The organism is Dawidia soli (assembly GCF_018598185.1).
Classification (GTDB): Bacteria; Bacteroidota; Bacteroidia; order Cytophagales; family Cyclobacteriaceae; genus Ohtaekwangia; species Ohtaekwangia soli.
Window position 1 is genome coordinate 1 of record NZ_JAHESC010000039.1, and the last position, 57671, is coordinate 57671.

The 57671-nt window shown below is 50.5% G+C and carries 41 protein-coding genes and 2 tRNA genes (1 of these 43 running past the window's edge); 23 read left to right on the plus strand and 20 right to left on the minus strand.

Annotation, left to right across the window (positions count from 1 at the left end):
- Positions 1–89 precede the first annotated feature (89 nt).
- Both KK078_RS22180 and KK078_RS22185 read right to left on the minus strand, forming a co-directional pair.
- On the minus strand, positions 90–596 hold the full coding sequence (locus KK078_RS22180) for an SRPBCC family protein (protein ID WP_254092518.1): 507 nt from the start codon (positions 594–596) through the stop codon (positions 90–92).
- Positions 593–919, minus strand: coding sequence for a metalloregulator ArsR/SmtB family transcription factor (locus KK078_RS22185; RefSeq protein WP_254092519.1), 327 nt, complete (start codon positions 917–919; stop codon positions 593–595). Before KK078_RS22185 ends, KK078_RS22180 begins: the two co-directional genes overlap by 4 nt.
- Before the next feature lie 341 nt (positions 920–1260).
- On the opposite strand from KK078_RS22185, the gene KK078_RS22190 reads away from it, so the two are divergent.
- The 3 genes from KK078_RS22190 to KK078_RS22200 all read left to right on the plus strand — a co-directional run bounded on the left by KK078_RS22190 (position 1261) and on the right by KK078_RS22200 (position 6004).
- Entirely contained in the window at positions 1261–2598 is a 1338-nt protein-coding gene (locus KK078_RS22190) for an SWIM zinc finger family protein (RefSeq protein WP_254092520.1), read from the plus strand.
- A gap of 10 nt (positions 2599–2608) precedes the next feature.
- Positions 2609–5560 carry a DUF6493 family protein gene (locus KK078_RS22195; protein ID WP_254092521.1) on the plus strand — a complete coding sequence of 984 codons (2952 nt, stop codon included), beginning with the start codon at positions 2609–2611 and terminating at the stop codon, positions 5558–5560.
- Between the two features lie 78 nt (positions 5561–5638).
- Positions 5639–6004, plus strand: coding sequence for a hypothetical protein (locus KK078_RS22200; RefSeq protein ID WP_254092522.1), 366 nt, complete (start codon positions 5639–5641; stop codon positions 6002–6004).
- A gap of 199 nt (positions 6005–6203) precedes the next feature.
- Here the strand turns inward: KK078_RS22200 and KK078_RS22205 are convergent.
- Positions 6204–6293, minus strand: a tRNA-OTHER gene (locus tag KK078_RS22205).
- 39 nt (positions 6294–6332) lie between these two features.
- A tRNA-Cys gene (locus KK078_RS22210) sits at positions 6333–6406 on the minus strand.
- 468 nt (positions 6407–6874) lie between these two features.
- Here KK078_RS22210 and KK078_RS22215 point away from each other — a divergent pair.
- Together KK078_RS22215 and KK078_RS22220 are read left to right on the plus strand one after the other, a co-directional pair.
- Complete coding sequence (locus KK078_RS22215) at positions 6875–7306, plus strand: ATP-binding protein (RefSeq protein WP_254092523.1); 432 nt, start codon at positions 6875–6877, stop codon at positions 7304–7306.
- A 4-nt stretch (positions 7307–7310) separates the two neighbouring features.
- Positions 7311–8090 carry a tRNA(His) guanylyltransferase Thg1 family protein gene (locus tag KK078_RS22220; protein ID WP_254092524.1) on the plus strand — a complete coding sequence of 260 codons (780 nt, stop codon included), beginning with the start codon at positions 7311–7313 and terminating at the stop codon, positions 8088–8090.
- A 14-nt stretch (positions 8091–8104) separates the two neighbouring features.
- Here KK078_RS22220 and KK078_RS22225 read toward each other — a convergent pair whose 3' ends face one another.
- From KK078_RS22225 to KK078_RS22235, 3 genes are read right to left on the minus strand one after another with little or no spacing between them, the layout of a single operon-like run.
- Complete coding sequence (locus tag KK078_RS22225; protein ID WP_254092525.1) at positions 8105–9505, minus strand: beta-lactamase family protein; 1401 nt, start codon at positions 9503–9505, stop codon at positions 8105–8107.
- Between the two features lie 30 nt (positions 9506–9535).
- Positions 9536–10222, minus strand: coding sequence for a LytR/AlgR family response regulator transcription factor (locus KK078_RS22230; RefSeq protein WP_254092526.1), 687 nt, complete (start codon positions 10220–10222; stop codon positions 9536–9538).
- On the minus strand, positions 10222–11775 hold the full coding sequence (locus KK078_RS22235; RefSeq protein WP_254092527.1) for a sensor histidine kinase: 1554 nt from the start codon (positions 11773–11775) through the stop codon (positions 10222–10224). Before KK078_RS22235 ends, KK078_RS22230 begins: the two co-directional genes overlap by 1 nt.
- A gap of 286 nt (positions 11776–12061) precedes the next feature.
- Between KK078_RS22235 and KK078_RS22240 the strand changes: the two genes are divergently transcribed.
- From KK078_RS22240 to KK078_RS22265, 6 genes are all read left to right on the plus strand, one after another.
- Complete coding sequence (locus KK078_RS22240; RefSeq protein WP_254092528.1) at positions 12062–13357, plus strand: NAD(P)/FAD-dependent oxidoreductase; 1296 nt, start codon at positions 12062–12064, stop codon at positions 13355–13357.
- Positions 13358–13597: 240 nt separating this feature from the next.
- Positions 13598–15001 carry a 3' terminal RNA ribose 2'-O-methyltransferase Hen1 gene (locus tag KK078_RS22245; RefSeq protein WP_254092529.1) on the plus strand — a complete coding sequence of 468 codons (1404 nt, stop codon included), beginning with the start codon at positions 13598–13600 and terminating at the stop codon, positions 14999–15001.
- Positions 14994–15494: a hypothetical protein gene (locus tag KK078_RS22250; protein ID WP_254092530.1), complete on the plus strand. Its 501-nt coding sequence runs from the start codon at positions 14994–14996 to the stop codon at positions 15492–15494. The genes KK078_RS22245 and KK078_RS22250 overlap by 8 nt, the downstream gene beginning before the upstream one ends.
- Complete coding sequence (locus KK078_RS22255) at positions 15478–18069, plus strand: polynucleotide kinase-phosphatase (protein ID WP_254092531.1); 2592 nt, start codon at positions 15478–15480, stop codon at positions 18067–18069. The genes KK078_RS22250 and KK078_RS22255 overlap by 17 nt, the downstream gene beginning before the upstream one ends.
- A gap of 91 nt (positions 18070–18160) precedes the next feature.
- Positions 18161–18805: an HAD family hydrolase gene (locus KK078_RS22260; protein WP_254092532.1), complete on the plus strand. Its 645-nt coding sequence runs from the start codon at positions 18161–18163 to the stop codon at positions 18803–18805.
- 505 nt (positions 18806–19310) lie between these two features.
- Positions 19311–20276 (plus strand): fatty acid desaturase family protein, encoded by a 966-nt coding sequence (locus KK078_RS22265; RefSeq protein WP_254092533.1) that lies wholly within the window; start codon positions 19311–19313, stop codon positions 20274–20276.
- A gap of 63 nt (positions 20277–20339) precedes the next feature.
- Here the strand turns inward: KK078_RS22265 and KK078_RS22270 are convergent, their stop codons facing one another.
- Together KK078_RS22270 and KK078_RS22275 are read right to left on the minus strand one after the other, a co-directional pair.
- A complete protein-coding gene (locus KK078_RS22270) occupies positions 20340–20687 on the minus strand; it encodes a hypothetical protein (RefSeq protein ID WP_254092534.1) in 348 nt (115 codons plus the stop codon).
- Positions 20688–20866: 179 nt separating this feature from the next.
- Positions 20867–21106: a DUF1059 domain-containing protein gene (locus tag KK078_RS22275; RefSeq protein WP_254092535.1), complete on the minus strand. Its 240-nt coding sequence runs from the start codon at positions 21104–21106 to the stop codon at positions 20867–20869.
- Positions 21107–21608: 502 nt separating this feature from the next.
- Here KK078_RS22275 and KK078_RS22280 point away from each other — a divergent pair.
- Positions 21609–23102 carry a TlpA family protein disulfide reductase gene (locus KK078_RS22280; RefSeq protein WP_254092536.1) on the plus strand — a complete coding sequence of 498 codons (1494 nt, stop codon included), beginning with the start codon at positions 21609–21611 and terminating at the stop codon, positions 23100–23102.
- 18 nt (positions 23103–23120) lie between these two features.
- Here the strand turns inward: KK078_RS22280 and KK078_RS22285 are convergent, their stop codons facing one another.
- Positions 23121–24491 carry a serine hydrolase gene (locus KK078_RS22285; protein WP_254092537.1) on the minus strand — a complete coding sequence of 457 codons (1371 nt, stop codon included), beginning with the start codon at positions 24489–24491 and terminating at the stop codon, positions 23121–23123.
- A 440-nt stretch (positions 24492–24931) separates the two neighbouring features.
- Here KK078_RS22285 and KK078_RS22290 point away from each other — a divergent pair, with 440 nt between their 5' ends.
- From KK078_RS22290 to KK078_RS22310, 5 genes are all read left to right on the plus strand, one after another.
- Positions 24932–27235 carry a TonB-dependent receptor gene (locus KK078_RS22290; RefSeq protein WP_262898761.1) on the plus strand — a complete coding sequence of 768 codons (2304 nt, stop codon included), beginning with the start codon at positions 24932–24934 and terminating at the stop codon, positions 27233–27235.
- A gap of 12 nt (positions 27236–27247) precedes the next feature.
- Positions 27248–28459 carry a DUF4374 domain-containing protein gene (locus KK078_RS22295; protein ID WP_254092539.1) on the plus strand — a complete coding sequence of 404 codons (1212 nt, stop codon included), beginning with the start codon at positions 27248–27250 and terminating at the stop codon, positions 28457–28459.
- An 82-nt stretch (positions 28460–28541) separates the two neighbouring features.
- Positions 28542–28871, plus strand: coding sequence for a hypothetical protein (locus KK078_RS22300; protein WP_254092540.1), 330 nt, complete (start codon positions 28542–28544; stop codon positions 28869–28871).
- Between the two features lie 5 nt (positions 28872–28876).
- Positions 28877–29155, plus strand: coding sequence for a hypothetical protein (locus KK078_RS22305; protein ID WP_254092541.1), 279 nt, complete (start codon positions 28877–28879; stop codon positions 29153–29155).
- Positions 29156–29165: 10 nt separating this feature from the next.
- Entirely contained in the window at positions 29166–30878 is a 1713-nt protein-coding gene (locus KK078_RS22310) for a PepSY-associated TM helix domain-containing protein (protein WP_254092542.1), read from the plus strand.
- 4 nt (positions 30879–30882) lie between these two features.
- On the opposite strand, the gene KK078_RS22315 is transcribed toward KK078_RS22310, so the two are convergent.
- The 7 genes from KK078_RS22315 to KK078_RS22345 form a co-directional block, all read right to left on the minus strand.
- Positions 30883–32859 carry a calcineurin-like phosphoesterase C-terminal domain-containing protein gene (locus KK078_RS22315; protein WP_254092543.1) on the minus strand — a complete coding sequence of 659 codons (1977 nt, stop codon included), beginning with the start codon at positions 32857–32859 and terminating at the stop codon, positions 30883–30885.
- Between the two features lie 60 nt (positions 32860–32919).
- Positions 32920–34158 (minus strand): BACON domain-containing protein, encoded by a 1239-nt coding sequence (locus tag KK078_RS22320; protein ID WP_254092544.1) that lies wholly within the window; start codon positions 34156–34158, stop codon positions 32920–32922.
- A 17-nt stretch (positions 34159–34175) separates the two neighbouring features.
- Positions 34176–35747 (minus strand): SusD/RagB family nutrient-binding outer membrane lipoprotein, encoded by a 1572-nt coding sequence (locus KK078_RS22325; protein WP_254092545.1) that lies wholly within the window; start codon positions 35745–35747, stop codon positions 34176–34178.
- Positions 35748–35757: 10 nt separating this feature from the next.
- Entirely contained in the window at positions 35758–39336 is a 3579-nt protein-coding gene (locus KK078_RS22330) for a SusC/RagA family TonB-linked outer membrane protein (RefSeq protein WP_254092546.1), read from the minus strand.
- A gap of 127 nt (positions 39337–39463) precedes the next feature.
- Positions 39464–40390: a FecR family protein gene (locus KK078_RS22335; RefSeq protein ID WP_254092547.1), complete on the minus strand. Its 927-nt coding sequence runs from the start codon at positions 40388–40390 to the stop codon at positions 39464–39466.
- Between the two features lie 148 nt (positions 40391–40538).
- On the minus strand, positions 40539–41099 hold the full coding sequence (locus tag KK078_RS22340) for an RNA polymerase sigma factor (protein WP_254092548.1): 561 nt from the start codon (positions 41097–41099) through the stop codon (positions 40539–40541).
- Positions 41100–41198: 99 nt separating this feature from the next.
- Positions 41199–42023: a WD40/YVTN/BNR-like repeat-containing protein gene (locus KK078_RS22345; protein ID WP_254092549.1), complete on the minus strand. Its 825-nt coding sequence runs from the start codon at positions 42021–42023 to the stop codon at positions 41199–41201.
- Between the two features lie 196 nt (positions 42024–42219).
- Between KK078_RS22345 and KK078_RS22350 the strand changes: the two genes are divergently transcribed.
- The gene (locus tag KK078_RS22350) at positions 42220–43080 is read left to right on the plus strand and encodes a winged helix-turn-helix domain-containing protein (protein WP_254092550.1); all 861 of its coding nucleotides are present in this window, start codon (positions 42220–42222) and stop codon (positions 43078–43080) included.
- An 81-nt stretch (positions 43081–43161) separates the two neighbouring features.
- On the opposite strand, the gene KK078_RS22355 is transcribed toward KK078_RS22350, so the two are convergent.
- Positions 43162–44664 (minus strand): sensor histidine kinase, encoded by a 1503-nt coding sequence (locus KK078_RS22355; RefSeq protein WP_254092551.1) that lies wholly within the window; start codon positions 44662–44664, stop codon positions 43162–43164.
- Positions 44665–44675: 11 nt separating this feature from the next.
- Positions 44676–45386 carry a response regulator transcription factor gene (locus tag KK078_RS22360; RefSeq protein ID WP_254092552.1) on the minus strand — a complete coding sequence of 237 codons (711 nt, stop codon included), beginning with the start codon at positions 45384–45386 and terminating at the stop codon, positions 44676–44678.
- Between the two features lie 129 nt (positions 45387–45515).
- On the opposite strand from KK078_RS22360, the gene KK078_RS22365 reads away from it, so the two are divergent.
- From KK078_RS22365 to KK078_RS22385, 5 genes are all read left to right on the plus strand, one after another.
- A complete protein-coding gene (locus KK078_RS22365; RefSeq protein WP_254092553.1) occupies positions 45516–46802 on the plus strand; it encodes a spondin domain-containing protein in 1287 nt (428 codons plus the stop codon).
- Between the two features lie 154 nt (positions 46803–46956).
- Positions 46957–47151 (plus strand): hypothetical protein, encoded by a 195-nt coding sequence (locus tag KK078_RS22370; RefSeq protein ID WP_254092554.1) that lies wholly within the window; start codon positions 46957–46959, stop codon positions 47149–47151.
- 657 nt (positions 47152–47808) lie between these two features.
- On the plus strand, positions 47809–49389 hold the full coding sequence (locus tag KK078_RS22375; protein ID WP_254092555.1) for a DUF4932 domain-containing protein: 1581 nt from the start codon (positions 47809–47811) through the stop codon (positions 49387–49389).
- Between the two features lie 579 nt (positions 49390–49968).
- A complete protein-coding gene (locus KK078_RS22380) occupies positions 49969–50886 on the plus strand; it encodes a TerC family protein (protein ID WP_254092556.1) in 918 nt (305 codons plus the stop codon).
- 205 nt (positions 50887–51091) lie between these two features.
- A complete protein-coding gene (locus tag KK078_RS22385) occupies positions 51092–56932 on the plus strand; it encodes a carboxypeptidase-like regulatory domain-containing protein (RefSeq protein ID WP_254092557.1) in 5841 nt (1946 codons plus the stop codon).
- 280 nt (positions 56933–57212) lie between these two features.
- Here KK078_RS22385 and KK078_RS22390 read toward each other — a convergent pair whose 3' ends face one another.
- Positions 57213–57671, minus strand: the 3' portion of a protein-coding gene (locus KK078_RS22390) for a hypothetical protein (protein WP_254092558.1). It continues 783 nt past the right edge of the window; only the last 459 of its 1242 coding nucleotides appear in the window; its start codon lies beyond the right edge, outside the window — the gene reads right to left on this strand; it ends in the stop codon at positions 57213–57215.

The following is a 57671-nucleotide window of genomic DNA, read 5'->3' on the forward strand; positions in this document are numbered from 1 at the left end:
TTACGAGAATAATCAGTTGGACTTATTTAACGGCGGGTATTAAAATGCCCCGCGGCTTGCCGCGGGGATTTTTTACTGATCATCGATCGTTATTTATTCAGGGTCAACAGGAGGTCGTCCAGTCTTTCCAGGGTCGAGATCATTCCTTCCTGCATACCCATGTTGATGACTGTTTCCAGCGCTTCGAGCGACTTGTAGGTCACCACGGTTTGCACGAGGGTCTTATCGTTGCCGGCGGGGGTGAATGTTACGACCCACTGGGCACGCGGCAGGTCGGGGTTTATGGCACCGGTTTCATCACTGAAGGCGTCAATTGTTTCGTAGCCGTCGATCGGTGTGATCTTTGTATACTCCGTGCGGCCCCAATATTCCGGTCCTTGCGGGTCGATCATGGCGTATAACCAATAGCCGCCTTCGCGGAAGTCCATGTGTTTTGTCTTTGTTTTGAGGGGTTTGGGCGCGAACCATTGGTTGAGAAGCTCCGCCTTTGTATGGCAATCCCACACCAGTTGACGTCCGGCGGCAAACTCGCGTTTGATGGTGAGTGTGTTTTTTTGTTTGTCAACAATGAAGTCGAATAACAGGTTGTTTTTCATGTTTCGTTCTTTTTAAGGGTGGATAATAAATTGTCTAATTCGTTATATCGGTCCTGCCAGATCTGCCTGAACTGGGCTAACCAGTGGTCTATCTCTTTCATCTTGTCAACTTTCAGCTCGTAGTAGATCTCGCGTCCTTTTTGAGTAGCGGTGATAAGCTCGCATTCATTGAGGACTTGCATGTGTTTAGAGATCGTAGGACGAGCTACGTCAAAGTTGTCAGCAATAGCTCCGGCAGTCATGGTCTGTGACGCCAGCAGCACCAGTATCGCTCTCCGTGTCGGATCGGCAATGGCTTGAAATGGGTCTCTTCGTAGTTTCATTTTTTCAAATGTTTACTGGACGTGTAGCTATGTGGCTACAAATATAACGCAACTTGAAGTTAAATGGCTACATATTTGTTCGATTTTTTCTTAAAACGCAGAAATTGGCTCAAAAGAGGACTTTTTGTCTCTGTAAGGTGCGTCTGCAATGGCTGTTCCCAGGTGAAGGCGCCGGAAGCTCCCGGCAGCAGTAACATAGGGCTTTGATACGGCTTAAGTAAGGCTTTGATACGGGTAATCCTCCCGAAACCCCGGTTTGGGAGCCGCCTGGCGGTGGAGGTAAAGTATTGAATATGTGGTTATTTCTTAGGATAATTGATGCGTGTTACCGCCGCCCGCCTATGTCTGACATTGTTTATCACTATCAAAACCCTTCGGTTCTTAACAAGACTGCCGGGTCGGACGAGCTGTTTTTGTCCAAGTACAGCGAGGTGCAGAAGAAGGATGTGCCTTGCTTCTTTTGGGGTAAACTGAAAGACCCTTATACTACGTCGCGGTGCTTAATTACGCTTTCAAATGTAGTACAGTCATCTTTTAATCTTTCACCGTTTCAGTTGGCGATGCTGAAAGATCCTATTGTGACGGCAGGTAATGAGAAGATCCGGTTTGAGGGCTTTTCGCATTGCGCCGGGGTATATGCTCGCGTAGACATACTGCCGGATGGACACGATGGGGAGTTTCCTGGCAACGGAACGACCAACGTCGATTTTAATCAACCGATGATCTCTGCTTTGAGCAGTGTGAGCAAGGCCGAGAATGTCGTGCTCTCGGTCGGTAAAAAGGAGGTGGCAATTGCGAAGGAGGGGCAGAAGATCGTAGAACGAAAGGTGCCACTTCCCACCAAGTGGATCAAAGGGCTGGCTTCTGTGCAGCTTTTTCTGGCAGATGCCGAGCGGGTTTTTACGTTCAACAGAATTCAGACGCTTCAGCTTTTTCAAAGCCTGCCCAACGGCAAGCCGAGGACCGATTATTACCTGATCATGCGCGGTACGAAGCCATCGTTCTCGCCGGTTAAATCGGGCAATGGCATATGCATTGGCGGTGTGCACCGGCTTCGCCTGCTGGAACCCCTGCTTCCGCTGGCGACAGAACTACGCGTATTCGCGCAGCCGGCGATGCAGTCGGTTACATGGCAATTATATTTCGGTGCTGTACGTTTCAGCTTGTCGATCTCGCGGGATGCCTGGCGCGGTTTCTCGGGTGAAGGAGCCGCGTTAGAATCGCTCATCGAAGATGTGCCCGACAGTTGGATCGATGCAGTCGACAAGTTCAGCTATGCCAACCACGAGTTTAACCCTACGCTGTTATCCATTGAAGAAGGTCTTGACCTGAAGAAGGTGGAGAATATCACGGGCAGGCTGTCGGCCATGGGGTTGCTGGGATATGACCTGGATGAGAATCACTTCTTTTACCGCCGATTGCCATTTAAGCTCAGCCGTATTTTGAGCCTGAACCCCCGTTTGAAGGATGCGGAAAAGTTGCTGGAAGAAGGGAAAGTGGCCATCACGCTGCAGACCGACAATCGTGTGGAGGCGAAAGTGCAGGGCAGCGGGGTGAATCACTTTGTTGTGCTGGAAGGTGAAAATGAAAAGTGTACGTGTACCTGGTTCAGTAAGCATCAAGGAGAGCGTGGGCTGTGTAAACATATTCTGGCGGTAAAAAAGAAACTCATCAGCTAATCAACATGTCATGGTAGTGGAGGAATTTGCCACCATCCTTCGGAAGGAGCGGAGCAGCGACCTGATCTCTTTTTTGAGGTCGCTGGATAAACAGGGGAAAAAGGAGCTGGCCGCAGGATTAAAACCGCTGCAGAAAGAATATCTCGAATACCGTCAGGTGTCGTCCCTGATAGGGCATTCGTCCTTTAAGCAAAAGGCATCGCCTGCTCAGGTAAATATATTGCATGCGGCAGCCTTTGTCTGTTGCAATCGCAAGGAATATCAAAAGATAGATGGTTTTTCTCATTTCCTGAACAATCCCCTGGTCCCGGACATTCTCTCGTGGTATTGTCCGGATTGGTTCAGTGACGTGATCAATGATCTGACAAAGCAAAATTGGCTACCCTGGAACTTTCGCTACAACACGGCGATGGAGTTCGTTGATAAAGGATATCTGCAGCCTACCGATGAACTTCTGGCCCGGTTAATTCCGCAGATCATTTTTGAACTGGACAAAGACCACAAGCAACGTTTCGTTCGTGAGAATGTGGAGCGGTGGCCGATAACGCTCAGCCACCATATCTGGCTCATTTTTCAATTTGAGACGGATATTCATTTAAGCGACCGTTATAGTCACTTCGGAGATTCAAAAAAGGATGTCAAGCATTGGCTGGAAACGCTTAAGCACTATACGGCGCTGGGAGTAATAGACCGTGAGCGTCTGCTTCAGGAGTCGCTGTTGGCGACAGGGCGCAATTTTAATAAAACGCTCTCGGGATGGTTTGTCGAATTGTTCGAGTTCCTGGAGCCTACCGTCCAGGAGCTGATCTCCTTACAATCGCAGTTGATCATCACGCTAAGCTCGCAACACAGTAAGGCCGTGAACGCCGCGCTTAACGGTATGAAGGTCATTGTTGAATCCCCCGAATTTAACGTGAGCGGATTGCTGGAGAATACGCCGGTACTCTTATCGTCGGAAACCAAATCGGTCGTGACGGCAACGCTGACGCTGCTGGAGAAGTTATTGCGCAAGCATCCTGATCAACGGGAAGCTATTACAGTCTCCGTCTGCCATGCATTTATACACAACGACGAGAACATTCAGAACAAGGCGGCCAAGCTTTTATTAAAATATCATGACGCATCGCGGCAGTCGGTGAACGATGAGCTCGGCAGGTATGCCGACTCGATGTTGATGAGCGCGAAGAAGACCCTGGCGGCATTCCTAATCGAAGCAGCGCCGATACCTGATGATATTGTGCCAGGGGCCGCTACACAGCCGGCAGAGGCAGTGGCCCTTCCGGCATTGTCGTCGCTGGATGAGCTTGTGTTCCTGGCCAGCCAGGCATTTGATAACAACGATCCGCTGCATATCGATCTGCTGCCCGCAGCCCTGGTGAATTTACAAGATCAGGTCACTGGCGCGGAACTTCACAAATTTGAACCGGCACTGCAGCGTGCGTACGCCACGGTGATGAACGATTGGACATCAACCATGGGATATTTGGATCATTTGCTGGCGACTTTCTTTATCGACGTTACCCGGTTGTGGATTGAGTGGTTCCCTGCGGAGGGGGCGTCGCTGCAGAAAATTCATGATGCTTTTAAAAAGAAGGACGAAGAGAATAAGGCGAAGTGGTCCTGGTACAAGTCCCGCATTTTGGCATTGCTGCCGTGGCGTGTTGAAAGTGGTGACACGATATACCTGATCCATAAGGCCATTCTCGTCGTGGCCTATGAGAAATTAAAAAAAGGGCGACGGCAACCGATCCTTTCCACCCCTACGCACGCGTGTGGATATGTCGACCCGCTTATCGTTGTTCAGCGGCTGTTGCAATATAGGGCTGCCGACGTACTGCCCGACGGTCACGATTTTCAGATCGCGATCGCACGGATCGCCTCCTTTCATCGTGACGAGGCATTGACGGAAGCCCGGCGTGTGTTAACGGGAGAAACATTAAACTTGCTGGAATTTCTTTTGAATGACGCCGCCCGGCCCATTCCTCCTTTCCATACGCCATACCTGTGGTTTATGGCCGGAATTGCGAAGTCGCCACGGCAACACTATCCAGAGTTCAAGGATTTTTCCTATGCCCAGCTGCCTTCGTCTGTTTATACCGGTGAGGTTCCGTGGCGGTCGTTTGTTGAAAATTATAAAGTCAAAAAATACGACTATGGTAAGAAACGCTACGAAGATGAGCCCGCAGAACGCAATGTTCTTCGACTGACCCTTGATCCGGTGCAATCTCCCGGAGTGACTGTGACAGCTGAAGACAAGGGGTTCTTTTCAAAACTTACACGGCTTGTCACGCCGGGTAAGAAGGACCCGCCGGAGGAGACGCGTATTTTGTATCAGTTTATTTCCTTCAAGGCTAAATATCTGTCGGCCGAGCACAACGATGTCCAGCGGTTTATCTATTTAATGCCTTCCAATCCCAACCCTATTCTGACGTTGGTTACTGCGCGCGCGTTGGAGTACAGCAAGTTTTGGTCGGAGACCGACAAGAAGATGGTAACGAAGACGCTGGAAGCATTGGTGGACTTAACGCTCGTCTATAACGAGGTGACCTATCTCTTTATCGCCACGTGCATGGTGAGCAGCGACAAAACGGTGCGATCATTTGCTGCCGAGTTATGGATCAAGGGCGTTGCCGCCCGCGATTTGGACAGCACTCAAATCGGCCGGATCATTGGCATGCACCTCTCTGGTGAATACGCCCCCATGAAACGATTCACCGATCTGATCTCCGAGAACCTACTCAAAGTCTCTGGGGCTCACAACAAAGCGCTCGAGTTGCTGTTCACCACGATGATCGAATACCTGCCGGATGAGCCGCCTGTCGGTACTAAACGGTACCTGGACCTTTACGCTGAACTATTGGCGTTGAACAAGAGTACGCTGACATCCGAGCCAGCCGGAAAGCGATTGAAAGCCTGGTCTTCCTCTGCCAGTCTGAAGAAGCTGATCTCGTCCTTGGTATAATACGCTTGAATGTAGAACCTATTGAATTTGCGTTTCGGAATTGTCTTTTTTGGTTAGATTGGTTACTGCTATTCTCATATGCTCTATTCATTAGATTCAAATAAAACCATTAATACAATTCCTTATAAAGGCGAATATGATGTCTGGCGAAATCGTTTATCCAAAGCTGAATATGAGCTAATAATTCAGGAACTTACAAATAAAATCAGAGGATCGGACATTCAAACCTCCAGCTGGATGCCGGGAAAGGACTGGACAAACACAGTATTTGCTCCAATATACTCCAAGGCTTGCAAATCCGACTATACTCAAGCTGCAAAATTCTTTGGTTTATTGGTTTGGGAAACATTTCTTAGGCATCCAGATTATTGGGCATTCGGCCGCTATGAACTTGATGGAATACCAATTCAAGGACTAACGTATTTCAGGGTTACACCCCGATAGCAGTTAATTCCAATCGATGCTGGTAGCACAGAAAAGACTGTTCTTGGAAAGAAACATAGCCAAGTCATCCTTCCGATAAACTGCAAGTGCAAAAAGTTTAAAGTTTGTCAAGTCGAGGTGGTTGGATTCGAACCAACGTGCGACCAACTACGGTTCCGACACGGTATAAGCGTGAGCCGATACACCTCGATGGAGTTCATGGTCGGAGAGAGGTGAATCGAACACCCAAGGCCTAAGCACCGCTTTTACAGTCCGCCAGCTGGCGGATCTACTTACGGTCTACTCTCCGGGAAGTATATAAAGTGAGGTAATAGAAACCTCGTGTTTGAGTCAGTGGCCGGATTCGAACCGACGAATATCTGATCTGCAGGCAGACCCCTTAAACCTCTTGGGTACACTGACATATAGGCAAAGTGTTGCCTGGCTTCCATCTACGGCTTACTACCGTCGATGGAAGCGACTAAAAACAAAAAGCCCCAGGCAGATGCCCAGGGCTTTTTGTTAAGTATCTATAGTTTTTGCTATATCATAACAATCCTGTTGGGCGTGACCATACCTTCTGCTGATAGCATATATGCTGATAACAGCGATTGTTTGATATGATATGACCCGTTTTCATTTTTATAGTGCTGATGCAAAGATAAAGTAACTTTTTTCGATAAGACAAAATATTTATTCGAAAAAGTTACTCTACCTTTGTGTCATGATGTCAATACAACGCCATACGCGCAAATAAGGTTACAGGGGTCATGCCTATGCACGTTATTATTTCGCCTGGTGCTATGGAATGTATTAGTTAGATGCTTAATGCATGAAAGAGCCCGGGTAACGTAAATAACCCGGGCTTTTTTTATTCTTAACGTTCATGATATGCAGTTAGTAATGTTTGTTGGAATTCCGGCAAGCGGAAAGAGTACGTTTTATAAAGAGCGATTCTTTCACTCGCACATGCGGATAAGCCTCGATCTCTTTAATACCCGTAATAAAGAAAATAAATTTTTGGAGCTTGCTTTTTCCTTACAGCAGCGAATGGTCGTTGACAATACCAATGTGACAAAGGCGGATCGTATGGTCTACATAGCGCAAGCGAAAACTCATGGGTATGCCGTGATCGGCTATTACTTCGAACCGAATCTTACGGAGTGTCTGGAGCGGAATGAAAGCCGATCAGGAAAGGAAAAGATCAATCGTATTGGTGTTATCACCAAATTCAAGAACCTGGAATCTCCGCGTCGGGACGAGGGGTTTGATGAGCTCTATACGGTACGGCTGGCGGGCAATCAGTTTGTTATTAAACAATGAGACGATGAAGTTTGATGTATTGGATAGGAGAATGCGAGCCTTTGAAGAGAATCTGGACCAGTTTGTGTTGCCGGATGTGTATATCGTCGTGCGGCTCGATGGCCGGGGCTTTACCAGGCTAACGAAGGAATTGTTGCCTTTGGCCCGGCCGTTTGATGAGCGTTTTCGGGACGCCATGATCTGTACGGTCACTCGTCTCATGGATTGCGGCTTTAAAGTAAGTTATGGCTACACGCAAAGTGACGAGATTTCTTTGCTACTGGAAAAGAGTGAAAATACTTTTGGCCGCAAGACCCGGAAGCTGATCTCGATATTGGCCGGGGAAGCCAGTGCGGAGTTTACACAGGCCATGGGAGCACCCGGCGTATTTGATTGCCGGATCATACCCTTGCCGACGGATGACCTTGTTGTCGACTATTTTCGGTGGCGGAGCGAAGATGCTCACCGGAATTCCCTGAGCGCATGGTGTTACTGGACGTTGCGAAAGAATGGATTGTCAGCAGCCGACGCCACGCGGAGCGTGCAGGGCCTTTCGGTAGCCGATAAAAACAATCTGCTTTTTGAGCATGGCATTAACTATAACAACCTGCCGGCATGGCAGAAACGCGGAGTTGGCTTTTGCTATCGCATGGCGCCATCATCGTCTGTCAATCCCGTGACCCGAGAAGCGGTCGATGTGTTGTGCAGGAAGTTGAACGTGGAGATGGTTCTGCCGTTGGGGGTAGAGTACGAGTCGATGCTGAGACATATGCTGATGGGGACGGAAGGTAACGTTACTGCCTGAAAAGAAACCTCCTGCTAATGCGCGGGAGGTTCTTCTTTGCTTGCAGCTGCGATGCGGCGTGCGACCAATTTCTTGTCACCGTGTTGGATGGAGAATGCTGTCAATTTTCCTCCGGTATCACGTTCAAAGTCTATTTCCATGTCGGTGCCCTCAATGTGAAAGTGATCTTTTCGCGTGGGACGGATCGGTGATTTTGGATTCTGTCCGGCGTGAATGATTAACGTTCCATCTTCCAGTGTGATGTCGACGGAGAATTTTGTCGATTCATATTTACCGACATATTCCTGTTGTTGAGGCGGGGTTAATGTGATAAACTTTCTTTCGAAGGGCAATACATAAGACGGGTCTATAAAGATATTGGCAACGTGACTGATAATGCTCTGCAGGGGGTACCGTGTGCCGTTGGAGCAATAGGCCACGGCGAGCGAGTCTTGCGGGTAATAGGCCAGTGTGGCGTGTGAGGCGATGTAGCCACCGCCGTGCCCCCAACCGGGCAAATCGTAATGCGGCATTTTCATGATGCCCAGACCATAGAAACCGTCCGTGGTGATCATCTCGGCCAGTCTTGCGGGAGGGATCAGCCGGCCGGAGAATAGCGCGGTAATAAAAGTTGTCATGTCCGTAGGGGTGGAGACAATGCTGCCTGCCGGGCCGGGAATGTCGGTGCCAAAAGGTCCTTCTTCCATATATTGCCATTGATCGTTGGCAAACTGATAGGCCCGTGCGCTGTTTTGAATAGTATCGGCTACAGCCTTTTTATAAACGGTGTTCTTGAGGCCGAGTGGGTGGAAGATGCGTTTCGATAGTATCTCTGCAAAAGAGGCTTGCTCGATATCTTCGAGGATATAGCCCAGCAGCAGGTAATTGGAATTGCTATAATCAAAGCGTTCGCCGGGTGCAAACTCGGGTCGTTGTGCGGCAATGACCGATATCATTTCCTGACGGGAGTCATTTCGCGGCCGGGCGGTGGAGTCGGTGATTTGCGTGAAGTCGTGAATGCCGCTTTGGTGGGAGAGCATTTGGCGTATCGTAATAGTGGCTGCGTTTGCTATTTTCGGAAAGAACCGGCTGAGCGGAGCGTCCAGGGAGATCTTTCCTTCGTCTGCCAGCTGCAGTGTTATTGTAGCGGTGTATGTTTTTGTGATCGACCATATGTGATATTTTGTATCGATGTTTGCCGGTAGCGGACGGTCGTCGGTGCGCGATCGGAATCCAAAAGCATTGGCATAGATAACCGTTCCACTTTTTGCGACGGCGATGCTGCCCATTCCCTGGGATTGATCGCCAAGCCAGGCGCAAAGCCGGTCGAGCTTTGCCTTTCGGTCGATCTGCGCATGGATCGTGGTGTTAAGACACAGTACGGTCAGGGCAATAAGGCATTGTGCCCCTTGCCGGGCTAGTTTTTTGATTTTCATGGTTGATTGAATGTTGGTTTGTGAAGGGATTTATACCCTTAGCATTTTTTCGACGTCGTGCAGATAACCGCTTCCTATGGGAATTTCGTGTTGGGAGATCCAGAGGGAGCGTTTTTCGATCTTGGTTATTCTGTCTTTTGCTATGATAAATGAGCGGTGTACCCTTATAAAGTCCCTGCCTTGCAGGAGTGCTTCTGCTTCGTTCATGGTCAGGCGTGAGAGGATGCGTTGTTTGTCGGTTACAAAGCGCACATAGTTTCCATCGCTCTCGGCAAACAGGATCTCGTTTGCATCTACTTTTATCTGCTCGTATCCGCTTTTGATAAAGATGGCGTTAGTCCGATCGGAGGCGTGTTTGCGTAGTGTGAGCTGCTGTTGTGCTTTATTGCACGCTTTGAGGAACCGTTCTAACGAAAACGGTTTGAGAAGGTAGTCGATGGCGTCGAGCTCGAAGCTTTGTACGGCGTGTTGGCTGTAGGCGGTCGTGAAAATGACCATCGGCGGATCGGGCAATGTTCGGATGAAGTCGGTGCCTTTCACGTTGGGCATCTCGATGTCCAGGAAGATCAGGTTTATGTTGTTGGGTTGAATGAACGGGACGGCTTCAAAGGGATTGATAAAATATCCTTCTATGCGGAGGAAGGTAACTTTCTCGGCCAGCGACCGGATCACTTCCAGGCCTATGGGCTCGTCGTCTATGGCAATGGCGCGTAACATCAGGCGGCAGTCAGGGGTAAGGTAAGCGAAACTACATATTCGTTGCCACGGATGCCGTATTCCAGCTGGAATTTATCGCCAAACATGAGCGTTAACCGCTCCACCACGTTGGGAATACCAACTCCGGACTTTTCGCGCACGATGTTGTCGGGATGCACGCTGTTCCGTACGTTGAGGTACACATGGTTGCGTTCACATCGTACGGTGACGGCCACCCATGATTTGCCGACGTTGCTGATGCCATGTTTAAATGCATTCTCGACGAATGGGATCAGAATCATGGGCGGAATGTCACCGTCGCATGCATCATCATGGATATCGATCTGTACATCGACGTTTTGCAACAGATGGGTTCGCAGATTTTGGAGCGCGATGAAGTTGCGCATATAGCCCAGCTCCGACTTCAGCGGAATGAAGTCCAGTTGATTTTGGTGTAGCATAAACCGCATCATGTCGCCAAGTTGCTGTATACCGGAGGCGGTGGTGGTGGCTTTTTCCATGAGCGCATTGCCATAGAGTGTATTCAGGCTGTTGAACAAAAAGTGTGGATTGATCTGGTAGCGGAGGCTGTTGAGCTCTTCGCGTGATTTTGTCAGGGCTTGTCCCACTTTCACAATGGCCAGCAACTTATCTTTTCGTTGCTGGAATAAAAGCCAGCTGATGGGCGAGATCACAAACAGGTTGATCAGTACCATGGCGCTATGGATATGGATGATGTTGCCGCGGTTGCCAAACACAATAAAAAAGGGCGCAGGGGTGACAAGCGATGCCGTCAACAACACCGCCAGTATCCACCACCCGGATTTTAGCGAAAGGCGCGGGAATACGTAGTATAGGTTAAAGACGGTCATAAGCAGGGCACTCGGAATAAAGGACAGCGCCATAAACATGAGAGCATGCTTGCCGGGTGTTGAAGGCAGCAGGATTATTAAAGGGAGCAGGCATAGGTATACGCTGATGATAGATGCTATCTGGTTGGCCAGGATCATGCGTGTTTCCTTGCCGGGTGATTCCCGTTCCAGGTAATGGATCACTCCTTCACGCACCGCCAGTAGCGCGGCCAGCATGCCGACCCAGGTCAGGGCACGGTCGAAACCTGTCCAGATATAGGTCATGGGCCGGTCGTTGTATCCAAACCAGGCGAGCACGTCAAAACCGGCACCACCGTAGTTGAATACATGCGGGTGAGCCACCCAGGTGAGGTAGTCGATTCCGCGTGCCAGCATAAATCCGATGCCGGCTAACAACAGCAGGACGATGGGGATGATCCGCAGGGCGTTTCGCTTGAACCGGGCGGCGTATTGCGCGGTATATACCATGACGCCCGATATGGCGAGGTATGCGAGGTAAACGAATACGATCTGGGCGATCTGCGGAAAGAGAATGTTGTGATTGTATGAAAAGCCCGCGATGTTGTGCCCCTGATATTGCAAGGCATGCCATTGTTTCATCTCGTCGGTCAGGCTCTGCCGGATCCACAGGAATTTGATGATGGAGGCGGTTGCCAGTAAAGAGACAAACACGACCTCGTACGTTCTAAAGCGTATTTTCATGGCGTTGTAAAAATTACACAACAAGAATAACGGGTTTGCCGGTGCGCTGCCGTAAAATGGTACGAATGCGGGGAAAAATGTGACTAACTACCGCGTAAAAAGAAAAACCGCGCCGGAACTGTATCCGATGCGGTTTTATTGGACTGCTGCTGTAAACCCTACACGTGCCAGGAGCGTATACTGTTCCATAGAGGGGCAGTTGTAAGGGCTCCTGCCCGGCCTGGCTCGATTTTTTTAGCGGAAGCTGAAAAGGATCGAACAGGCGCCAAAATCGGCATTAATTCATATGAAAGAGAACAGGCTTATCGTCGTAGGGGGCGGTTTCGCCGGAATAAACTTAGCCAAAAAGCTTGCCGGCAAAGATCAGTTTAAAGTCACAATTGTAGACAAAAACAACTATCACTTCTTCCCCCCTTTATTGTACCAGGTTTCCACAGCTTTTATCGAGGCGTCGAACATCAGTTACCCCTTCCGGAAGCTGTTTCAGGAACGGGACAACATCCGGTTTTACATGGGTAATCTGATCAAGGTGAACCCGGAAAACAATACCATTGAATTAGACACCGGGGTTTTGTCGTATGATTACCTGGTGCTGGCGGTAGGCACCGAGACGAACTTCTTTGGAAACCCGAACGTAACGCGGTGTGGCCTGCCGATGAAAACCATCGACGACGCGCTCAATATCCGGAATCATATATTGCTTCGGCTCGAAGAAGCCGTACGGGCCACTGCTCTGGAGGACAAGGCACGGCTCAGCAATATCGTGGTGGCTGGTGGCGGCCCCACGGGGGTGGAAATGGTCGGCATGATGGCCGAGCTTGCGCACAAGATCGCCGCCAAGGACTATCCCGAAGCCGCCTCCAGGATCGGCAGCATATACCTGATCGACGGCTCGCCCACGTTGCTGGGGCCGATGAGCAAAATAGCTCAGGACGAATCGTTTAAGGTGCTTTCCAAGTTCGGTGTGAAGATCATGCTGAATACTCTGGTAAAAGATTACGTGAACGAAACGGTTATCCTTTCCAACGGCGAGTCCATCAAGGCGGCCACACTCATCTGGACCTCGGGCGTGATCGGCCGCGAGGTGCCGGGCCTTGCGCCGGAGGTGGTGGCGCGGGGTCGCCGATTGACGGTGGACGATATAAACCGGGTGAAAGGATATACCAATATTTTTGCCGTAGGCGATATTGCCTACCAGACTTCCGATCCGGACTATCCCAACAGCCATCCGCAGTTGGCCCAGGTGGCCATTCAGCAAGGTACGCTTCTCGCCGAAAACCTGCTGCGGATAGACCGCGGTCAGGCGCCGAAACCTTTCCGGTATAACAACAAGGGCAGCATGGCCATCATCTCTAAGTTTAAGGCGGTAGTAGATCTACCCAAGGGATCTTTTAAGGGGTTCTTTGCCTGGCTGGTGTGGTTGTTCATTCACATCATACCGCTGGTGGGCTTCCGTAACCGGGTAAAGCTGGCATTCAACTGGTTGTTTAGTTTCCTGACGGACGACCCCACATTGCGATTGATCATCCGGCCGAGAAAGAAAGAGGTATCGACGCAGCCGTGCGGTGAAATAAAACAGTAGCTGTCTCCTTTGTGGCGACAGGCAGGCCCAATTTGTACAATTTTAACGAGGCTATATTAATTAATAGAGGGCGCCAGTATGATCGTGCGAGCGATCGTATTCGCGCCCATTTTTTGTTTTGCTGTCAGGCTGCCACCCGGGGGAGCAGTTTTCACTGTTTTGCAAACATTTTGAGTTCGTTAGGGTATTTTAGGGACTACGCAAAAAGGCTGCGCACCATATCCTGAGCTTTGAACCACTATGTTATTCACCATTACAACCACGCATTCTCCCGCTACGGATCTTTGCTATTTACTACATAAACACCCGGCAAAGCTGCAGGCGGTAGAGTTGTCGCAAGGCGTTGCACACATTTTTTATCCGCATGCCGACGATGACAAATGCACGGTGGCGCTACTGCTGGACATCGACCCGGTCGGACTGGTCCGAAAGTCGGGCGAGGGTGGTCCCGACGCCTTTACCCTGGGACACTATGTAAATGACAGGCCGTATGTGTCGTCGTCTTTTATGAGTGTGGCGATCGCCAAGGCTTTTTCGACGGCCATGAATGGCAAATGCGAGAAGCGCCCGGAGCTGGTAGACATTGTCATGCCGTTTGACATAACACTTTCTGTGCTGCCGGCCGCGAAGGGCGGTGAGCTATTGATCAGACGGTTGTTCGAGCCGCTGGGCTACTCCGTTGCGGTGGAGCGATATGCACTTGACGAGCATTTTCCCGAGTGGGGCCCGAGCAAATACTTTACGGTAAACCTGAAGGCCAACCTGAAGTTAAAAGATCTGCTTACGCATGTATATGTATTGATCCCGGTACTGGATAATGAAAAGCACTATTGGGTAAGCCAGCACGAGGTTGAGAAGCTTTTAACGAAAGGAGAGGGGTGGTTGAAAGACCATCCTGCGCGCGAGCAGATCATCCGCCGCTATTTACGGAATATAGGGGGCCTGGCGAAGAACGCATTGGTGCGGTTGACGGAGGACGAGCCCGTGGGACCGGTAGCGCCGGAAGAGGATCACGCGCAGGACATTGCCCGGGAAACACTTCACGACAAGCGGTTAAAGGTTGTGCTCGACGAACTCGTGGCATCCGGTAGCAATACCGTGGTTGACTTAGGGTGCGGTGAGGGCAAGTTGCTGAAGATGCTGCTGCGCGAAAGGCAGTTCAGTGTGATCCTTGGCGTCGATGTTTCACATCGCATATTGGAAAGAGCAGCAGAGCGCCTGCGTTTAGACGAGATGCCGCCGAAACAGAAGGAGCGGATCACCCTCGCGCAAGGCGCGCTTACCTATCGTGATAAACGGCTGGCGGGATTTGATGCGGCCGCTATTGTGGAAGTCATCGAGCATTTGGACGTGAATCGCCTGAAAGCTTTTGAGCGCGTGGTGTTTGAGTTTGCAAAACCGAAGACGGTGGTGCTGACGACACCCAACCGCGAATACAACGAGCTTTTTGAAACGCTGGACGCGGGAACCATGCGGCATAGCGATCACCGGTTTGAATGGGACAGGAACGAATTTGAAACATGGGCGAGCAATGTGGCGGTGAGAAACAAGTACCGAGTAACCTTCAAGCCGGTGGGTGATGTCCATGAACGGGTAGGCGCACCTACGCAGATGGCCATTTTTAAAGCTGATCAGTATGAATAAGCAGGATGATAGCAGGGATAGTGCCGTAAACCTGTTCATGGCTGTTCCGATGTTTCTGATAATGCTGATACTGCTGGCAATGCTTCCGCTGATACTGCTATATTTCTGCATGGGCATCGTTATAAAAGAATTGATTTACAGGTTTAGAAAGAACAGATTCTTCAGACGGAATGCAGGCAAACGAATCCTGTGTGTTACTCACGGGCAGCGGTATCGGGTATTTCAGGCGCGGTATGGGAATCAGCTCCTGTTATTGGGTATTGATGAGATTGTCGTATTTGATGTGTCAAAAAACGACAATCGATATGATGGATTTGTATGGAATAACATGATTGCGAGCCGCGACGGTTTCCCGTTGCTGGTCACCCTACAAGGTAAAACGATGGTGCAGCAAACCTTGCGACACGAGGTTTTTGCGTTTTTAAATAAGGAGATCGACTGGCTGCAGTTAGAGGAGTGTATAAAAAGAAGAGTTGATGGAAACAGTGAGTAAAGAATTAAAGATACCAGCGCTTTCGCTGGTTACGCTGATCGGTGTCAGTGGCTCAGGGAAGTCCACATTTGCGCGAAAACATTTTAAAGAGACGGAAATCGTGTCTTCAGATCGCTGCCGCGCGATCGTATCCGATGATGAGAACAACCAAACGGCTACTGACGACGCGTTTGAATTGTTGCACTACATCGCCGCCAAGCGCTTGAAGAACGGCCTGCTGACGGTGGTCGATGCTACCAATGTTCAACCTGAGTCGCGGGCGTCGTTGGTGCGGTTGGCCCGTGCGTACCACTGTATTCCCGTTGCCATCGTGCTGGATGTTCCTGAGCGTATATGTGAAGCACGAAACGACTTGCGTCCTGACCGTAATTTTGGCGGGCACGTGATCTATCAGCAGCGGTCGCAGCTGAGACGGTCCTTGCGGCATTTGAAGGATGAGGGTTTTCGTCATATATATGTATTAAAATCTGTAGAAGAGATCGAAGCGATTTCCAATATCGCACGTGAAAGGTTGTACAACGACAGGCAAGAGGTTCACGGTCCGTTTGATATCATCGGCGACGTTCACGGATGTTTTGACGAGCTGATAGAGCTGCTGACCAAGTTGGGTTATGTTGTTACCCGGGTAGCGGTTCAACATCGGAACTACGGCTTTCATGTTGTTGCTCCTGTGGGCAGAACGGCGGTTTTCCTGGGCGACCTGGTAGACCGCGGGCCCAACTCACCGGACGTACTGCGTTTGGTCATGAGCATGGTACATGCGGGTACTGCGTTTTGTGTGCCGGGCAACCACGACCTCAAGTTGCAGAAGTACCTCAGCGGCAAGAACGTACAAGTAAAACACGGCCTGGAGAAAACGGTGGAACAGCTTGCGCGGGAAGACGACCGGTTCCGCAGCGACGTCCGCGACTTTTTATACGACCTGGTGAGCCACTACGTGTTTGACGGGGGCAGGCTGGTCGTGGCGCACGCCGGGCTAAAAGAAGACATGCAGGGGCGGGGAAGTGGCGCCGTGCGGACCTTCTGTTTATACGGAGAGACTACCGGTGAGATCGATGAGTTCGGGTTGCCCGTTCGGTATAACTGGGCATCTGAGTATCGCGGCAAGGCCATGGTGGTATATGGGCACACGCCAGTGCCCGATGCGCAGTGGCTGAACCGGACGATCGACATCGACACCGGATGTGTTTTCGGTGGCCGGCTTACGGCCTTGCGGTACCCGGAGGAAGAACTGATTTCTGTACAAGCCGGGCAAGTGTACGAGACGCCTGCCAGGCCCATCGACTTTGAACTTCGTCAGCAGATGCTTACGCACCAGCAAGCGGATGACGACCTGTTGGACATCGAGGATGTTACGGGCAAGCGGATCATTGCTACACGCCTGCGAAACAACGTAACGGTAAAGGAGGAGAATTCTATTGCTGCATTGGAAGTGATGAGCCGGTTTGCGATCAACCCCAAGTGGTTGATCTATCTGCCGCCCACCATGTCGCCTTCTGAAACCTGTGCGCTGGAAGATTACCTGGAGCATCCCGTGGAAGCGCTGGACTACTTCCGCCGTCAGGGGGTGGAGCGGGTAGTATGTGAAGAGAAACACATGGGTTCGCGCGCGGTGTTGATCATAGGGAAAAATGAAGAGGCGATACGCAGCCGATTTGGTATCGAGCAGGAAAGTATCGGCGTGTGCTATACGCGCACCGGCCGGAATTTCTTCAGCGACGCCAGCCTGGAGCAGGAGTTTTTGCAACGCGTCAGCACGGCGCTTACTACCGCGGGGTTCTGGGAAGCCCTCGACACCGATTGGGTCTGTCTGGACGCCGAGCTGATGCCCTGGTCGGTAAAGGCGCAGGCGTTGTTAAAGGATCAATACGCGGCGGTGGGCGCTGCGGCAACGGCGTCGCTCAGCAGTGTAGTGGATGTGCTGACGCAGACGGCTGTCCGTGATATAGAAGGCATCGATCGGTTGCTGTTGAAGTTTCAGCAAAAGCAACAAATGATCGACGACTACAAAACGTCGTACCGGCAGTATTGCTGGCCGGTAAATGCCGTGGCTGATTTGTCTCTGGCGCCTTTTCATATCCTGGCGACGGAAGGTGCCGTGCATACCGACAAGAGTCATGAATGGCACATGAATACCATCCAGTCGATCTGCGATGCGGATCCTGGGCTGTTCCTGGCGACGGCGCACAAGATCGTCAACGTGTTTGATGAGGAGCAGGTCAACGACGTGATTGCGTGGTGGGCGAACCTTACCGGGCAAGGCGGCGAAGGAATGGTGGTCAAGCCTTACGACTTTCTTTCATTTGGTAAGCATGGCCTTGTACAGCCCGCGGTTAAGTGCCGGGGCAAGGAATACCTGCGTATCATCTACGGGCCTGAATATACCGAGGTGGAGAACCTGCGTCGGTTAAAGAACCGGAGTGTCTCGTCCAAACGATCCCTGGCAATGCGTGAGTTTGCTTTGGGCATAGAGGCTTTGGAGCGATTTGTCCGGAAGGATCCGCTGCGCAAGGTGCACGAGTGTGTATTTGGCGTACTGGCGCTGGAAAGTGAGGAAATAGACCCCCGACTATAGCAGAAAAGCAGAGCCCTGGCAATCGTTTACAGGGCTCTCTTTTTTGAAAAACCTTGCGGGCGACGATTAACGCCGTACTTTTGCCGCCGATATGAGCAACTCTCTGAAAAACCAATACGACAGTATAATCTTCGATCTTGACGGGACCCTGTGGGACAGTACCGCGAACGTGGCGCTGGCCTGGCAGGATGCCGTCAACAAGGTTGATTACCTGCAGGTGGACATGACGCAGGCGCTGGTGCGCTCGATCACCGGAATGACCTACGACGCAATCTTTGACAAGCTGTTTCCGGACCTGAACGATGCGCAGCGCACCGAGGTGAAGGCGCATTGCTCGGAAAGTGAGCTGCGGATATTGCACGCCAAAGGGGGTGATCTCTACCCGCGGCTGGAGGAGACGTTGCAGGATCTGAGCACCCGCTACAAACTGTATATCGTCAGCAACTGCCAGTGTGGCTACATCGAGTTGTTTTTAGATTTGAACAACCTGCATGCGTATTTCCTGGGGCATCAATGCTATGGCACGAAGGGCCGCCCGAAGGCCGACAATATCCGTGACGTTGTGGGCGATCATGGATTGAAGGCTCCGGTGTATGTTGGCGATACGATGGGCGATTACCATGCAGCTACACAGGCCGGTGTACCGTTTATCTTTGCCGACTATGGATTCGGCAAAGTGTCTGAGGGCATGGTCGCGACGATCAGCACGATCGCTGATCTGAAAACGTTGTTGTAGCTACTATTAAGAAGACTACGGCGGTTCGGACACGCGGTCCCGTGGTCAGGAAAGCACCGTTATTTTTAGGGAGTCGGTATCGCATCCCTGTTTTCCCGTATTAATTTGACGTTAATTTATCGCTTCATTACGGCCAATCAGGTCTGTTTTACGCCATACGTCCGGTCAAAAAAAGGCCCACGGACGTAAAATAGGATGCTAGCGTAATTCGTCTTATCTTTGGATATCAATTGTGGATATTTTAATTCGCTGCCACCCTCGGATTCGCGGCTTTTTTTAGTCTTTCCTCAGTTTAGTCAGGAATAATGTCGGGTGTTTCTACTGTTAATTTGCCGATCAATTATACAATAACGATTCAATAGTGATGGAGAAAGAAAAGGCACTCACCTTTACGAATACACAGCGCGATTTTGTTACCACGCTGAACAGCCGTGTAAACGAGTACTTCAAGTCAAATAATATCGAAAGGCACGGTAATCGCGAGATGTATATTAAAACGGTGTTTATGTTCACGCTGTATTTTGCGCCGTATGTTCTTTTATTAACGGGAGTTATTTCGGGCATAGCATTCTCTCTTATTGCCGTGTTGGTTATGGGACTTGGACTGGCGGGCGTTGGTCTGTCTGTGATGCATGATGCCAATCATGGTGCCTATTCCCGAAAGACATGGATCAATAGTGTTATGGGATACTCGCTCAACCTGGTCGGGGCGAATGCTTTCAATTGGAAGATCCAGCACAATGTTCTGCATCATTCCTACACGAACGTCCATGACCATGATGAAGACATTAGTCCCCGGGGCGTGTTGCGGCTCTCGCCGTCCTCACCCTGGAAACGCGCGTATCGTTATCAGCACATCTATGCGTGGTTTCTTTATGGCCTTATGACGATTGCCTGGTTGGGATACAAGGATTTTGTAAGAATTGTGCGTTATCATCGATCGGGACTGGCGGCAAAGCAGAAAGCAAACATTGTACGGGAGCGGATTATCTTGATAACGTCAAAGCTGGCATACATCGGCTATATCTTTGTTCTGCCCCTGATCTTTACTTCGCTTGTTTGGTGGCAGGTGCTTATCGGCGTGCTGTTGATGCATTACATCGCCGGGTTCATATTGGCTATCATCTTTCAGCCCGCGCACGTTGTGGAGGGGACCGAGTTTCCGCTGCCGGACGCGACAAATACAATCGAAACAAACTGGGCGGTTCATCAGCTCCTGACCACGACGAATTTTGGAAACAAGAGCCGTTGGTTCTCGTGGTATATCGGCGGGTTAAACTTTCAGATCGAGCACCATCTTTTCCCGAACATCTGCCATGTTCACTACCGGAACATTGCCGGTATTGTGCGTAAAACCGCGCACGACTTTGAGCTGCCCTATAAATCGTTTAATACCTTCGTTGGCGCACTGCACGGGCATATGCGATTGCTCAAGGAACTTGGAAAGCGGCCGGCACACGGCATCGCGTAAGCAAGTACTTTAACAGTCGGCTAAGATTAAGATCCGTGCTGTGGTGCCCGTTACACGGCAGCTTCAGGCCGGGTCCGTATTCACCTGGCTGATATGAAGCGTGAATTGGCGGTCAAGCACAATTTCGTACGCATAAGCGGCCAGGAGCTCCGATCCTTTTTTGGAAAGGAATAACATGTTCAGCAGATCCTGTGCGATTTCGGAGCCTTTGATGTCATTGGTTGCTTTGCTTCCTGCTATGTGCAGGCTGAATCCAAAGCCGCTCTTCTTTTTCTCATCCATCGCCAGAACCTCGTGCGGCATAAATTTATATTGTTGCGGTCCCTGCGCGGCGTCGACCATCATCTTGAGAATGGCTGGCCGGTATTTGTTCCAGAGGGGCGCGTATTTTCGAAGTAGGGGTTCAGTCATAACTATGCTTGTTTGTCGGTCGATGGAAAACAATGATGGTCAACCGGGAGATGGATAAAAGTACCACAAAACGACCGAGATACCTAAAATATCGGCAGCCCGGGAGTGATCATTTTGCGTTAAGCTGCCGTTGAGTGGTTTGGTTGCAGCTTTTGAGATTTAGAATCGATGCCTTTGTCTCAACCTTCGTCTGGCAGCGCGTTGAATGCCTGGCGTTTTTCGTTCATCCAGGCATCGGCGGCTTCAGACGAAGTCATGGCTTTCCGCATTTCATTCATCGCTTCGATGTGTGCGGCGTCTCCTTGTTGCACTTTTTCACGGGCGTGTTTGCTAACCATCATAGCAATCTCGTCGAAGCTGTTGGCGCTGAAGGTTTGGTCGCATGCGCCGCCCAGTTGTCTACAGTTCATTGTCTTCATAAGGCAGATTTTAATGAACGGTAAGATCGAATTTTTTTTCGGACTCACCACCTGAAGCTGGCTGTTTCTCCGTTCGCGTGTGGCATAACACATCAGATCACTTGTTAGTCGTGTTGTATCAGTTTTGGCAGGTTGTTTTAAAACGGATTTCATTTGTTAGCAACAGCATGTTTCGGGAAAATTCCGGGCGGGCGAAGGTTGTCAACGGAACGACGGAAACAGGGCCGGGCAAAGGCCCTTTTCGCCGGGGATCCTTCGAGTCAGGCACAGCGTTCTCGATGGATGTTCCACGGATGAACCTCGGATCATCTACTGTATAATAGGGTAGATCACTCCTGGGCGAAGGATAGATTCCGGTAAGGAGAAGTGAGCTTCAGACTGGCACCCGCCGGCATTGGCGGTCCGACTGCAATCATTTGCAATTCTCAAAGGGAATGAAGACATTAAACCCGGAACGGCCATTGCTCAGTCGACGACGGCTACACTATACCTGCAAATGAACATGTTGATAAGAAAAGTTATTGGCAGTTTGCCATTATTTCTACTGGCCCTAACCGTTGCGGCCTATCCAGGATCGCCCTCCCTGCAAAATGCCAAGCCGGTTGTTATTGCCGGCAAGGTGCTTTCGCCAAAGCCGAACTCTTCCATAACACTCGGTATTAATCTCGTCGGGTTCGAACAGAAAGAGCTGACGGTGCCGGTGGATAGTGCGGGGAGTTTTCTGTTTAGATTTTCCGCGTATGTACCGACCGATGCGTGGATGATCTATGGAAACAATTTTCTGATATTATTTCATCCGGGCGATAGCCTCTATATCGAGTTAAATGGCGCCGCTGAAACCCGGGAAGCACTTTTGGAAACGGTAAAATTCAAAGGCACTGCCGCGACAATAAATCAAAAGGCAGCATTATTTCAAGGACTATACTATGCCAGTGCGCTGTACCGGCAGGATTACCGGAAGAAGGAAGACAAAGTAAAGAGGTCCACGCCGGATGAATTTGTACGACATTGCGATTCTTTGCGCAAAGAAGGGATCAAATTTCAGGAGGCTTTTGTGAAGAGAGAAAAACCCAGCCAGGAAGTATCAACCTGGTCGAGGCTTTTTATAGAGCAGAGCTACTACTCCAACCTTTCATTCTACCCCGGTAATCATCGGGCTGCGCTTGCGCTAAAAAAATCTGAATGGGATGTTCCTGTTCAGTATTTCGACTTTCTGGGTAAGTATTATGATATTAAGCAATCCCTGATCAGCGGAGATGCTATCAGCGCTTATATAGGAAACTATACGTACAAATACATTTTGTCCAGGAATCAGCGGGATATCGCAGCCTTAAATAGATCGGTGAGCCGGCATGAGGAAGAATCTATGTTGCTTCAGAACATTGTGCGATACTCGAAAGATGCTTTGACAAGAGAAATCAGCTTGTGTTTTGCGCTGAATAGTCTTTTAGAGCAATCTGCGGTTGGTACATTTGAGGAGAATCGGGATTTAGTGGATAAGCACATTAAACAGCCCTTTCTGCGGGAACCGCTGTTGAGCAAATATCAGGAGAAAAAGAAGGAGCTGGACCGCGGGACACACATCGTAATTGATCCCCTGCGCAGCGGCGTTTCATTCGTGGATAGTGTGCTCCAGCATAATAAGGGGAAGGTTATTTATATTGATTTCTGGGCGACGTGGTGTGGGCCTTGCAGGCAGGAGTTTCCGTATGCGAAGAAGATGGAGGAAGCTTTTCCGGATGGTGTTGTGTTTTTGTACCTATGCCTGGAGTCGAATAAAGACGCGTATCGGAATTTAATGCAGAAATATGCTCACGGAGGCATTCATAGATTTTTGGATGGCGACCAGAGTAACATGGTGCGGCAGAAGTATGATATCAAAGGGTTGCCGCATTATATGTTGATCGATAAAGAAGGCGCTTTTGTCCCGAATAGTGATATCAGGCCGAGTGAGGATAAAACGGAATCGGTGATACGCGAATTGACCAAACGATGATTTTTTGTACAGTAATCATTACTCCAGTTTCCTTCCAACGATTTCGCGTCCACCCTGGTGTAACGTAACGCTTTCGATCGTGCCGGCGGCGTTTTGGTTGAACGTCAGTTGTGCTGCTACTACCTTATAAAAGAAAATGTTCTGGGCTTTGGCGAACACGGGAAATTTATCCTGGCCGGTCGCCTGGGCGTAGAGTTGCTGCTCTTGTCTCGTTACGGTCAGGATAAAGCCCGGGGCGAGCTCGTATCGTCCGATGTATTTTTCCAATACGGCGGCGTCAACGGGGATTTCTGTTTCCTGGACAACCGGAGGCTTACCATCGGTGATGGGTACATTCGTATCCAGCAGGTGCAGGCCAATGTCATCCACGCCGATTGCCGAATTGGTGAGGACCACGACGCCCTTCCTGCCATTCTTCTGAAAGCCCGCAAAGGAGCGATAGCCGCCGGTGCCGCCGCTATGCATGATCACCTCTACGCCATTGATCCGGGAAACATGCCAGCCAAGCCCGACTTGTGGTATAGCGTTAGCCGCGCGTGTGTTTGTCTGTGCCAACTGCATTGCCGGGTACAGACTGCTTTTGGCCTGACCCATGTTGGCGCGGATATACTTGACCATGTCGACCGCATCGGATCGAATGCCTCCGGCGCCGGCCAGGACGGGCAGATCCCAATTCTCGACGGCCACGCCTTCGCTATAGCCTTGAGCCAGGTTCTTTTTCATAGAGGGTGTTAGCGCTACGCGTGTATTGGGCATACCCAGCGGTGTGGCGATGACATCGATCATCAATTTTTCATAAGTCGTTTTTTTCTGTGTTGCCAGGACATGTCCTAAAAGGCCTACGGCATAATTGGAGTATTCATATTCGGAGCCGATGTCGCGCGGCAGTGAATAGCCTTTTAAGAAATCGTACAGCTGCTTCTCGGTATAATCTGCGTATGGGTTCGCCGGGTTAGCGGGTGTGAAGTTGTCGGGCAGCCGGGGAAGCGACGAGGTGTGGTTGGAAAGATTCACCAACCGGATCGTTGCACCGTTCCGCGTGGGGGCGGTGACGCCTGGCGGGAGGTATTTCTGGAGGGGATCGTCGAGCTTCATGTTTCCGTGTACCACTTCGTTGGCGAGCAAAGTGCCTGTGAAGGTTTTGGAGATCGAGCCGATCTCGAACACGGTGTGCTCGGTGACGGCTTCGGCGGTGGTCAATGACTTAACACCAAATGAATAATACCGCACGTCGTCGCCGTCGATCAGGCCTATGACAATGCCAGGGTTGGTGTGATTGCCGACACGCAGGTTGATTCTATCTTTTACGTCCGGAGGAAGGTCGCTTTGGGAGCAGGCGGAGAGACAGGCGGCGGCAACCAGCAGAAGTGGCAGTATTTTCTTGAGCATATCTTTAATACGTCGGTTTCATATTTTTGTTTTCATACGTAACGATGAGCAAGATCTATAGAACGGACTGCTCAAGGCATGGTGTTGTCAATTCATGTATATAGCCTTTACGGATATATACTTTAATTCCAGGGGATTCATCTGTCGGCTTATTTGACTTGTCGGTTGAAGCGCGGCGCTATGTAATTCCGTATGTACCCGCTCGAGACGATTTCCCTTCATTGTGATCTAACCTGTAGAGGGTATTTTCTTTCTAACGTGGCTACCCGGCATTGAGGGAAACCCGGAAATTTCCGGTGGTTATTTGGAACTATTCTAAACACAACCTAATATCGCACAAAAAATAAAGCCGTACAGCGGCAACTGTACGGCTATCCCGGCGAGCCGGGAGCGATTAAACGGAACATTTAAAAGCAATGCAAAGTAGACAAATTTTGCTCATGGCTTTGCTATGTGTGTGCGGTATTTTTGCGCAAGCACAGACAGGGTCGGTTCGCGGTACTATACTTGACAAAACAGGTGAGCCCGCTATAGGTCTGATGGTCAAAATCCAGGACCTTTCTCTCGGTGCAGTGACAGATCATGCCGGCGCCTTTGTCGTCGAAAAAGTTACGCCGGGTAAACATACACTTCTCGTCACCGGCATTGGGTTTCAGCCTATACAACATACTATACATGTAACGGCCGGCTCGGAGGTCGTTGTTTCGCTCACGGCCGAGTCATCTTCCACGGAACTGGAGGAGGTCATGGTGATGGGGCGGTCCGAGGTGCAGGAGACGAACCGACAAGCCTACAATGTCACGGCTGTCGATGCCAAACAGTTGTATAACACAACGCTCGACCTGGCGGGCGCGCTGGATCGTGTTGCGGGTGTCCGTGTACGGGAATCGGGCGGCGTAGGGTCAAGTTTTAATTTATCCCTGAATGGCTTTTCCGGAAACCATGTGCGGTTTTTTATTGATGGAATACCGATGGATGGATTTGGCTCGTCTTTTCAGATCAATAACATTCCCATCAATTCTGCCGACCGGATCGAAGTATACAAAGGCGTTGTTCCCATATCCCTGGCCTCCGACGCGCTGGGAGGTGCCATCAATATTATCACCAACGATCGTTATCGCAACTATGTGGATGTTTCGTATTCTTATGGCTCCTTCAATACGCATCGGAGTGTGATCAATGCCGCCGCCACATCCGAACGTGGCCTGCAGGTGCAGCTGAGCGCCTACCAGAATTACTCTGACAATGACTATAAAGTGAAGGTAGATGCGGCGGATATCTGGACCGGTGCGTATACGCCGGGCGCCTGGGTGCGCCGTTTTCACGACAAGTATCACAATGAGGCATTGATCGCGCAGGTAGGGGTTGTAAAGAAGAAGTACGCGGACAAATTGCTGGTCGGTATTACGCTTGGGCGCAACTACAAAGAAATTCAGACCGGTGCGAGAATGGTGTCTGTCTTCGGCGGGTGGCACCGTCGTGGTGACGTTGTGACACCGACCTTTAAATACAGGAAGCAGGACCTGATCAAAGGCCTGGATGTTACGCTCAATGCCAACTATAACCTGGGAAGCGAGCAGAACATCGACACGATGAACGTTCGGTATGACTGGTATGGTAACAGTAAGCCCAACGGAACCAGCGGTGAACGGTCCAGGAGCCTCTACAAATATAAAAACAATACCGGTGTCGCGACGGCGATGGCGAGCTATCGCATCAACGAGCGTCACTCCGTGGCGATGAGCGATGTGTTCAATACTTTTGATCGCAAGGGATCGGATAAGTTAAACCCGGACGCAACCAACCCACCGAGTAAAACCCAGAAAAATGTTTTGGGCCTGAGCTATGCCTATAGCAAGGAAGACGCTTTTGGCATCACGTTCATCAGTAAGTTCATCACGCAAAAGAATGTTATATCGGCACAGGAAGCCAGCGCAACGACGGACAAGCTTGGCTATGGTGTTGTCGGAACATATTTTTTCTCGTCTTCATTACAGGTAAAAGCATCGTATGAGCTAACCAATAGAATGCCGGAAGCACAGGAGATCTTCGGCGACGTCGAAAACTTCGAGGGAAATCCGAACCTGTTGCCGGAGCAAAGTGACAACATAAACGTAGGCCTGGCCTATACCTTTGCCATCGATGCCGACAATAAGTTCCTCCTGAATGCAAACGGTGTTTATCGTTACTCCCGGAACTTCATTTACAATCGGTTAAACAACAATCAATCGAGGCTCATCCCCGACAACCGGGAGGGAGTTCGGACCTATGGCGGTGATGCCGAGCTTCGCTATTCACACAAAAGGTTAGTATCCGCGGGGGCGACGCTGACCTATCAGTATTTGCAGAATATGCAGAAGATCGAACCCGGATATACCGGTGTCAGCCCGGTTTACCTGGACCAGATGCCGAACATTCCATACCTGTTTGGTAACGCCGATGTCTCCGTATCGCTTCGGGATGTGGGTGCAAAAGGCAACAACCTGAGCGTTGGTTATAACATGCTGTATGTTCATGCATTTTACCTGTACTGGCCCAGCCGCGGGAGCGATAAGCTTGACATTCCCCAGCAATTGAGTCACGACGTGAACCTTGTGTACAGCCTCAAACAGGGCCGGTATAATGTCGGCCTGGAAGCCCGGAACATTACGGATGTCCTGCTGTACGACAACTTCAGCCTCCAAAAACCGGGGCGCGGATTTTACATAAACGTCCGGGCTTTTTTTCATAAGAACAATACTTAACAATACTCTATCATGAATATCAAAACCAAACTGGCAGCGCTGTTTGTTGCCGCAACCTGTGCCGTGTCCTGTTCTGACGACGACAGCAGTACACCCTCTAATCCTGGCAACTTTATCCTGGCGGTAACGCCCGCGGCGTCGACCGGCGTTGCCGACTACCTGCTGACTGCCAGCAGCCTGGATACCGGCAGCATTTCGACCGCCAGAAATGGTGTGGAGCAAGACGGAACATACCGTTATTATGTAACACACAACGACAAATTCTTCAGCATGCTGTACGGCCAGGGCAACCCGGGTGCTGTAACGGCATACGACATACAGGACGGCGCATTAAACAAGCTCACCAATTTCCAGACGGAGACAGTACAATCTTTTGCTCCGGTGAACGATGATCTGTTGCTTGTCAAGATCTCCCGTAACCTGGCCTCGCCTACATCCACCTGGTACAAAGTTAATACCGAGAGTCTGACCATTACTTCCGAGGGCGCAGTCAACACTCTGGATGTAACCGGTGACCTTGGCGAGCTCGCGCACTTTACCTGGATCAAACAAGTGGGGGACAAGGTGTATGCTCCCTATCAGACTATTAAAGACCGAAGCTTTAACACGGATTATCCGGATCAAGCCTGGATTGCCGTATTCAATTACGCAGACATGTCGCTTGATAAGGTGATCGAAGATGATCGTACCAGCTTCATCGGCCGGTATTTTATGGATGGCCTTTCGATCGCTGAAAACGGCGACATCTATGCCTTCTCTCCTTCGGCGGCAACAACCGACGGTGTGCTTTCTTCTACCAAGCCGTCGGCCGTTACCCGCATCAAGGCAAATACGACGGAATTTGACAAAAGCTATTACTTCGATGTCGAGGAGGCCAGTGGCGGTAATAACATCACTTCATGGCTGTACGTAGGCAACAATAATTACATTGTTCACTCGCAGGCGAAATCGGAGCGAACTTCATTTCCTTCGGGTCGTCGCGTGGCGATCGTAAACGTAGTGGACAAAACATATGATCTTGTTACCGGCCTGCCTGCATTCGAAGATATCCTCAGCCTGACCACCAACAACTACACACCGAAAGACGGACGGACAGGCTATATCGGCGTGAATTTGAAAGATGGCAGCAGCTATGTCTACAAGATCGACGTCGCTACCAAAACAGCAACCGAGGGTTTAAAGGTAGAAGGAGGAACGCTTACGGCCATTCAGCACCTGGATTAATCCAAGTATAGATTCCACAAAACTCGTTAGCGCAGGTGTACAACGCCGGCCTGACGAGTTTTACCATGATAACACACTTTTTATGATTGCCACATTCTTTTTCCTTCAGTTGATCGCTTTTCAAATCTGGTATATCACTTCCGACGAAGTGAAGCCAGTTGATCTGCCGGTCTACGCGCGCGGGTTAGTGCGACATAAAAATGCATCCCGGATGATCGGCGCGGCATTGATGCTACTGGTCACCGCATTGTTTATCGCGCAATGGGGCTGGATGACGGGCATCTGCGCCAGCCTGGTTGGACTCATGGGGGTTGGATCCCTGGTGGTGATGCTTAACCCGTTTCGGTATGTAGACGGAAAAGGAGTTGTTGGGCTTTATGTGTTTTTCCTGGTGCTGGAATTTTTAGTTTGATCTATATGCCTGCCAATAAGAAATATCTTACCAAATCACCCTGGCTGCGACTGGCCAAGATACTCGCCGGCGTTGTTGGCGGCTATACGGTTATGTTTAGCTTTCACATGTTGCTGACGAAGCTCTTTCCGCAAGAGAATGTCATTGCGACGTCTTTTTTTACGGGCTATATTCTATGGGCTGTTCTTTTGCTCGTAGCCTTCCTGGCCCGGAGTGTGTGGAAGGTCTGGGCGGCGTACGCCGTGCTAACCCTTTTGTTTTTGCTTCCTTACCTGATCTCTTAAGCGCCGGCCAATGGATAATCGTAACTACAATATTTACTTCCACACGCATACCATCAGCGGTATTATCATTTGTGCGTTATTGTACGTCATGTTTTTCGCGGGTTCATTCTCTTTTTTTAAGGACGATATTTCGGCGTGGCAGAAAAACGAGTCGATCACAGCACAGCGCGGCGTCACCGAGCGGGACTTTAATCATGTGCTGGATTCGCTCGCGGCGAACCACACGTTGAAAGGGCGCGACATCGAGTTTTCCATGCAGCGGCATGGCATGGGAGCATATGTTTCGATGTCGGCTTCGCACGACAGCACGGTGAAAGCAAAGGTGAAGAAGAAGCCGGAAGAGCAGAAAAAGCGCAGAGGCCGGGGCCGGCGTGGGGGTAACGATGATTCGGCTTTCTTTACGTATAACTTTGGCCAGCAGAGAGAAGTCGATTATCAGGCGGGATATGATATGGGTGAATTTTTGTACCGGCTGCATTTTTTGGCACAGTTGAATGTCGTTCCGATTTATGTAGGTGCCCCGTTCGGTTACTTGCTGGCGGGCATTGTGTCGTTTCTTTTTCTCTTTGCGCTCATCACCGGATTGATGCTGCACTGGGATAAGATCGTCTCGAACTTTTTTACGTTCAGGCCGTGGGCGAAGTGGAAGACCGTGTGGACGGATCTTCATACGGGGCTGGGCGTAATTCAATTCCCCTTTCAGTTCATCTTTGCAGTGACCGGAATTGTATTGATTGCCAATACTTTTCTGATGACCCCTTATGCAACCTACCTGTATAAAGGGGATAGCGAGAAGCTATATAAAGCGCTGGAATATTCGGATAGCTCAGAATTCGAGTATACCTACAAACGGCTAGCAGAGACATTCGACCTTAATGCTTACCTGGCGGGTGTTGAGCAGCGAATAAAGGGCGGTGAGATAAGCCGCGTATCGATTAAGAACTACCAGGATGATAATATGCATGTGATCGTGTTGTCGAAGCCGCTGGCCGACGCGAGCTTTGCGGGTTCGGGAAAGACGATCTACCGGGTGCGCGATCGGAAAGTGCTGTCTGAAACATTGCCGGCGGAGCACGCCAGTTATATCGACAACGTAAAAGCGCTTATCTATCACCTGCATTTCGGTGACTTCGGGGGACGGCCGTTGCGTGTCATGTACTTTGTGTTGGGGGCAATGGGTTGTGTGGTGATCATATCGGGGATATTGATCTGGTTGGTGGCGCGGGATAAAAATAGTGTGCCGAAGCATAAGCGCGTTTTTAATTTCTGGACGGCAAATGTGTTTATGGCCGCTTGTATGTCTATGCTACCCGTCACCGCTTTTACCATGATCGTGTTGTTGTTTTTGAAGGATCCCGGTCAAGCGGACATCTACCATTGGTATTTCTATTCGTGGCTGGTGCTGGGTGTTTATTTTATTGTAAGGAAGGATTTGGCGATCACGAACCGGCAGACTACGCTGCTGTCTGCGGCGACTTGTTTTTTATTGCCGCTGCTGGACGGTATCGTGCGGGATAACTGGTTCTGGAATACATACGCGCGGCGGGCGTATGACATATTGTTTATCGATCTGCTGTTCCTAACGCTGGCTGTGATCAGTGTGGTGGTATGGGTGAAGGTTAGGAAGGCGCAGGCGGCTCAGGAAGTTGAAACAACGGTGCAGGAGAAAAAGGAGAAGGCGCGGATACGGGATGTTGAAGTACCCACGCCCACTCACAACTAAACTGCTATTTCATCAAAAGACCGAACTGCTTCGGCCGGATCATGCTTTCGGTATAAACATTTCCGAACCGGTCGGTGACGTTGATCTCCAGGGTCGTATCGGGCGCACTGGCGGCGACGCGGAACATGTGTGCTGTCTCGGTCGAGACAAATGCATCCGTTGGCGCGGCGCCGGCGTTCAGTCGCAGCGCTTCGTACGAAATGATGTGCAGCGGATCGAGCCCCCTTATCCGGTTCACGGGGAGACTTTTTCCGTTTTCGGTTACTTCGATTTTCCACCGACTATCGTAGCCCCACACATTGATCAGTACTTCGTTGCCGGCCTGTTGCGAGGCATAAGGGCCTGCGAATTCCGCGAGTGCGCTATCCGTTGAGTTCGGGGCGAATGCGGCAGCGGTAATGTGCACGGTGTTCAGGTCGTACGCACGGAACTGGTAGTTCTCCCGGTAACCGATGCCTTTGTATAACCACGCGATGTCGCGGCCGTTCATCTTCCAGATGCCATATCCACCCGGACTGCCGTCCCGGCAAATGTGGTTTCCGGCGTAGCCGTTCTTGCCGGTCCACCACCAGGTGGCGCAGATCGCCGCGATGTTATGCTCCATCAGGGAAGCCTTTTCTTCTACCGTATAGTTGATGTGCGTATGCCCGGTCAATACGTGTACGGTAGAAAACTCGCGAAAGCAGTCGATCAAGGTGCTGCCGTTTGTCATATCGACCTTGTTCACTTGTGTGCCGGCCGCGCCGAGCGAGGGGTTTGCGTACAGGGGCGTGTGCATGGCCAGTACAACCGGTGTGGTTTTATCGGTGATGGTGGCCAGGTCTTTTTTCAACCATTCAATCTGGTCGTTATGTACCTTGTCGCGGTAGCTGCGGTCACCGATCGTTCCCTCGGCGGCACCGTTGTTTACATACTCGACGTTGTCCAGTACCACGTAGTGGATCTTACCTAGGTTGAAGGAATAATAGGTGGGACCGATGATGTCGCGGTATTTTTCTTCGGCGTCCCAGTCGTTGGCGTAGTACGGGTCGTTGTCGTGGTTCCCCATCAGGTTAAAGACCGGGCTCTTCAGCTTATTCATGTAGGGGATATACTCGTTGAGCCCGAACCCATTGCTGTACCAGTACAATTCCCAGGTCATGTCGCCCAGGGTCAATACATATACTTTTGTGTCGTCGGCTGCATATTGCTCGATGGTGGCGTTTACGTCGGGGAGTACTTTGCTGTTGAACTGCTCAAGATCGTTGTTGCGGTTGGCCAGGTGCCAGTCGGCCATGGGTATGACGACGTGCTTCTCATTGTTCACTTTCATCAGTGAAAAATCCTTTTGCTCCACGGCGGTGGTGTTATTGCTCACCCGTTTGAAGAACTGCGGGGCGTTGCCCTGGTTGACGACTTCGTAGTTTGCGGGAATAGAGATAAATACAAAGCCGGTCTTTTTGAGTGACGGGAGATAGTATATACCTTTGCTATCGGTAACGGTCACTTCATATCCGTCAGAGACCACGACGCCGGCGACGCCTTTGCCATCACTGTAGACAATGCCTTTCACGGTCATGCCCGCGAGATCCGGAATGTTTGTATCGGCCACTACATTAAACAGTGCACGTCCCAGCGTGAGGTTGTTTGTCCCTCTGATAACTTTTATGGAATACGTGGCGGTGGTAAGCCCGTCGGGCGCCGGGAAGGTCGCCGAATTGTCCGTGATAGCGGTCACGTTTACGGTGAAAATAGTTCCGTCCGACGCGCGCATCAATTCGATCGTGTCGCCTACCTGAAATCCCAGGCCCTGCAGGGTTATGTCTGCCCCGGCTGTAACGTCCAGGCTGGATGGGATGGAGACTCCCTTGATGCCCAGGCTATTATTTTCGTCTATCGCACTGTTGTCCTGGCAGCCGGCAAAACTGAATCCCAATCCACTCAATCCCGCCAGTGTCGTGACGCTTCCTACCTTTATAAAATGTCTTCTTGTGTGCTTCACTTTCTGCTGTAATATGAATGTTTTAAAAAGTAGCCACAACGCGTTGTGGCTACTGTAGTTCTATTCGATGATTTCGATGTTGATATCATCGATAAAGATGCGGTTTTTGCCCTGCCCCACGCCGGTCAGGTTGTAGTCGCCGCCGAGGAATTTTATTTGGGTATCGGCCGTGGCACCTGTCACGGTGAAGCTATAGGCTCTTTCGGCAGCCCAGATATTGTTCACCACGCCCGCATTGTCTTGCGCTTCTGAGTTGGGCACATTGTCGATCGAAAGTTGCGAGGTACTCGGTGTGCCGGCGCCCAGCGCGTAGATCTTCAGGATCCTGTCGTCTATCGCTCCGCCGGCAGAGATGTATGCCGCTGCCTTGAACGTTACGCGGATATCGACCGTGCCTTCAATGTTGAGCCTGGGCGAAATAAGGTCGCCGCCGAAGCCTGTCTTACCCAGCTTTACAAAACCCTGTCGTGCATAGAGCAGCGGTTGATTGCTGGAGGCGGCTACCGGCGTGCTGAACCAGCCGTGGTTCAACTGATCTTGCGTCCACGTATCGAAGCGTGTTTCGCCGGTGGTATTATAGGGCTTTTCGCTGCCATATGCGAGCCAGCTGAAGTCTTCCCGCAGAATGATGTTGCCCGGCAGCTGCGTGATGACGATGGTCTTGTCGAGCTCGGGGTGCGTGGCCGACCGTACGGTTACGGTGGTGGAACGGTCGGTGCCGCTGTTCTTTTCGGCGCGCAGCCTGATCTTTGTAGCCGACAATTCCAGCTGCGTCAGCCAGGTAGCGTCGTCTTCGAGCGTATAGGTCCAGGCTACGTTGGCGTCTACGTCGATGGTGATATCGCCACCAGCCGCGAGGACCTCGGCGCCGGTCTGTGCACCCGGAAGGTTGATGTAGGGCACATTGGCGGCCTGCTCTACGCGGAAGAGAACAGGTTGCTCTTCTCCCGCTACGATAAAGGAGAAGTTCATCGTGCGGGCATCGAACGTTTCATTCTCGCCTACAATCAATTTAAAGGTTCCGTCTTCGCTTCCCTCTGCCGGAAAGGCCCGTACCCAGCTGTTCTCTTCCTGCGCCACGATCTGCCACGGCCGGTTAGAGCGTACTACATAGCTGACGGTCGAGCCTTCGACACCGGCTGTAAGACCGGTAGGCGCATCGTCAATGGAAAAATAGGGGTCACCTGAAAATTCTTCTTCGTCATCGCTGCAGGAAACCAGGAGCAGCGGCAGGACCGCTACCATCGCCAGTACGATGGCCGCGAAATATCCGGATCTGAAATGTATCGTGCTTTTCATGTTGTGCGTGGTTTGCATTAGTTCGCTTCAATAGCCTGTTTACTCCACCATACCGGCGTCTTCATGGTGTTATCGCCGCCCATCCTTTCGAGGGCCTCCCGCGCGTGCTTTTCGTTGGTGGCCATCGTGGTGTTGGGAAATGCAAAGCGCGTGGGAAGTGTATAGTCGTTGAACACCGTGCCGTTGCCGATCGTCAATGTGGGGTAGCCGGTGCGGCGGTATTCATGATAGGCTTCCATGCCGGTCCAGAAAAGCGCCAGAAATTTTTGGTCGGCGATCAGTACTTCCTTGTCGCCGGCATTGTCCCACGAGGCCAGCTCGGAGTCGAGGAAGGTGGTGATGTCGCTTTCTGAAATGGTTACGGGCGTGGCGCTGAATTGTCCGAAGGGTGCCCACTTTTCCAGCGAAGCGGTTACTGCTTCTGTATAATATTCCCGCGCCGCTGTTTCGCCGCCGGAGATATACCCCTTCCATGCGGCTTCGGCCAGGATGAATTGTACTTCTGCATAGTCCATAAACCAGGCCGGCGCGTCGGCCCGGCAAAACACAGGTGCGTTCAGCCAGGACGTTCCTCTGTCGACGGTGCTTTGCTCTTCGGCGGTACAGCCGGACACGGTGCCGATCCAGATGTTTGCGGGATTGGTCGTAGCATCGGGATTCTTCTTACCGATGATAGCCAGGCGGGGATCTTCGTAGACCTGCGCCCCGCCGCCGTCCGTTACAACGGTCATGCTGATGAGCTGCCGCGTGAGCTTGCGTCCCGAGCTGGTGAACTCTCCCTGACTGGTCAGGGCAAACGGGTTGATGTATGGATCACTTCCTGAAAACTTAACCGTGGCATTGTCGGCGTTCGATGTGAAGACCGGGTAGGAAGCCGGCGTATTCAGGATCTCGGTCATCTTTGCTCCGGCCTGCATTTCGGTGCGCCCGCTGACGCGACAGAGCAGCCGCAAGTAGAGGGAGTTGTTGAATTTGCGCCAGGCTTCCATCGAGCCGCCGTACATGCCGTCCAGTGCGGGCTTTGCAAATACAGGCTCCGAAGCGTAGAGCTCATTGGCTGTTTCGAGGTCGGCGAACATCGCTTTGTAGGCATTCATCTGCGAGTCGAACACCGGCGTGGTAGTACCCCCCGGGTTGCGGGCCGTGAAGGCTTCGGCATAGGGTATATCTCCGAACATATCCGACAGGTTGGACATATACAATACTTTCAGTGTCAGGGCAACGGCCTGCAGCGCCCGGTCTTCCTGCTCGACGCTGAGGTCGTACATGTGTACGGCATTGTTGGCATAGCCGGCGTACAGGTTCCACGTGCTTTGCCAGTTGCCGTCGGCAATGGAGTAGCGGTGCTCCTGGCGTGTCAGCCCACCGGTAAATGCCGTGAACTGGATAAGCTCGTTGTTCCAGAACCAGGTCTGGTTCAGCCAGGCGTTGGCACTACCGTACAGCAACGGCTCGAACATGCCGCTGGCGCGTACATTCCCCACCGTCGTCAGGTTGGGGTTCTTATCTGTCTCTTCAAATTCGGAGGTACAGGCGAGCATGGCAACGGCCATCATGCCTGTTATCAGTATTCTGTTGAATGTTTTCATACCGGTTCGTTTAGAATGAAACCTGAACATTAAAACCATACGTGCGCGTCATGGGGAATGCCATGGATTCGATGCCCGAGTAGATATCCGATCCGTTCAGCATACCTGTTTCCGGATCGAACTGCGGAAAGTCTGTGATGCAAAACACGTTGGTGGCATACATACCCACGGAGGCTTTTTGCAGGAAGCGGGTCTTTGACAGGATCTTCGAAGGGATCTGGTAATCGAGCCGCAGCTCGCGCAGTTTGATGAAGTCCGTGCTGAACGTGTTCATTTCCGTATTGTCGCGGGTCCATACATAGCTGCTGTAGTAGGTCTGGATGTTGCCGGTTACGGTCGTATTCTTGGTATAGGTAACGGTTCCATCGTCGTTGGTCACGGCATTTACACCTTCGTGTACCAGGCCGTCGTTGCGACCGGCGAGCGAGTTGGTGAGCTTGCCCTGGTACGATAGCGAGAAGTTCGTAACGGAATATGCGTGTCCGCCGTATTGCGCGGAGAACGTTGCCGCCAGGGAGAAATTCTTATACTTCAAGCGTTGTACGGTGCCGGCGCGCCAGTTGGGATTTACCTTGCCGATGCGGCGGTCGGGCGACTCGTCGAGCACGGGATATCCGTCGGCATTGACGATGTGCATGCCGGAGGCATCGACCTTGTTGCCATTCTCGTCGAGGTAGAAAGCGCCTTCCGGTGCCCGTTTAAAACCTCGTCCATAAAGCACGTGCATTTCTTCACCCACATAGGAATACACAAAGGTGCGGCTACCGATCGTCGTTCCGTTATCGGTCTGCAGCGGTTGGTTGGGATCCCAGCCGTCCTGTAATTTCACGAGCTTGTTGATATTCCGGGCCCAGTTCACATCAAACGACCAGGTAAAGTCTTTGGTCTTTACCGGCACGAGCGATATGGCGGCTTCCACGCCTTTGTTGGTGATCTCGCCAGCATTTATTCGCATGGAGGTAGCGCCCGTGGCCTGGTCGATGGCCACCGGCACGATCTGGTTTTTGGTAGAGGCGGAGTACAGCGCCAGGTCGAACGATGCGCGGTGGAAGAGCTTACCTTCCAGGCCAACCTCCCAGCTGGCGGTCTTTTCGGGCTTGATCAGCGGGTCGGGGATTACGCCCGGCAAGGTATATCCTCCCGGATACGACGTCGCGCTATAATACTGATCGCGCGAGTAGGCTTCCGTGTCGTTTCCGACGTTGGCCCACGATGCCCGCAGTTTCAGCATGTCCACCCACGACGTGCGGGCGTGGAGGTCCAGTACTTCGTCCAGCAAGACACTGGCGGCCACGGACGGATAGAAATAAGACCAGTTGGACGGCGCCAGGGTGCTTGACCAGTCGTTGCGGCCGGTGATATCGAGGTAGTAAGTATCGTTCCAGCTCAGTGATGCCATGCCGTAAAAGCTGTTGACGATCTTCTTGATGCGGTAGTTATACGGATCGGGATTTATACCGGTGGGCAGGTTCGTGGTATGGTATATCCCCTCTTCACCCAGCTGGCTGAGGGTGATCTTGCTGTTGAAGTTCTCGTATACCCGGTTGTTGCCACCCACCATCAGCGACAGTCCCAGTTGCCCGTTTGCCACGGTATTGTTCTGGTAACGCAGCATAAAGTCGTTGTTGTTCTCCATTTCGCGGATGGTTTGCTCGCGGTAGAAGCCGTTGGTGTAGTCGGTGGTATAGAACGGTCTGCGCTGTGTGCGGAAGTTATTCGACCAGTCCAATCCCGAGCGAAGCATAAACGAAAGGTTCTTCAACAGGTCGGCGGTAACGCTGATGCTGCCGAATACCCGGTCGCGGTCTTCCGAGCTCAGGGCTTCGTATAGTGTGCGGTAGGGGTTATAGCCGGCTGTGCTGGGATACACCAGGCCTTTGCCGTCGGTGCCGCCGGCTGACCAGTTGGCATAGTTATAGCGGCCGCTGAAATATTCGTTCTTCCAGTCGTGGATGCTGTTTACGTTGAACCCCCACACGAGCGAGTACATTGGGCTGCTTTCATCATAGCCGCCGCTCGGCATATTGTCGCTTTGTTTGTGATAATAGTTCACCTTGGCGGCAAGCTTGATCTTTTCCGTTACCGGGGTATTGACCGTGAGCGATACGGTTTGTTTCTTAAAGCCGGTGTTGGGAAGGATCCAGTCGTTGTTGTAGTTGGTGACCGAAAAACGTGTCGAGGTACCCTGGCCGTTGTTTCCGTCGATGGTGATGGTGTTGTTAGTCGTTACGCCGGTTTGGAACAGGCCGGTGTACCAGTCGTCCTGGTATACCCAGGGCAACTTGGTATAGGTGCCGCTGTTCCAGTCTTTGGAGGCGTACAGGTACCGTGTCTTGCTGGCATCGAACTTCTCGCCAAAGGTATAACGCGAATAGTTTCGCGGCTGCGCCACGCCGTCGGATGCCATGCCGGGCGTGATCTCCCACAGGGAATATTCGTTCAGGCCCAGGTCGATGCCGTTGCCGTATTCTTTTTGAAAGTCGGGAAAGTATCCGGCTTTCTCGAAAGTAACAGACGAGTTAATCGTAACGCCAATGCCTTTGGTTTTCTTGCCGGACTTGGTGGTAATGATAATGGCGCCATTGGCAGCACGTGAGCCGTACAGGGCTGCCGCCGCGGGGCCTTTCAGTACCGTAATGTTTTCGATGTCCTCGGGGTTGATGTCGCTTGCACCGTTGCCAAAATCCACCGGGGCGTCTTCCTGGGCATAGTTGCTTACGCTGCGGGTGGCGGTCATGCCCGAGGAGATGGGGACACCGTCGACCACAAACAGCGCCTCATTCTTGCCGTAGTTCAGGGAGCGGTCGCCGCGCAATGTTACACGGATGGATCCACTGGGACCTGTACTGGCTTGTGTATAGATCAGGCCGGCCACCTTGCCCGACATGTTTGTCAGCCAGTTGCCGGAAACAGACCGCGTAAGATCCTCGCCCTCTACTTTGCTGACGGAGTAGCCCAGCGATTTTTCCTCGCGCGTCAGGTTCAACGCGGTCACAACGACTTCATCCATCATGGCGGCATCTTCCTTCATCACGACGTTCACCTGGCTTTGGGTTCCGACCGCTACGGCTTCCGATAACATCCCGATAAAGGAGAAGGTCAACACGCCATCCTCGGGCGCTCCGGCAATGGTATATTCGCCGTTCACATCCGTGACGGTTCCGATCGTCGTACCCTTCAACAGGATGTTGACCCCGACCATCGGCTCTCCCAGCTCGTTCGTTACTTTTCCCCGGATGGGTTTATCGCTGGGTTTGTCCGCGGGCTTTTTTTTCACCGAGATCACACCGTTCGTCAGATTAAAATCGATTGGAAAATGTGCTTGTAATGTGGCCATGATCTCGGTCATCGACTTGTTTGAAATATCCAGCGTAACGGTTTTTTCCAGTTGAGCGATATCCTTCGAATAGGCGACGGCGTAGGAGGTCTGGTCGTCGATCTTTTTCAGGATTTCCGGGAGCGTTGCGTTTGTTACCTTCAGGCTGGTGTTCACCGTGTGGTCCTGGGCATACAGATTCGATATGGCACCGAAAAGACAAAGGAGTAGCCATACCCAACCTTTTTTAGGTTGAATAATTGATAATTGCATTTATTACAATACCTTTAAATCAGTTAATAATTGATCCGTAAAATTCAATTTGACTGCCCGAAATCGACTGGCCTTGATCTCGGGCTTTTTTGTTGTAGGGTTTCTTATAGCATAGGCATGTGGGGTTTTAACAAGGGATTGCTTTCAGACAGATCTCTCCGTTCGCTTCAAGGGAGTATTCAATTCCGTAGATGAACTGAAGGCTTTTCAAAACATCTTCAATACGTTGGTCAGGGTAACTTCCGGTGATCGTGCATTTTTTGTCGAAGGCCGAGGTCAGTACAATGTTGACATTAAATCTCCGGTTGAGTATATGGATGACCTGTTTCAGGTTGGCTTCGTTAAAAACAATACTGCCGTCTTTCCAGCTATAGTAGTCTTTTGCCGCTACGGACTCCTTCATCGCGACACCGTTCTTATAGTAAACCCGCTGGTCCTTTTCCAGGATGGCCAGTGGTTTGTTATCGGGTGTCGTTACGCCTACTTTTCCCGACCGCACCACGACAGATGCGTTCTCGCCGGGGTAGTCCGACACGACGAAACGGGTACCCAGCACGCGCGTCTTTAATGTGCGGCTTTCAACAATAAAAGGTTTTGACGGGTCGTGCTTTACTTCAAAGTAAGCCTCTCCTGAAAGCGTTACGGTCCGCTCGCTGCCGCGCATGCGGCTGGAATAGCCCATGGCGCTGCCGGAATTGAGGTATGCCATGCTGGAGTCAGGGAGTACGACGCGCGTACGCTCGCCCTGCTGTGCGATGATCGTGATCGTGGTTTCGTGGAAGTGAAGGAATACGGGAATAACTGCCGAAAGAATTACCAGCAGTGATGCGGCTGCCATCAGCATGGTCTTTCGCCGCAGACGCTGACGGTAAATGGTTCTTTTAAATACTTTTTCGTCGAGCCGGTCCATCAGAAGCCGATCTTGTACGGCGCGTTCGGGTGTAACGCCACCTTCCTGCATCTTTTCAAAAAATGCTTCTACAACCTGCCGCTCTTTGGCGGAGGCTTTTCCGTCAACGTACTTGTTAAATAAATCCCTGATCTTTTCTTCCATCGAAAATACTATGCGTCGTTTTCAGATACATAGTACTGTCGCCGGGTTCAGCACCTACGCGGTTTTCTTCATTTAACAATTCGATAATAGTGTCGTGCGACTAAACATGAGAGGATTACGAACGGAAAACATTACGTTAACACAACGGCTACTGTACGCCCAGGCCGACGGTGGCAGCCCATAATACAACACCCGCCTGCTGACTGAGGGAGAAGCGAAGGAGTTTGAGTGCCTTGTTGACCTGGTTTTCAACAGTGCTGACGGACAGGCCGAGCTTTTCGGCGATCTCTTTGTTGGTTAGCTGATGATAGAAACGCAGCTCGAACACCTGCCTGCATTTTTCGGGCAGTAGGGAATCAGCTTTGGTGGTGATCTGTTTCATGAGCTCCTCGGTTTCTTCGCGCGAAAGATCGAGCTCGTGCCGGTTGATGATGTCTACCACGGCATCGAGCTGCACGTGGGTGAATTTATTGCGTTTGAAATGCCGGGCGCATTGAAACCGTGCGGCCTGCATGAGGTAGGCCCGGGGCTCGCGGATGTCGAGCTCGTCAAAGCGATCCCATACGTTGATAAAAATGTCCTGGGTGATGTCTTCGGCCCGCGCATGATCGGCGATGATGTTGTGCACATACGAAAACAGCAGGTGCCGGTGCTGCAGGTACAGCTCCCTGAATTCGGCTTCTTTTGTTTCCTTGCTTGGGTGCGACATGGGCGGCACCGCCCTGGATGGACGGTGCCGCAATAATACAACCTGGCGTTTTTTGGAGTGACGCGGGAAGTATTAAGTTATGGTGATGTTTTGGAGCGTTCAGCAACCGCCACCTTTTTGGGACACTAATATTCCGAACGGCGTCACCAGTATACGGTTAAACGGCATGTTGGCCGGAAGGCCGCCGTTTTGGAATGGTCGATTTTCACGCAGTGGACGGAAGATGCCTTTCCAGGGAGCCAGCAACATCGGGGGGCTGGCGGGTGTGATGCGGAAAGTAGGGGGTGGTGTGGGTACAAATACTGAATCGGCCGACGCCCAACCCCATGTGCCGCCGCGATTTTCCGAACGCAGTGTTCCGCGATTCGTGCCGGCAGAGAGGACACCGTCTGCCTCTTCAAAATTATTGATGAGCATATCCCCCGTGAGATGCTTCCACGACGCCCCATTGTTCTCGGAAGCATAGATGCCCTTTTCCGTGCCGGCAAACAATTTGTTTTCCTGCGAGTAAAAGCAACGGACGTTCATATTATCAAGGCCGGTACTCGCTTCTTTCCACGTTTTCCCATTGTCGTGCGACACAAAAATGCCCTTCGCGTGGCTCCCGATAAAAAGCGAGTTTCCATGAACAGTAATGGCTTCGGCGACGATGTCTTTTGGCAGTCCGTTGCCGATCCGATCCCATGATTTCCCATCGAACGATCTGTAGACACCATCCAGGAAGGTAGTGATGAATGCCGCGTTGTTCCGGGCTACTGTCCATGCGCTGATGTTCAGATCGCCCGGGAGCCCCTCGCCGGCAGGTTTCCAGGTTTCACCCTGGTCCGTTGACATAAATACACCTGTTTCGGGTTTTGGCGGCTGGGCAAATGCGTTTACACACACAAGCGCCGCCGAGATAAGCATGATAAGTTTCGCTTTCATATGTTTTGTTTTTGTATAGCCAAACGTATCCAGGCACCCGCTCTTCTTTGCAAAACACATGTAAAATGATGTTAATGAATTGTAAAACCTTCCAAACGCGTCTGTTAAGCCCGTATCTTTGATTTCTTGTTACTCGTTAACAGCATAAAAACACATGGCGTACCCCCGGTCCATCAGACGATATCGTCCTCTCCTCATGATCGCCTTTCTGATATTGGCGGGAGTAATGTTCTTTCAAGTGTTCCAGGTGTTTATGCGGCCCCGGGAGGAAACGCCGTCGCCGATGACCGCTAACCTGGCGCTGCGAAGCATAAGCGATAAACTTCTGACCTTCGCAGGACGCCCCACCCAGCGCATCAGGCCGGTGAAGCAACTTTCGCTCAGCACGTATCGCGTGCAATTAGACGCGCCGATCGCTTACGGTGCCCTGGATTCACTGGTTAAAACCGAATTTGGAACCCACGCTATCGGTGCGCCGTTTGAGCTGGCCGTGTACGACCACCGGTTTGATTCCTTGCTGTTCGGCAATCTCTACGCAGACGGGATCCGCTCGGAAGGCAAGCCGGTTTGCCTGCGACGCGAGCAGATACGTGTGCCCATGGATTTTACGGTCAAGTTCCATGAACACAAGACAAATGCTGCAACAGCCAATACGGGGTGGCTTGTGTTGCTGGGCGGCGCGTTGGCAGGGGTGAGCTATTGTCTTGTGCTGGCTGCAAAAAGAGAAGAGAAGCCTTTGATCGCAGAGGATTCGCAAGTATATGCTTTGGGTTCTCTCGCGTACGATTTTACAAATCAGCAGATCACGTCAAAAAATGGTGTGGTGGAGCTTACGTACAAAGAAGCCAAGCTGCTGAAATTGTTCTGTGTCAATCAGAACCAGGTCATCTCGCGCGACGCCATCCAGAAAGCGATCTGGGAAGATGAAGGTTATTTCGTTGGGCGAAGCATGGACGTGTTTATTTCCAGGCTACGGAAATTATTGCGGGAAGATCCGGCTGTTTCCATTGTCACCATTCACGGTGTTGGTTATAAGCTTTCGGTCAGCCCGCAGTAAAATTTGCCGTATAAAGTGTAATAGTTATGCGGGCGTATCTACACTTTCCACTTAGAAAATGCTTTCGACGGATCTATTAAGTCAACCAGGCAACATTGCAGAGGAAGATATGTTGCCTTCCGTGGGGAGTATAAATTGGAACGTCGTGCCTTTTCCGGGTTCGCTGGTGACTTCGATCGGAGACTGGTGCAGCTCCAGGATCTTCTTTACAATAGCCAGCCCGATGCCCATCCCTTTTTTGGGTGCATTGTCTTTGTCAATTTGCTTGTAGCGTTCAAACACGTAGGATTGATCTTCCAGGGGAATGCCCACGCCGGTATCGGCCACCCGCACCTTTATACCGGTGGCTGACTGGGCGAACTGTATGGTGATCCTGCCGCCGTCGGGCGTGAATTTAAAGGCGTTGTCCAGCAAGTTTTGAAATACCCGCTCAGTCAGCGCGATGTCGGCAAAGACCGGGCGGAGGTTGTTCGGGGCGTCGAGGCGAAGGTCGATGGAACGCGTTGATGCCGTGAGCTGATAGGCCATCAGGATATCACTGGCGAGCTCCTGAATGAGAAATGGTTCTTTTTGTGGGGTGATAACGTTGGCCTCCAGTTTGGCATATTGAAAAAGCTGCTCCACCAGTCCGGATAACTTTTTCGTGCCGTCGTAGACGACGGTCAGGTATTTTTCTTTTTCGGACGGGGAGAGCGTGTCTTTCTTCATCATCAACGTTTCCACGTATCCCTGCATGATGGACAGCGGCGTGCGCAGGTCGTGGGATACATTGGCGATGAGCTCCTGCCGGAACTTGTCCGTGGCCGTGATCTTCCGGATGTTGTCGACGATCACATCGGCCATTTCGTTAAATGTAGACGTCAGCATGCCCAGGTTGCCTTTTGCGTATCCTTCAATCCTGGCGGAATAATCTCCCTCCTTAAACCGTCTGACGATGCCCGCGATGGTGCAGATGCTGTCGGTGATCAGAAAGAATGTAACGACGCCTACAACAAACGCTGCCACCAGCGCGGCAAAGAAAATATAGGCGCTGAGACGCATGTAAAGGTTTTCGTTCAGCGCGCTGAGTATTTCTTTTTGCTTTTGACTGGACAGGACCGTATATACATATCCCACCAGCCGGCCGTTTTCGTAGGCCGGTGCCGCGGAAAAAATACTGGGCTCGTCGGGTTGTTTGGGATTATCGCCGAGCGGGAATGCACCGTCCGTTGTAGCAAGCCACGCCTGGACGGTGGCGATGTTGACGCGGTTGATCTGGACGGTCGTGTCGGGCACGACGTAGTCTACGATGTGCCCGGTCGTATCGAGCAGGTATACTTCCACGCTGGGGTTGGCCACCATGGTGGAGTGAATGATGTCGTGCGTGACGGTGGTGTCGGGCTTGCCATTTTTAAAGGGCTGTGTAAACGTGGCCAGGTGGTGCGCGATGTTGCCATAGAGCTGCTGATGCGCGGCGGTATAATATGCTTTTGAAAACCGCGATGCGATCCCGACAAAGACCACTCCTAAAATGATCAGTAAGGCCGTGAATGCTGCGGCGATCTTCCAGAACAGGAGGTTGCCATGGATCGTTCTAATCGACATGTTCTTAAATGTTATAGCTCTTCGTTAAACCGGTAGCCTACGCCCCAGGTTGTCAGAATAAATTTCGGGTTGGAGACGTCTTCCTCGATCTTGCTGCGCAGGCGATTGATGTGACTATTGACGGTGTGCTCGTACCCTTCGAAGTCATATCCCCAGATGAGGTTCAGCAGATTCTTGCGGCTATAGCTCTTGCCGGGGTTGCCCGCCAGCAGGGTGATGAGGTCGAATTCTTTTGGCGACAGGTCTACCCGGATGTTGTTGAGCGTTACTTTCCTTTTATCGATGTCGATCTTCAGATCGCCGTAGCGCATGACTGCCGACGTGGCTGCGTTCCCCTCCGTGCTCTGTTGTTCTTCACTACGCCGGAAGATGACTTTCACCCGGGCGATGAACTCGCGGATGCTGAACGGTTTGGTGAGGTAGTCATCGGCGCCCGTTTCGAGGCCCATGACTTTGTCGATCTCTTCCGAACGCGCGGTGAGCATCATGATCGGCGTATGCCGGTCGGTTTGCCTGATCTTCCGGCATACTTCCATGCCGCCGAGTCCGGGGAGCATAATGTCGAGTATGATCAGGTCGAACCGGTCGTTCTTAGAGGCCGCGAGGCCCTGATGCCCGGAGGATGCCGGGGTGACCTCGCAGTCGAGGTCGTGCAGGTGTATCGTGAGCAGCTCCACAATGTCGCTGTCGTCTTCTATAATTAAAACATGCTTGCCTGGCATGTTACAAAGGTGGCCAAAAAAGCGGTAGCAGGCTGTGATACTTTTGTTATAATTCCGCGACAGCGTCGGGATATTGTTTCTGTTGTTTCGGGCATTCAAAAACGAAACCAATAGCTCATGAAACAAAACATGTTAAAATCAGTTGCGGTGCTTGCTGTGGCACTGGTATGGGCATCGTGCAATGACGATGACGATACGCCGATGATGCAATCCAGCACGATCACTATTGAGAATGTGCTCGATAGCAAACCCCTGGTCGAATCGGGTACCTTTAAAGGTACGGGCACACCGCCGGTGATCCTGCCCGGTCAATCGGTGTCTTTTTCCTTTTCTGCCGCCAAGAATCAACGGCTGACATTTGCCACGATGTACGGTTGGAGCAACGATCTTTTCTTTGCGCCCGAGAACCCCGGCATTAAACTATACAATGATGACGGAAGCCCTGTTACCGGCGATGTGTCGTCGCAGGTGAAGCTGTGGGATAACGGCACGCGTGTCAACCAGGCGCCTGGCGCAGCGGTGGTACATCCCGGAATGGCCGAAGCGGCTGCCATGAATATTAAAATGGTGGCCGGCATGGATGACTATGGCAATACATACCTGGCGGCGTCAGACCTGATGGAGGTGTCGCTGGCGTACAATGGCAACTCGCGGTTTACGCTCACGATCATGAACACTTCGGGCGGCACCGAGAATGAAACACCGTTTAGCCCGGGCGTGTGGGCCATCTCGTATGTGGCCGGTGGCAACCTGTTGATGCCGGAGCCGATCTATTCCAATAATAAGCCTTCGGCCAACGGGCTTACGGCCATTGCTGAAGCGGGTGACAATACGGCGATGAGCACGTACCTCATGGATCTGACCGGTATCTTTACGCCGCTGTCGCCGGTGCTGGTCGTGGTGTACAATGGTATGGAGAACCCGTTCTATAGGACGGGCGAGAAAGACCGGGGCATGGGCTTGAAAGAGCTGGCGCAGAAGGGCAATGCCGATATGCTGGCGGCGGCGTTGAAAGATATGAACGGCGTGAAGAATGTATATGTGTTGAAGGACATGGCGAATACCGTGTTGCTACCGCGGATAAACGGTGCAGCTGGAGGCAAGGTGTCGCAGCAGCTTATGGTGGGCGAGGGCGACCGGGTTGCGCTGGCTACCATGTACGGCTTCTCTAACGATTGGTTCTTTGCCACGACCGGCGCTGATCTCGATGCGATGGAGAAGGGCGATGTTACGTCGATGGTCGGATTGTTTGATAACGGTACGGCGATCAATCAATATCCCGGTGCCGGCATTACACAGTTCAACCTGGCGGGTACGCCGCTGGAGGAGAGCAAGGCCATCGAGGCAGTGCCGAACCCGAACGAGTTTACGATGCTGCCGGCGGTTGCCGGTATTGTCAAGGTTACGTTGCAATGATCGTTTTTGCCCAGGGGATTTGACGATTCCCTTGGGCATTCTGCTGGTAGTGTCACGGGAGCATGATTGTATTATTTGATTTGCGTTGAAATACTTACAACCCCGCGCTTTTCCTTTAAAGGGCCGGTATCTTTGCCGGTAAAATTTATTAACCATGCGAAAAATTTTCTGTCTAAGCGTACTCGTGACATTTATGCTCTCGTCTTGTGGTACTACGAAAGTGCCGCCAGGACAGGCTAAAAAAGTCACCAATCCGCCGCCGGGGCAAGTGAAGAAGATGACGGGAAGTAAGTCGGCCGCGCCTTACGCGCCGGGACAACAAAAGAAGGCGGGTAAAAAGAAAGGTTAGGTATTCGTTACTGCATGACATGCGCAGGTTTGTGAAGCGGCATGTCATGCAGTAACATTGTTTATCGATTTGCTTCATGTCGAAATAGCCGGCTTCTAAATCACATCCCCCCGCGCCGGCAGATCAGTGGATCCATCGCGTGTTATCGCCCGGATTTCAGGCCCTCCTTCCATTAATAGTTGCGTTGAAATCCACACTGTAAACACAGTGTGTTAAATCCGCCTTTAAAGTCACAAGGTTTTCTTTAATAAGATTAAGCGACAGGCCAGTAGCTGGTCATAAAGTATAGTGTAAGTCCACGGTTCGCCGGCCTGGTCTCCAACCCCGTCAACTTCACATGAATGGCATTCTTAGAAGTATAGATAAAGCATCAGGTCTGTTCATTTTCGGCCAGTAATTATCAAAAAACGAGCAGTAGGGAAGCGAAAAACGCGAAGATCATGCGTTTTGCGCAACGATTCGAATTTGGTATCACACTTGCATTGATCGCTTACAACGCATGCCGTAGAGCAAAAAGTTCTACTTCGGCGGGTAACTGTATCAAACCAGGATAAACCTATAACACTAAAATACATTGCAGTGAAATTTATATACGCTCTCATTACTATCCTCGTATTAGTTCTATATCCATTCCGTCAATCGGCAGAATCCCTGTCCGTGAAAAATAAATACAAGGAGTGCAAACTTGTACTCAACGGAGTAAACTTTTCCGTTGATCCTCGAATTGAACTGTTCCATACCGTGGAAGTGATCCAGGGAATTCCTTTCGTGAATTTCATTGAGCTTGATTATAAACAAAAAATAGCGAGTCATTTTCAGCACGGTAAAACACATCCGCTATTCGCCTTTCTGGATAAGAATCAGTTGTACGGTAAGCTTTTTACGACGATCGATGCGCCCATTCTGATGATGCTGCATCTCACCAATGACCTGGAATGGCGCAAGGACGTAGAGGTGCCAGAGGCGAGACGTCCTGCGCTTGATTCGTTGCGGGTGTTAATGAAAGACTTTGCCGAAGCATCCAATTATGCCGGGTTCTTCAACAGTAATGTTGACTTGTACAATGTTAGTCTGACCACGCTTACATACAATTTGCCGGGCTTTGATGAAAAGAACCGACTGATGGACTACTGCGGAAATCGGAATCACAAGGGGTATGAGTTCAACGTGATCCTGAACTTTCTGGGATGGGGTAATTTTGGTCCGAGAATATTCAACAAAGACGGTGCACAGCTATACGCCGTGATCGCTCCCGAAAAAACGGCGATCCGGGTGCCGACGTTTGATGTCGGTGCGCTGTACCGGTTGTTGTGGCATGAGTTCGCGCATTCCTTTGCAAACCCTGCAGAAGAAAAGATCGCCGGCGAGTTCGATAAATTTGAGAAGTTGTGGGAGCCTGTGAAAGAATCTATGCGGGCACAGGCGTATCACTCCTGGCAATCGGTGGTTAAGGAGCATCTTACCGAAGCGATTGCCTGCCGGATGGCTGCACTCAAGTTTGGGGAGGATGCCGCAGCGCTGAACTATGTCAGACCTCAAATAGGGAGGCGATGGATCTATTTGAACCCGTTGCTGAAGGCATTGAAATATTACGAAGCAAACCGCGAGGTTTATCCTACCCTGGAGAGCTTTATGCCGAAAATCGCTGAAGCTTTTCAGGCGATCAATCAACATGATATTGACGGTTGGTTGGCGGAAATGGACGCACTGAAGAAACCGAATCTGAAGGCAATGCCGACTGTCGGTGCTATATATGATACAAAGAACATCCTGATCATCGTATCCACGGGCGAGACCGATCGCGAAGCTGACCGGCGATTAAAAGACTTCATTGACAACTACAAGGGCAGGATAAAAACGTTGAAAGATGCGGCGATCATTGCGGACACCGCTGCCCTGGCCATGGACCTGGCGGATTACAACTTGTCTGTCTGGGGTACGCCAAGCGGGAACAAATTTTTGCAAAAGCATTTGTCGCAGATCCCGATCGTTGTCCATAGCGATAAGATCATCGGGGAAAGTGTTTATGAAGGGACAGGCTATGGATTATTGATCGGTTGGGTGAATCCGTTCAACCCGGAAAAAGTGATGGCTGTATACACCGGCCAAAACCCCGCTGACCTGATCGACTTCAACAGGATTATGAATGGAAGCGGCAACTACCACATCTTCAAAAATTTCATTACCATCAAACAGAGCAGTTTTAGTAAAAATGGATCGGTTTGGGTGGCGAAGTAGTGGAGTCAGACCAATGGTAACATCGACACATCTAATTGGTTTCTAATACTGTAAGCGAAACCAATGATCCGCTACGCACGTTCTACAATAGAATCCTAAGAAAAGGCATGAAGATCGGCAGGTTTTTCAAAGTAACAAACAATACTGCTAAAGGGTTGGCATCAACCATGGATGGATCTCTGCGTGCCTTTCCAATTGTAAAAATGCAATATTCTGCGCCCTTAGTCTTTCACCCGTTAGCGTCCTGATCGATGGACGCCAATCCTTCCTTTAGTTTTTTGCAATCGCTTTAACGCAAGAATCGTTGAGGGCTGCTTTATCCTTCCACATAATTCGGAATTTATCATGGGTGAAAGAAAATTTAAGCTCAGCATGCTTGAGTACTCGAAAGTTATTTTGTCAAAGATCAGTTTCGATAAGAGATTATTCAGAAAGGAATACAAGAAAGCATTCCGGTACCTCGATCATGATGATCGCGCCGCCCTGAGACATTGGGTACGTGCTCAGTGGAGCATAATTGCTGTGACGTGAGTGCAGATCACCTGAACGGACAAATGTAAAACGTAAACCGTTAAATACATGACTGAAGAAGCAATGCTCTGGACAAGCTTTAGCGTTTTCGTATTGGGCATGCTGGCCCTGGACCTTGGTGTGTTTCATCGGAAATCACACGAAGTGTCCGTAAAAGAAGCGCTCACGTGGACGGCGGTCTGGATCGGGCTAGCCATGCTGTTCAATCTTTTCGTTTTTTATTATTTCGATAAAGAAACAGCGCTGGAATTCTTCACGGCCTATCTTGTCGAAAAGTCATTGAGCATTGACAACATCTTTGTCATCATCATGATCTTCTCGTATTTCAGCGTACCGGCATCATATCAGCATAAAGTGCTCTTCTGGGGGATTTTGGGAGCGTTGATCATGAGAGTGATCTTCATTTTTGCGGGTATCGAGCTCATTCATACATTCCATTGGCTGATCTACGTGTTCGGTGCATTCCTCGTATTTACCGGCATTCGGATGGTCACCGGCGCTGATAAACCGATGAACCTAGACAACAATCCGCTGGTGGTGTTTGTGCGCAGGATTTTTCCGGTAACTGCTTCGTTCGAGGGTGATAACTTTTTTGTCAAACGTGATAGCCGTTTGTGGGCAACACCCTTGTTTATCGTCGTGATCTTAATTGAGGGAACGGACCTCATTTTCGCTGTCGATTCAATTCCGGCGATCATTTCCATATCGGAAAATCCGTTTATCGTGTATACGTCAAACGTGTTTGCAATTCTCGGGCTCCGTTCTCTCTACTTTGCGCTTGCTGGGATCGAAAAATATTTTGCGTATCTAAAATACGGCCTGGCGACTATATTGGTGTTCGTCGGCCTGAAAATGTCTTTTGCTGATTTCGTTAAAATACCGGTTGAGATCTCGCTCATCGTGATAGCGTTTCTGCTGGCGATTTCGATGATTGCTTCGGTCGTTGTAAAGAGAGAGCGGGCATGACAGCCGGGCTCTCCGCGGCAGGGCAATCGAATTATTGTTCGTGCATGCGGTGGCGTTCGGGTGGCATTTTTTAGGACGTGATTAGCCCGGGGTTAGTCAAAGCGCACTGAATTCGGTTTTTTTTGTGTTTTTTGATCCCGCCCAGCTTCTTTTTTATGGAAAATTGCCTCTTTTGGAATCATGGGTATTGATAACCTACCGTGCCATGAGAGGACTCTGTCTGACATTACTCATTTTACAATCCTTAATCTCGATCCCTGTTTCGGCTCAAGATCTCGTTGAAAGCCGGAGAAGCAGTTACTACACCGTCATCTACAAGGTCAGTAACGAACAGGCTAGAGTCCTGTACAAGGATATTGGGGAGATCGATACCACTTTTCTCCATCATCTCTTCGATCTCTACCCGACCGATTCTACCTATCGAAAGGAATTGCCGGTAGGACATTTTGTCTTCGTAAAGACCGTCAACGGAAGCTTGCACTGCGAGCTTCGATCCGTCAATAACCTCAGCATGAATCTCCTGAACAATCACAGGGACCTGGTGATGGTCTTTAATGACTTGCAAGGGAAAGAGTTACAGGATATACAAGTGGAGGTCCGATCAAAAAGAATTCCCTTCCAGGAGCGCATAAGGGCTTATCGGCTGGGAAAAACCAACAAAAGAGGAATCGTGAGCGCCGCGTACCAGGGGCATGTGTCCTTCTTTGAAATCGAACGGAAGTTTAACAATACGTTCTTTGTGCGGACCGGAAGGAAAATGGCCCAGACGTTCCCGATCAATCACATTATTTCGCCTATCTTCTATATGACGGGGACGGTTCAAAGAATAATAAATGGTGATCGCCTGGTTGCCCCTGGGATCTATCATCGAACGGCGAGGATTTTTAAGCCAAAGCCCCGCAGCGGATATATCGTTCTCAATAAACCCCGTTTCAAACCTTATGACACACTGCGGTTAAAGGGGATCGTAACGACAACGAAAGGAAATCCAGTCGGAGAAACTGTTGACATTTATTTGAATAAGTATTACCCCGATGCGTTCAGTAAAAAAATTGGGACCATAGAATCGTACAGGAAGGGCGCGTATCAATTTGAACTCCTGCTCAGCGATAGCCTGAATTTAAAGCTGGATCAAAGTTATTCAATAGAATTCAGAGGTAAGAAAGGCAACACGCTATTGTCGACTAATTTCAGATACGAGGAATATCAATTGAAGAATAATTCGTATTCGGCGAGAAGTGAACGCAAGACAAAACTCAAACCGGCAGTATTGTATCTGAGGGGAGAAGACTCGAATGAAATGCCTCTTTTTGATGTCAGGGTAGATATTCTCTTACGGCCTAAAGATGTGGTGAAGTATTATCAGCCGAAGGTATTTGTTCCGGACACACTTTGGTTTTATCAGACAAAACTCGATCCTGTGGGAGAAACCCGTATAAGTATACCGGATTCTGTCATGCCGGGCGTATCCTTGCGTTATGAAGCGACCGTTGCGTTCTACAATGCGGAAAATGAGCGGACCGTGAAGATTGTATCACTTGATCACGATTCAAAGCCGTTTCCCCTGGTCATTGACCTGGAGCATGACAGTGTAAAGGTTACGAACCTTGATCCACGAAATCCTGTCGTGACGGAGGTGACCCTTAGCCGTTCCAATCCATCGTATGATTTTGTTGATAAGAAGATCACCTTGCCATACGCGGAGCGGGTTGATCCGTTTGCGGATTGGTATTCGGTAAGTTATTTGTCAGGCACCCAAACAGTGTCCGATGGAATTGACCTGGAAGCGCTGCCCGACAAGCTTCAGGTATCGTCTAATAGAACAGCCGACTCATTGATCATTGTTTCGGAAAATCCCAGAAGGATACCGTTCCGCTATTTCCTGTTTAAGAATGGAACCCTCCTTGAGAGCTCGCAAGGCGAATCCTTGCGCATCAGAAGGCGGGCAAAAGTCTCCGACAGCTATTCGTTATCGGTTCAGTATATATGGGCTGGCAAGTCCGAAACCAGGGACTATGAGATCGCGTTCGACAGGCGAAATCTCGAGATCAGGCTCGATCATCCTGCGATTGTCTATCCCGGGCAAAAGGCCAGCTTTAAGATTGCCGTTCGGGATGCCTTTGGTGAACCGGTGGAGAATGTCGACTTGACTGCGCTTGCCGTCACCCGGAAATTTGAAACGACGTCCGTGCCGTCTGTTCCGTCATTTTCAAGAGGTCATAAAAGCAGAGCCATATTCAACGAATTCAACACGAAGGAGTTCGATCTAAGCGTATCGAAAAGTATTGAATGGGCTTATTGGAAAAAGACACTTGGCCTCGACAGCATCGCATTCTATAAACTATTGTTTCCCGCCGCGGGTTATTTCGAATACCGTACAAAAGCTGAAACGTCACAATTTGCACCTGTCGTGGTCGGGAGGGGAAGTAATCAGCCCATTCAAGTGATCTATGTTGATGGACAGCCTGTCTACTACGCGGGTGTGTCAACGCTGGAGCCATACTCATTTCATATCGCTCCGGGAGAGCACACGATCGCCATTAGGCTCACCAATCGTTTACTTACGATCTCCAACGTAAGGATAGAGGCCAATCAGAAGCTGATCTTTTCTATTGACCGGAATCATTTACCGGCGAACTGCACGGAAATAGAAATGCCTTTTAAATTTTCTGACGAGGAGCTGCGGAAATTGAGTCGGTACTTCATGGTTGTAAATACCCGACAAGCAACAAGTGATGCCTTTCTTCAGCAAGGAAACGTGTACCGCCTGATTGGGGCCAGAGATAACTACTACGGTTACTCGTATTATGAACGCCTTGTCGGCCCATTTTATCCAGGCACGACGACGTATGCCCGAAAGGATGGCGTTCACCATACGTTCGGATATGAGCCGTTCTACTCGTACGATTTTCAGGAAGGTCTGCTTAAAATGCGTGACACAAAAACAGCGAACTACCTGCAGCGCGGATTTCGATGGAAATCGGACATCCCTTCGTTTGAGGATCAGGTCCTGACGCGTAACGCAATCGGGGAATACTGGAAGAACATCGAAACAAATGCACCCATTCCATTCAAACGTTTCCCCGACTTTGAACCGGTTTCAAAACGTATCGGAAGATTGACGTTCGATCACCTTCCAGAAGATGCTGGCAAACTGAGGGTCAGGGCAACCTTTGTTGTTGATCTGAACAATCCCGACAATTATTTCATCACCACCCAGGACGTAAAAAATCTTCCCATTTATCCGGGAAGCTATCAGGCTATGGTCATCTTCAGCAACGAGCAATATCTAAAAGTCGACTCGGTGGACATAAAGCCATATGGGAACAACTATTATGATCTCGAACTGCTCAAGCTTCACGATCCCGATACTTTTAGTGTTCAGGTTCTGAATACAATAAAGAAATGGTCCGTCGATGCTGTCTACAGCACAAAAAGTCGTCAGCAAGAGCTTCAGAACGTAAGACAATTATTTTACCAGGAGTCATCGGCGAATTATTCCTTCGACCATGTTGTGACCGGCAGAATTGTTTCTGAAGACGACGGTGCTCCGCTTCCCGGAGTCAACGTGATGGTAATAGGAACATCGATCGGAACGGTAACGGATATGGACGGGAACTATCAATTAAGATGCCCTCCCAACGGTACGCTTGTCTTTTCGTTCATTGGCATGGTGACGGAGGAAGCTTCCATCAACAGCCGGTCAAGTATAAACGCAATACTACAAAGTGATGTCGCCCACCTGGAAGAGATCGTGGTCACCGGCATGGGTGTTCAAACAGAACGCAGGAATCTCGGATACTCCGTTTCCACCCAACTCTCCGGGCGAGTGGCAGGAACACTGATCAATTCCTCGCGGTACATGTCTGAGCTCGAAGATTCCGTTGCTCTTGTAATACGCGGATATTCTAGTATGCAGACCCAAGCTGAGCCGTTGGTGATACTGGACGGTAGAATTGTGAGGCTTCAGGATATTGATAAAAGTCAGATAACGGAGATGGTAATGATGAGAGATTCGGAGGCCACTGCTATTTATGGCTCGCGTGGAGCCAACGGTATTATTTTGCTGTCGACAAGGCCCGGGATTACAAAAGAAGGTTTGAAGCGGACCAGCAAGTCCGCTATAACGGCTGCCGCAATGGAAAACGTACCGGGTAATTCGCTACGGAAAAATTTCAGAGACTACGCTTTTTGGAAACCCACTTTACGTACTGACCTGAACGGGCATGCGGAGTTTGACGCCACATTTCCCGATGATATCACCGGTTGGGACGCACATGTTTTGGGCGTAGCCAGAAAACTCACGGGCCAAACCAGTTCCGTGATCAAGTCTTTCAAACCGCTGGCGGCGCAGGTCGCGCAACCTCTTTTCTTAATCGAAGGAGATTCCTCTCGTGCGATCGGCAAGATCACTTCCTACGCACAGGACGAAATTGACCTGGAGAGAATAATTAAAATAGACGAACAAGAGATCGACAGGTCATCGTTTAAAGTCAAAGATTCAAGGATCGATACGATCCATCTTACCGCAAAAAACGCTGATACCTTATCCGTTTTATATTCAGTGTCCTATAAGGACTATTCAGACGGTGAGTTGAGGAAAGTTCCGGTGTATCCACAGGGCGTGAAAGAGGTAAGTGGATATTTTGTTTCGTTAACGAACGATACGACGGTGGTGTTGAACTTCAATAATCGACCGGGGAAGATCAGGCTGTATGCACAAGCCGATCTACTGGATGTGCTCACGGATGAAATTCGTTTCTTAAAACATTATCCATACGAGTGCAATGAGCAACAAGCTTCGAGGTTGCTGGCGTTATTGCTTGAAAAGCAAATCTGCGCCTATAACAACGAACGATTCAAAGACGAGCGGGAAATTTCAAGAATGATCCGGAAGCTGGTGGGCCATCAAAACCAGGACGGAAGCTGGGGCTGGTGGGGATCGGGGCAGGGCCATGTTTGGATCACGCTGCATGTGGCAAGAAGTCTTGATCTTGCACAAAAGAACGGCTATCCGGTAGCGATAAACAGGGAGTCTCTCATAAACTACCTTGTGATCAACCTTGCCAACACAGTCGCAACGGGCCGGCTCGATGTGCAAACGTATCTTCTTGAACAAGGGCAGAAATTGCAGATCAAGGAGCTGGTCGACAGTATTCAACGGTCCGCTACCGCATCGTTACACGATAAGCTAAGTGTGCAACGCCTAAAGCAATTATCGGGCGAAAGTCCGGATTGGCACTGGATCGATTCCCTTCGATCGTACACTGTCAAGGGAAACCCTTACTGGGGTGAAGACCGGATGGATCTGTTTGATAACTCGGTTCTCAACACGTTGCTCGTTTATAAAATGATCGAAAAGAAAAGTCCATCAAGCGGGGAGTTAATTAAGCTCCGGAATTATTTCCTGGAGAGTCGAAGACAACATTGGAGAAATACATATGAGTCGTCGTTGATCCTGGAGGCGATACTGCCGGGAATCCTGGCTGAAAAGCGGTCAATATCAAAGCCGGTGCTTCAACTGTCCGGTCTGAGTGATCAAAAGATTGAACGGTTTCCATTTGAGCAAGTGGTGTCGGGAGACGGAACGCTTACCGTTTCAAAGATAGGGCAGCTACCGGTTTATTTTACGGCTTACCAGGAAAGTTGGAACAGCGCCCCGGCAAAGTCAGAGAAGGATTTTATTGTTTCTACCTATTTTGAAGACTCCCTGAAGACGTTGAAAACGGGAAAGCCTGTAAAGCTCATGGTCGATGTAGACGTGAAGGGCGATGCGGAGTACGTTATGATCGAAGTACCTATTCCTGCCGGATGTTATTATGAATCAAAGCCACAGCTCAGGGCGAACGGGGAAGTGCATCGGGAGTATTACAACCATAAGACGAATATTTACTGTCAGTATTTGAGGAAGGGGAGATATACGTATTCGATTTCGTTACTGCCGAGGTACTCGGGAAGCTATTCGATCAATCCGGCAGTGGTCGAATGTATGTACTTTCCAACGATTTATGGGCGGGAAGGGATGAAGAAGACGAGAATTGATTGACCTAGAAGGGGCTACAACGCGAATGGTGTCGCATGATCCCTGAATGATGGGCGAGATTACCGGCGCAGTCACATCCTAAAAGCACATTCAAAACACATTTGAAGCACATTCAACGTATAGATAAAGCATAGATAAAGCAACTCCTCGTATAGTGCCTGAACTGTGCTTTATTTATGCTTTATCTATGCTTTATCCTTGCTGTATCCGTGGCTTTGACCTGCCTTTGAATAAGAATTAGCTATGCCCAGGCGGACAGAAAAGGCTGTAAAAATACCGGTGACTACCGAATGCGCAATTGATTAAATTTCGTCCAGGGAAGCGGCTCTTTCCACTCCTCCGGAGATTCGATCAGCTTTCCGGCTTCATTCCAGGTCCAATTATAATGTGCGCTGGGTACTATTCCATCTGGAATAATCTCATCTCTGACAAAATGGATTTTCAGTACTTTTCCGTCACGGCCGATCTCGGCGTAAAGCGAATTGTGCATGTCGCCCCAGACCGCCGGACCTTTGGTTTGCCAGTAAAATGCTCGCTCGGTCACAAAACCATCTTCATCGTACGCAATCGTTCCTTCCTTAAATTCACGGGAGGCAATTTTCCCAGACTCATGCCAGGTATACGTGGTGTCCTTGCCGAATCGGGATTTTAACTGTCCAGTTTTATAATACTTCTCGTGATAGAGTATCTCCGTTTCCGATCCTCCTGCTTTAGAACCTGGATCGAGTTTACTGGCGGAGCT

Bases quoted from the DNA above. Each gene is read 5' to 3' on its own strand.
- KK078_RS22180 (WP_254092518.1), bottom strand. From the start codon at position 596: ATGAAAAACAACCTGTTATTCGACTTCATTGTTGACAAACAAAAAAAC.
- KK078_RS22185 (WP_254092519.1), bottom strand. From the start codon at position 919: ATGAAACTACGAAGAGACCCATTTCAAGCCATTGCCGATCCGACACGG.
- KK078_RS22190 (WP_254092520.1), top strand. From the start codon at position 1,261: ATGTCTGACATTGTTTATCACTATCAAAACCCTTCGGTTCTTAACAAG.
- KK078_RS22195 (WP_254092521.1), top strand. From the start codon at position 2,609: ATGGTAGTGGAGGAATTTGCCACCATCCTTCGGAAGGAGCGGAGCAGC.
- KK078_RS22200 (WP_254092522.1), top strand. From the start codon at position 5,639: ATGCTCTATTCATTAGATTCAAATAAAACCATTAATACAATTCCTTAT.
- KK078_RS22215 (WP_254092523.1), top strand. From the start codon at position 6,875: ATGCAGTTAGTAATGTTTGTTGGAATTCCGGCAAGCGGAAAGAGTACG.
- KK078_RS22220 (WP_254092524.1), top strand. From the start codon at position 7,311: ATGAAGTTTGATGTATTGGATAGGAGAATGCGAGCCTTTGAAGAGAAT.
- KK078_RS22225 (WP_254092525.1), bottom strand. From the start codon at position 9,505: ATGAAAATCAAAAAACTAGCCCGGCAAGGGGCACAATGCCTTATTGCC.
- KK078_RS22230 (WP_254092526.1), bottom strand. From the start codon at position 10,222: ATGTTACGCGCCATTGCCATAGACGACGAGCCCATAGGCCTGGAAGTG.
- KK078_RS22235 (WP_254092527.1), bottom strand. From the start codon at position 11,775: ATGAAAATACGCTTTAGAACGTACGAGGTCGTGTTTGTCTCTTTACTG.
- KK078_RS22240 (WP_254092528.1), top strand. From the start codon at position 12,062: ATGAAAGAGAACAGGCTTATCGTCGTAGGGGGCGGTTTCGCCGGAATA.
- KK078_RS22245 (WP_254092529.1), top strand. From the start codon at position 13,598: ATGTTATTCACCATTACAACCACGCATTCTCCCGCTACGGATCTTTGC.
- KK078_RS22250 (WP_254092530.1), top strand. From the start codon at position 14,994: ATGAATAAGCAGGATGATAGCAGGGATAGTGCCGTAAACCTGTTCATG.
- KK078_RS22255 (WP_254092531.1), top strand. From the start codon at position 15,478: ATGGAAACAGTGAGTAAAGAATTAAAGATACCAGCGCTTTCGCTGGTT.
- KK078_RS22260 (WP_254092532.1), top strand. From the start codon at position 18,161: ATGAGCAACTCTCTGAAAAACCAATACGACAGTATAATCTTCGATCTT.
- KK078_RS22265 (WP_254092533.1), top strand. From the start codon at position 19,311: ATGTTCACGCTGTATTTTGCGCCGTATGTTCTTTTATTAACGGGAGTT.
- KK078_RS22270 (WP_254092534.1), bottom strand. From the start codon at position 20,687: ATGACTGAACCCCTACTTCGAAAATACGCGCCCCTCTGGAACAAATAC.
- KK078_RS22275 (WP_254092535.1), bottom strand. From the start codon at position 21,106: ATGAAGACAATGAACTGTAGACAACTGGGCGGCGCATGCGACCAAACC.
- KK078_RS22280 (WP_254092536.1), top strand. From the start codon at position 21,609: ATGTTGATAAGAAAAGTTATTGGCAGTTTGCCATTATTTCTACTGGCC.
- KK078_RS22285 (WP_254092537.1), bottom strand. From the start codon at position 24,491: ATGCTCAAGAAAATACTGCCACTTCTGCTGGTTGCCGCCGCCTGTCTC.
- KK078_RS22290 (WP_262898761.1), top strand. From the start codon at position 24,932: ATGGCTTTGCTATGTGTGTGCGGTATTTTTGCGCAAGCACAGACAGGG.
- KK078_RS22295 (WP_254092539.1), top strand. From the start codon at position 27,248: ATGAATATCAAAACCAAACTGGCAGCGCTGTTTGTTGCCGCAACCTGT.
- KK078_RS22300 (WP_254092540.1), top strand. From the start codon at position 28,542: ATGATTGCCACATTCTTTTTCCTTCAGTTGATCGCTTTTCAAATCTGG.
- KK078_RS22305 (WP_254092541.1), top strand. From the start codon at position 28,877: ATGCCTGCCAATAAGAAATATCTTACCAAATCACCCTGGCTGCGACTG.
- KK078_RS22310 (WP_254092542.1), top strand. From the start codon at position 29,166: ATGGATAATCGTAACTACAATATTTACTTCCACACGCATACCATCAGC.
- KK078_RS22320 (WP_254092544.1), bottom strand. From the start codon at position 34,158: ATGAAAAGCACGATACATTTCAGATCCGGATATTTCGCGGCCATCGTA.
- KK078_RS22325 (WP_254092545.1), bottom strand. From the start codon at position 35,747: ATGAAAACATTCAACAGAATACTGATAACAGGCATGATGGCCGTTGCC.
- KK078_RS22330 (WP_254092546.1), bottom strand. From the start codon at position 39,336: ATGCAATTATCAATTATTCAACCTAAAAAAGGTTGGGTATGGCTACTC.
- KK078_RS22335 (WP_254092547.1), bottom strand. From the start codon at position 40,390: ATGGAAGAAAAGATCAGGGATTTATTTAACAAGTACGTTGACGGAAAA.
- KK078_RS22340 (WP_254092548.1), bottom strand. From the start codon at position 41,099: ATGTCGCACCCAAGCAAGGAAACAAAAGAAGCCGAATTCAGGGAGCTG.
- KK078_RS22345 (WP_254092549.1), bottom strand. From the start codon at position 42,023: ATGAAAGCGAAACTTATCATGCTTATCTCGGCGGCGCTTGTGTGTGTA.
- KK078_RS22350 (WP_254092550.1), top strand. From the start codon at position 42,220: ATGATCGCCTTTCTGATATTGGCGGGAGTAATGTTCTTTCAAGTGTTC.
- KK078_RS22355 (WP_254092551.1), bottom strand. From the start codon at position 44,664: ATGTCGATTAGAACGATCCATGGCAACCTCCTGTTCTGGAAGATCGCC.
- KK078_RS22360 (WP_254092552.1), bottom strand. From the start codon at position 45,386: ATGCCAGGCAAGCATGTTTTAATTATAGAAGACGACAGCGACATTGTG.
- KK078_RS22365 (WP_254092553.1), top strand. From the start codon at position 45,516: ATGTTAAAATCAGTTGCGGTGCTTGCTGTGGCACTGGTATGGGCATCG.
- KK078_RS22370 (WP_254092554.1), top strand. From the start codon at position 46,957: ATGCGAAAAATTTTCTGTCTAAGCGTACTCGTGACATTTATGCTCTCG.
- KK078_RS22380 (WP_254092556.1), top strand. From the start codon at position 49,969: ATGACTGAAGAAGCAATGCTCTGGACAAGCTTTAGCGTTTTCGTATTG.
- KK078_RS22385 (WP_254092557.1), top strand. From the start codon at position 51,092: ATGAGAGGACTCTGTCTGACATTACTCATTTTACAATCCTTAATCTCG.